Consider the following 57,671-nt stretch of genomic DNA (forward strand, 5'->3'; position numbering starts at 1 on the left):
GTACGACCCCCACGAGGACGGTACCGGGCAACCGCTCGACGACAACTCACGCAACCACCCGTTCACCACCGCCGCCGACCGCAGCCCGAACGCAACCCCAAACGCCAGATCGTCGCCGACAAGAACAGACATGCCGTCCAAAACGATCGGCCACCGCTGGACACCCCAGAACTCCCACCCGCCGAACAAGAAGAAAATCAACAACATGTCTCGCACCTACATTCGAGACAGGCAGGAGCGCAACACACTTACGGCTGGTCACCGCCAGTGCGACGTCCTATCGAGACACGACATCAAAGCGGAGAGAATCGACGAAGTAGTGGACCTGCACCTGTTGCTGCTGATCTTCAGCAGTGCGGGACTCGGGAGCGGTCTCGACTCCGTTCTCTCCGGTGATCACCTGTTCGGCAAGCCCATGGTGTCGATCGTCGCCCTGTTCGGTGGCGTGGTGCTCGTCTGCTGGAGCGCTATTCATCTGTTCGTGCTGCGAGGAGCCCCGCGTCTGCTCCTGATCGAGCACGACGAGCACCCCCTGAACTGACGCGCGGGCCAGTGTCGGGGCGTGGCTGTTCGCTGCACGGAAGAGCAGCCACACCCCGGACTGGCGCAACCCGATGCGCGTACACGCAGCACGCACCGTCCTCTCGTCACCATCCCCAACCACCAATGTGGAGATTGCCATGCCCGATCACGACACGCTGCTCGCACGCGTCCGGAAACTCCTCGCCAAGGCCGAGGACCCGGCGGTCACCGAGGCCGAAGCCGAGTCCTACAACACCAAGGCCGCCGAACTGATCGCCCGCTACGGCATCGACCAGGCGCTGCTGGCCGCATCCGGCGCGACCACCGACGAGATCACCCAGGTCACGATCCCGCTCGACAACCCGTACAGCCGAGACAAGGCTGAGCTGCTCACGAACATCGCGCATCCGTTGCGGTGCCGGGCGTTGCTGTACCGGCTCGGCCAGTCGGTCACGGCGGTGACGGTGTTCGGTTTCCGGTCCGATCTGGAGCGCGTCGAGTTGCTGTACACGAGCCTGCTGTTGCAGGCAACCACTCAGCTGACCAGGGTCCGCCCGGAGGACCGCGTGTTCGCCGGGGAATCAGTGGCCGCGTACCGGCGCACCTGGCTGCACGGTTTCTCCGGCGCCGTCTACGAACGGCTCCGCAACAGCGAACACGCCGCCGCCCACACCCACACCACGACAGCGGGCAACCCCTCCGCCGTACTGGTACTCCAGGACCGGACAGCGATGGTCAAACAGGCATACGACGAGCAGTACGGCAACCTGCGCTCAGCACCACCGCGGCGCCTGTCCGGCAGCGGCTACCTCGACGGGCACTCCGCCGGCGAGCGCGCAGACCTTGGCGCGACCCGAGTCGGCCGTCGCCGCAACAGCTAAAACAGCAGGGTGGCGGGCTTCTCCTGGCCTTGTGCCTGGAGTGTTCCCGCCCAGCATGGGAGTTCATGGAGCTGTGGCTGTGCCGCCCTTCGTGAAAGGTGAAGGTAGTCCAGGCTCTTCTTGCATCGAGCCGAACTCGACACATTCGGCCATCCTGGAGATCAGTCCGGTCCAGATGCCCTGAGCGCAGCGGCAGGACGCGTCGTGGCCGTCGCGCTGCTGCCCCGGTGGCCAGACATCGAGCCACCTCGCAATTCTCGTCGTGCACCACATTCGGGCCACTGCTCTCTGGCGAGGACGGCCGACAGCCACGGTTCGGGTCAGCCGGGCGGCACATCCGGCCACCGCAACACAGTCGAACCCCAAGTCACCCCCGCACCAAACGCGCTGATGAGCACCACGTCACCAGGCTTCATCATGCCGTCACGCGCGGCGTCGGCCAGCGCGAGCGGGATGGAGGCCGCGATGGTATTGCCGACCTTGTCGATGTTCATCATCACCTTTTCCGCCGCCAGGCCCAGCTGTTTCGCCGTCGTGTGCAGGATTCTGCTGTTCGCCTGGTGGCCGACGAAGACGTCGATGTCGCTAACGGTAAGGCCGACCCGGTCAAGCACATCCCTGGCGGATTCGGTCATCCGGGAGTACGCGAGGTAGAAGATCTCGGTTCCTTGCATGGCGACGAAGTAGTCGGCCGGCGTCGCCGGTGTGCGGTCCACTTTCTGCCTTGCCCCGCCCGCGGGCACGACCAGCAAGTTCGCCCCGTCTCCGTCACTGTGCAGGTCGATCGGACCCAGTGCCCCTGCCTCGTCGGGCCTGCCCGCACGTAGGACGACCGCGCCCGCCCCGTCGCCGAAGATCGGCATCGTGGCCCGGTCGTCCGGATTGATCAATGTAGTGATGGTGTCCGAGCCCACAACCAGAACGCGCCGCGCTGTTCCAGTGGAAATGAGACCGCTGCCGGTCGCGAGGCCATAGAGGAATCCGCTACACGCGCCGTTGACGTCGAACGCGGGAATCCCGTTGAAGCCCAATGCGGAGGCCACCTGGGGCGCACTGGGGGGACACAGCTGGTCAGGCGTCATGGTCGCCAGCACGAGTGCGTCGATCGTGTTCTCTCCGGAAGACCTCAGCGCCCGCTTACCCGCTTCAACGGCCATCTTTACCGTGGCGATCCCCTCAGTCGCGACGCGGCGTTCACGGATCCCAGTCCTGGTGCGAATCCACTCGTCGGACGTGTCCAGCCGCTGCGCGATCTCGTCGTTGGTCACTACCCGCGGCGGCAGCCAGGTACCGAGGCCGCAGAGCACGGCCGCATCGTTATCGTGCACTGTTCGCATGGCGTCCTTCCGCGGCGATGGTCGTGCTGTGGTACCAGGCGTTCCCTGCCGACTCGGAGATCAGGTCACGCGACTTCGTGAGGTGGTGACGTCCCAGCGACAAAGCAACCCGCTGCACAATGTTCAGTGCCGCGAAGTATTTGTGGAGGAACCCTTCCTGACCGAGGTGGATCCGCACCATCGACACATTCCGGTTCTGCGGGACATCGGCCGAAAGCAGCCGCCGCAGGTTCTCGCCCTTGCGGATGGTGTACTCGTCGTCGTCCTCGTCGGACAGCCAGATCACGCAGTGCCTGCGGTCCGGATCGGACAGTGTGGCCACCTCGCTATGGCAGAACTCATGGAAGAAGTTCCTCGTCGCCGGGACCATCGCCATCTCGTTGAGGTGCATCTTGCACAGTTTCAACAAGCTCTCGTGCCACTTCGGCGAGCTGATCATGATGATATTGGCGTCCGTCGCGGCGGCGGCGATCGACTCGACCAGCTCATGCCCGCCTGCTTCGAGATCGTCACCCAGTATCCCTGCCAGCCTGGCCAGTTCATCGCGGTGGTCGCTGTCGAGCACGCCGAGTCGGTAGAACACGTCCATCAGGATTGCGAAGTACTGCGACACGTGGAAGAGCGGATATTCCCTGTCTGGTTCGGACAGTCGCCAGTACAGGGTGGAGACGCCGGCTGCCGCGCCGAGCTCGGCCAGCTTGCCACCGGAGGTGAGCAGCATGATCTGGTCCGGCCGTCCCCGCAGCGCCTCGAACGCGATGATCGGCTCGGTGGAGTGCCCGCTGTACGAGCTGACGACGTAGAGCGTCTCGTCGTCCAGCGCCGAAGCCGGTGCCAGGAAACGGAAGTCGTAGTCGTTGAGGACGTGCACCTCGACGGGCAGGCGCAGCTCGATGAAGTAGCCGCGGACGATGTCGGACACGATCGCGGAGCACCCCATCCCGGTGAACGCGATCCGTTTGAACCGGTTGGCCGCCAGCCGCTCGCGCAACCCCTCGGTCAGCCCCGCCATCGAGTACTCATCGGGTTTGAGCAGTCCCGGCAAGTACTCCTTTTCGATAAATCGCTCGTACCGATCCAGTCGTGATTGCATGATCAATTCCTTTGTTGGATCAGTGTTTCGTTATCAGGAGACCTCCGGCGCGCGCCGAGAGCGCGCCGGTCTATCCGGCCGTCCGGGGTCAGCGCGGGCGCGAGTGCGCCCCGATCGATCTTCCCGTTAGGCGCCAGGGGAATTCGCGTCCATGACTGAAAGAATCCGGGCACCGAGTAGAGTGGCAGCCGATCGGCGAGGTACTGCCTCAACCGTTGGGCGTCCGGTGGTCGCACGCCGCTCACCGGTACGTAGTGCGCGATCAGCTGCGTTCCGCCCGCCGTTTCGGCGGCGGTGACCACGACCGTGGCGACTGCCGGATGGGTGGCGAGCGCAAGTTCGATCTCACCGAGTTCGATCCGAAACCCTCGGATCTTGACCTGCCCGTCCGCGCGGCCGAGGAACTCCATCGCCCCGTCGTCCCGCAGGCGGGCGAGATCTCCCGTGCGGTACATCAAGGCGCCCGCGCGGTCCGGCCGGAACGGATCGGGCAGGAACCGCTCCGCGGTCAGATCGGGCCGGTCGAGATAGCCGCGGGCGACGCCGTCTCCGCCGAGGTAGATCTCGCCGCGACCACCGGCGGCGACCGGACGCAGCCACTCGTCGAGAAGATACTCGGTCGAACCAGCGATCGGCGTGCCGAGCGGGATCCAGTCCGCGGGAATCGTGAAGTCCACGGTCTGGTGGGACGACCAGATAGTCGTCTCGGTCGGCCCATACACCTGGATCAGCCGCGCCGGTGCTGATTCCTTCCGCACCAGCGAGACGGCCCGGAAGTCCGCGCGCTGCCCGCCGAAGAACAAGACCCGCAGGCCCGCGGCAAACTCGGGAGCTTCCATCGCGAGTTGCTGCAACAACGCCGCGGTCACGTACATCATCGTGACACCGCGTAACACCGTGGTGAGACTTTGCGGAGACAGCAGCACGGATCTGGGCACGACACGAAGCCGCGCACCATGACATAGCGCCGTCCAACATTCGAAGGCCAACGCGTCGAACGAAGGACTCGAAGCGAGTGCGATCACATCTCGCGGCCCCGGGTCGGCATACGCCATGTTCGTGACGAACCAACGCAGCGCCGAATGGGGCACCACAACGGCTTTCGGTGTACCGGTCGAACCCGATGTGTACACGACATAGGCGGTGTGGCCAGGCCGCACTTCTGACGCCGTGCCGCGCTCGACGGAAGGGATGTCGGCCCTGCCGTTGTCATCCACCACCACGATCGGAATGCCCAGGGTGTCGGGCAACCGGCTGGCGCTGGGTCGGTCACCGACGACTACCACGGCTCTCGCTTGATCGGTCATCAAGTCCAGCCTGGTTGCCGGATACTCCGGATCCAGCGCGACGTAGAAACCACCCGCCTTCAACACCGCCAGCATCGCGACCACCAGCGCGGGCGACCGTTCGAAGCAAACCGCGACGCACGTCTCGGGGCCCACACCACGCGCTCTGAGCACAGCCGCCAGCGCGGTCGCCGCGTCGTCCAGTTGGCGGTACGTCAGGTTCATGCCTGCGGCTTCCACGGCGACCGCGTCCGGCTGCCGAGCCACGACCGCGGTGACCATGTCCGGCACGAGCATTCCCCCGCCGTTCATCGCCGCTCCGGACTGTCGCAGAGCAGGCGTTGGACTTCATGGTCGAGTTCCGCCGAGGCAGCGGCCCATCGCCGCTGTCGTTCGGCGAACCGCTCGGCGGTGCCGGCGAGGTCACTCTCGAGCGTCGACAAGGCGTTGTCGAAGGAACTTTGTCCAGGACCACCGCCGAAGTCAGACACTTCTGCCACCGCGGCCGGGTCAAGTTGCCCCTGTCGGATCGACGCGGACCCCGCGACGTCGCGTGCCACGACGTCGAGCGGTTCGCCCGTCTCCAGACCACGCAGCACCAGTCGGCCGACCTCGTGGTGCGCCGTGCGGAACGGCATGCCACCGGCGACAAGGTGTTCAGCCAGCTGAGTCGCGGAGGTATAGCCCTGCTCCGCGCGCTGTGCCATCCGATCGGCGGCGGGCTCGGTGCCGGCTATCACCAGACGTAGCAACACCACCGCCTCGGTGGTGGTCCGCAGTGCCGGCCATAGGTGGTTGACCGCCTCGGTTCCCACGGCGATCGCGTTCGTGTAGCCGCTGGTGTGCATCGAAGACCCCGCCGCGACGAACGCGCCCATGGCCGCGGTCGCCTTGCCCTGAACGTGCTCGAGTACGAACGGGTTGCGCTTCTGCGGCATCATCGAACTGGACCCGACGAGGTCGTCGGGTACTCGGACGAGTCCGAACTCCTCGGTCGACCAGAGTGAGATGTCCTGTGCCACCCTGGCGAGCAGTACGCCTAGCATCGCGGCCTCGGAAAGCAGGCGCAGCACGAAATCCCGGGATGCCACCGCGTCGAGCGAGTTCGTGGCCGTACGGGCGAAGCCGAGCAGACGCGTGGTGCGCTGCTGGTTGATCGCCACCGACGTGCCACCGACCGCACCCGCGCCCAGCGGATTCACGTCCATTTCCTCGCCTGCGAGGAACAGGCCGGCCAGGCTGCGGGCGACCGAGTTGCCGACTCCCATGAGGTAGTGGCCGTAGGTGATGGGGACGGCGGGCTGCCGATGGGTGTACGCGGGCATCGTCGTCCGGCGGTACTTCAGCGCGCGGGTGCGGAGTTCCGCGGCGAGATGCTGTACTTCGTCGATCAGTGCCGTGTAGAGCGGACGGGCCCGCAGCCGGGTCGTGGTGGCGTTGAGGTCATTGCGGGAACGGCCCGTATGAAGCACTCCACCGACGTCCGCGCCGAGCGTATCGATCAGGTAGGACTCGTAGCTGAGGTACCTGCCGCGGGGTGCCGGACGCTCGCGGAGACTCGCGTAGTCCGTGCGCCGCAACGACTCGATCGCGGTGAGCAGCGATCGGGCCTGGCTCGGTTCGATGATTTCCCTGCCGGTCAGCATGACTAGGTGGGCCCGGTCCACTTCGGTCAAGTCGCGCATCTCGGTGACGAGCGGGTCCGGTCCGTCCGGTGCCCCGGAATTGAACAGGATCCGCTGTGCAGTCTCCGACAACGGGGTGACCAACCGTCCGGTGTCCGCAGTGGACGTTGTCGTACCGGTCATCGTGTTCCGCCGTTTCCCGCCGGGCCGAGTACCGCCGCCATCCGGGCGAGTCCCTGCTCGGCCGCGGCCGCGGCGGTACCGTGCGGGCCTGCCACCGCGGTGACGTGACCGCAGCGGTCACGGAAGTCAGCGGCTGGGCCGATCAGGTCGCCAGTGGCGCGGTAGACCACGGCATCAACGACGCCGGGAACTGCTTTTACGGCGGCCAGGGCGGACTCGGTCGCCGTGACCACACTCGCGGTCGCGGCCGTGAGAAACCTGATCGAGGCACCTGTGTGTGCGGCGGCTCTGGGCCGTTCGGCAAGCCCCAGAGCCGCCGCCACCTGGGCGCGTACCAGATCGACGCCGGTCGACAACCGGACCAGATCGGGGATTCGACCACCTGCCAGCCGTGGATTCACCTCGATCAGCCAGGCTTGACCGTCGGCCAACCGGATCTCGGTATGCGCGGCGCCCCAGCCGAGTCCGAGTGCCCGCAGCGCGTCCAGTGCGACGCGGTTGAGAATGTCTACTTCGGACTCGGTAATCCGAGCGGGAACATCGTGTCCCAGCTCGACGAACTGTGGCCGTGACCCAAGATGCTTGCGTACCACTGAGATGACCTCTCCGTCGAACGTCTCGACGGAGTACTCGAGGCCAGGCACCTCACTTTCCACGAGGATCTCCGGTGGCACGGCGAGTCCCCGTTCATTGGTCGTCTTGGCCAGCAGACGCGAGGCATGCTTCGTGACGGATTCTTCGTCGGGACACTGACGCACTCCGAGGCTTCCCGATCCCTGAACCGGCTTGACCACAACGGGAAAGCCGACCCGTCGAGCCGCTTCCCCGGCGTCGGCTACAGTCCGCACCAGCTCAAAGTCGGGCACCTGCACACCGGCGGACCGAAGCACGGCGCGCTGCGTTCCCTTGTCCCGGCAGGCGGTGACGGCCTGCGGGTCCGGACCGGGCCTGCCGATGAGCTTGGCGATTGCGGCGGCTGACGGCACGTAGTACTCGGAGCTGGTGGTAACCGCGGCGATTCTCGCGACAGCGTCGAGGTTGCGTGCGATCGTCTCGACCTCGGCCGGATTCGCGGTATCGGCGACAATGTGCTCGACCTTGTCCGCCGCGAGGTACGGGTACCGCCCGGGGTCGTGGGTGACCACGAGCGGGCGGGCACCGAGTTCCGCGGCCCGCCTGGCGAAGTCCCTGCCGGTCCCGGTGGTGTTGCTTTCCAGTAGCAGCACGACTTCGCTCATCGTGCGGCCGCCGCTGGCAGCACGTCGGTGAGTTCGCGGCGGGCCCAGCTCATCCACGACCAAGTGGGCGCGACGTCGCCAGGGTGCTCAACGTGCGTCGGGCCGGCCTGTGGTGTGAGCGGCCACACTCCGTTGTCACGCAACCAGTCTTCGGAGTAGACGGTCTCCTGGTATCGGTTGCCCTCGTCGGGGAACACGACAACGGTTGTCGCGTCGGGGTTCTCGACCGCCCACCGGTCGGCGACGAGGTACGCGGCACCGCTCGTCGGCCCCATGAACAGGCAATGCGTGCTGTGCAGGTCATGGGTGGCGCGGAAGGTCTCCTCGGCGCCGACCCAATGCACTTCGTCGTACGCCGCGTGCCGGACATTCGGCGGGACAAGACTGTTGCCAAGGCCGCGCACCAGACGCGGCCGGTCCGGCATCCCGAAGATGACGCTTCCGTGCGTGTCCACGCCGACCAAGGACATTTCCGGTGTACCGAGGCGCAGGAAGGACGCGAGTCCGCCGGTTGACCCGCCCGAACCCACCGGGCCGACCAGGCAGTCGATCGGGCCGAGGCAGTCACTGATCAACTCGGCAACTCCCGCGTAGGCCGCAGGGTTGTCCACGTTGTCGTACTGCCCTGGCACGTAGTGGTCGGCGTAGCGGTCCTTGAGCTGGGCCACCCGTTCCAGTCGCGCGCCCTGGTAACCGCCGGCGGCGCTCGGTGTGTCGACGATCTCGACTTCGGCACCCAGACCACGCATGCGGCGCTGCAGGTTCGCGTCGATGGCCGGGTCCCCCACGATGACAACGCGATACCCACGCATCCCGCATACCATCGCGAGGCCGAGCCCAAAGGTGCCCGACGAGGTCTCGATCACCGTGGTGTCCGGTGTCAGTAGGCCGCGGTCCTCCGCCCGGTCGATCATGAACCGGGCCGGCAGCAGCTTCATCACCCCGAACACCGCGGCATAAAGGTTGGCGCGTAACCGGACTAGCCGCGGTAGCTCGGTCGCTTCGATGATCGAGCTGTAAGCGTGTGAGCGCTCACGTACGGACTGGCTCAGCATCACCGGCCCCCCACCTGGAAACGCCACTGTTGAGCGAACCCGGCCTTGCGCAACAAAACCGCACCGTAGTCCATCTTCCCCTCCATGTCTGGGTCTTCGCGGTCGAACAGGAGCCCGGCGATGTCGCCGCTGTGCGCGACCTGCAAACCGATGCCGCCGGACCGCGACGCGATCCCGGCGAGCTGATCGAACTGGGGCACCGGCAGATGCCGCTGGTTGATCCGGGCACTGGCCGTGGCCACGCTGCCGAGTAGCCGCGCGTCGCCGTCGGCGATCGCACGGCGGACCAGCGCCCGCAGCACGCGGAACTGCTCGATCTCCCATGAGCTGTACCTGGCCGGCGAAAGCGCGATGGTGTCGACGCCGAGTCCGTGCTCACTGGTGCCGAAGCCGAGGATCTCCAGCGGGACGAAGTCGGCGTGGAAGTCCTCGATCACGACCCCCTCGAGGTGTGCGAACAGCACTGTGTGCCGCTCGAACATGATCGAGTCCGAAGCCTGCTCGGCACGTATCGCGAGAGCGGCCGCGACATCGTCGGCGGGTGTCTCGGCGAAAGCGTCGTACACCGCGAGAATGGCCCCGAGTACATCGCTAGTGGACGATCCGAACCCACGACGCAACGGCGCGCCGCCAATGATTTCCAAGTGCCCGCCCGCACAAGGCATGCCGAGTTCCCGCAGTGCGAGTTCGGCGGCCGCATGTGCCTTGTTCTTCCAGTGCGGCTCCACGGTCAGCTCCTCGGATTCGGCGGGGGTGAAGGTCGCGGTCACCGAGTGGAGGTCGCAGGGCACGGAGATCAGACCGCGCACCAGCCGTCTGCCGTCCGGGAAGACCCCTTGCAGAAACTCACCGTGGTGAGCCCGTACCGCTACCTGTCCGGTCCGGCCGTCCGTTCCCACACCAGCCGTACTGTCCACATCGGATCGCGTGATCATCAAGTCCACCTCACCTCGCCCCGTTCAGCCATCGGTCGACCACCCGACCGATCTCCACCGCCGGGCCAGGTCTCATCATGTCCTTATGCGCGCACGCGATGTCGTGGCGGTGGATCTCCCCGGTCACGTGCCGTCGCCACACCTCGGGAGGGCCGGTCTGGTCCGCCGCGGCGGTGAAGAACAGCAAGTCACCTGCGAACAACCCTGGTTCGTGTTTCAGGTTGAGATAGCTGTTGTTGGCACTGACTTCGGCCAGCGCGCCGATCTGCTCTTCACTCAGCAGCGGCAGGTCGGCTTCCGCCGCCAGCGCTTCGGTGAGGTGTCCGAACCTAAGATCCGCGATTTCCTGATCGGACACCTCCTGGCCGAGGAAGTCCATCACGGTCGCGAGCACCTCCTGCTCGCTGACAACCACCCGCACTGGTTCTACCGGGTCTCTGAACGGATAGACGTCCAGCAATGCGAGCAGATCGACCTGCTCACCCTGCTTCTGCAGTTCGACCGCCATCGCGTGCGCGACCATGCCGCCGAAAGACCATCCGAGCAGGTGATAAGGCCCGTTCGGCTGAACTCGGCGGATCTGGTCGAGGTAGTCCGCCGCGGCCTCGTGGACGCTCTCCGGGAGGTGCTGTGCTCCCGCCAAGCCTCGCGACTGCAGCCCGTACACTGGCCGGTCGGCGCCGATGGCAGGCAGTATCGCCGAGTACACCCAGCTGATGCCCGCGCCGGGGTGCACGCAGAACAGTGGCAACGCGGTTCCCTTGCGCCGCAGCGCGAGCAGGACGCCATAGGGCTCGCCCCCCGGGCCGTCTGCCAGTGCCGTCGCGAGTTCGACCGGCGTCGACGCCTCGAACAACGTCTGGATCGTCATCCCGATGCCGAACTCGGCCCGCACCCGGTTCACCAGCCTCATCGCCAGCAGCGAATGTCCGCCGATGTCGAAGAATCCCTCATCCGGTTCGACGTAGTCGACACCAAGCACATCGGCGAACAGCTCGCACAGCCGATCGACCCGATCAGCGTCCGGCGCGTCCCCTGTCGTCAACGCTGGGGACGGTACCTCCGACCGGGTCCGGAGCGTGCCATCCGCCGCACGCCATGCCGTTCTCCCAGTGGGTACAACCGATTGTCCGAAGGGAGTGACCACCGCGTTCTCGCCGTCGCCTGCCTCATACAGTGCGCCGCGCTCATAGGTCGGCAATGGTCGAAGTCCGTCATCGAGAACGTAGTCCGGAGCTCCGGCCAGCGCACGTTCGCGTTCGGCCGCAGTGAGCAGGTCCAGATCGCCGACCGGGCAGTCCGGTTCCCCGTTCACCGCGGTCAGCACGCTGGTCAGTCGTTCGGTGATCGCCACAGCGTTGTCCGGGTCGAACAGGTCGGTGGCGTACCGCAGTGTGCCGAACAAGCCTCCGGCCGGGTCCTGTTCGACTTCGAACGACAGGTCGAACTTGGCCACGTTCAACTCGGTACCCTGTTGCGTCACAGTGAGGCCGGGGATCGACACGTCCAGGTCACCCGCGCCTCCCATGGTCAGCACAACTTGGCAGAGCGGGTGCCTGGCCAGCGAACGCGATGGGTTGAGCACCTCGACGAGCCGTTCGAACGGAATCTCCTGGTTGGCGTACGCCGCCAGGTCGGTCTGCCGGATGTGCGCGAGCAGGTCACGGAAACTCCTGTCTCCGCGTACGTCCGCGCGGAGTACCAAGGTGTTGCCGAACATCCCGATCAGGCCGTCCAGTGCCTCCTCCGTCCGACCGGCTACCGGTGTGCCGATCGTGATGTCGGTGCTGCCGGTGAGCCGGGCCAACGTCACCGCGAGTGCCGCATGGACGACCATGAACATCGTTGTCCCCGATGCCCGTGCGAGTTCGATCAATCCATTGTAGACGTTCGGATCGACGGCGAAGGAGACCCGGCTGCCGCGATAGCTGGACACCGCCGGACGTGCCCGATCGACAGGGAGGTCCAGCTCGTCCGGCAGCCCAGCCAGTTGGCTCGTCCAATACGACATCTGCGCTGCCAGGACACTGTCCGTGTCGTCCTCGGTCCCCAGCAAGGACCGTTGCCACAGTGTGAAGTCCGCGTACTGCACGGCCAACGCCGGCCACTTGGGCGATCCACCGCCGCGCCGGGCTTCGTATGCCGTCGCCAGATCTCGTACCAGCGGGGCGAGCGATTCGCCGTCGGCCGCGATGTGATGCAGCACAAGCAGAAGCACGTGCTCGGTGGCATCGATGGCGAACAGGGTCGCCCGGATCGGTAGATCCACGTCCAGGTTGAAGGGAAGCAGCGCGACCGCCGCGATCTGCCGCTCTACCTCGGCCTCGGCCATCGGCCGGATCGGTAGGGCGAGCTCGACGTGGTCCACGATCGTCTGGCACGGCTCACCCGAGTTCTCCGTAAATCTCGTCCGCAGGGCCTCGTGCTTCGCGACCACGTCATTGAGCGCCGCGCGTAGGGCGTCGATGTCCAAGCCACCGGAGAGCCGTAAGGCCACAGGAATGCTGTAGGTCGCGTTGGCGCCCTCGAACTGGTTGACGAACCACAGCCTTTGCTGTGCGTAGGACAACGGCACGATGTCCGGCCGATCCGACGCCACCAACGCCGGCCGGGCCGAGTCGGTCTCCCCGAGGATGCGGGCCAGTCCAGCGACGGTGGGGTTCTCGAACAGCGCCCGGATCCCGGTTTCGATGTCCATGGTGTTGCGGATGCGGCTGATCAACCTCGTCGCCAGCAGCGAATGACCACCCAGCTCGAAAAACCCATCATCGATCCCCACCGACACAACACCCAAAACCTCGGCGAACAACCCACACAGAATCTCCTCAACCGGCGTACGAGGACCACGATTCGACACCACCACCGAGAAATCCGGCTCCGGCAAAGCCCGCCGATCAACCTTCCCGTTGGCCGTCAACGGCAACTCGTCAACCCGCATGAACAACGACGGCACCATGTACTCCGGCAACAACTCCGCCACACGCCCACGCAACACCGACACATCAAGCACACCATCGCCGACCACATAGCCGACCAACCGCACATCACCAGCACCACGATCATGCGCGATCACCACCACCTGCCCAACACCCTCCACCCCAGCGACCACCGCCTCAATCTCACCCAACTCAATCCGGAAACCCCGAACCTTCACCTGATCATCAGAACGACCAACAAAAACCAGCTCACCACCAGACGACCACCGCACCAAATCCCCCGTGCGATACATCCGCCCACCCGGCACACCAAACGGACACGACACAAACCGCTCCGCCGTCAACCCAAAACGATTCACATACCCACGCGCGACACCCGCACCCGCGATATACAACTCACCCACAACACCAGGCGCCACCGGACGCAACCCACCATCCAGCACAAAAACCCGCGTATTCCCAACAGGACCACCAATCGACACCGGCCCAGCCCCGACAACACCAGCCGTCGACCACACCGTCGTCTCCGTCGGCCCATACACATTCACCACACTCAAAGCCGACACACACAACCGAGACGCCAAACCCCCATCCAACGCCTCACCACCCACCACAACCCGAACACCAGCCAAACAACCCGCATCCACACCCACCACACCCCGCAACAACGACGGCGTCCCCTGCAACACCGTCACCCCATTCCCGCGAATCAAGGCCACCAGCGCCGCGGCATCCGCGACGGCTTCGGCCGGGGCGACCACCACGGTGGCGCCGGTGATCAACGGCAGGTACAGCTCCGTCGCGGCGATGTCGAAGGAGGTCGTGGTCACCGCGAGCAGCCGATCGTCCTCGCTGAGCGCGCTCCAGTCAGCCATGCCCGCGAGGACGTTGGCGAGCCCGCCATGGGTGACCGTCACGCCCTTGGGCCGGCCGGTCGAGCCAGAGGTGTAAATGGTGTAGGCGGCGTCCGTCGGGCCGACCTCTGGGCTCACCGAGAGTCCTTCGTCTCGATCGACCTGGCCGTCGAGAGCCAGGACAGGCAGGGTGATCTCACCGAGTGCTTCGGCGAAGGAGGTTGTGGTCACCAGGAAGGAGGGCGCCGCATCGGCAAGCACGTAGGTGTTGCGCTCCGCGGGATGCTTCACGTCGAGGGGGAGGTAGGCGGCCCCTGCCCGCATCACCGCGAGATGGGCGATGACCACGCGGGAATCACGGGGAAGCGCGACCGCGACGGTGTCACCTCGGCCCACACCGAGACCGGTGAGCCTGCTGGTCAAGGCATCGACCCGCGAGGCGAGTTCGCCGTAGGTCAGCTCCGCGTCGGAGGCCACCACCGCGAGCCGCTGCGGGACCCGCTTCGCTTGGAACTCCAGCAGCTGTGGCACGGTCGCGAAATCATCCGCGCGGCCGGTGTCGTTCCAGTCGACCAGCACACGGTGGGTTTCACTCTCGGACAGCACGGGCAACCGGCTGATCGGCTGATCGGGATCGTTCGCGACCGCGGTGAGCAGCTGGACGAGCCGCTCGGCCAATGCGCTGGCCGTGTCGTGGTCGAAAAGGTCAGAGGCGTACTCGATCTCCCCGGTGATGCCCGCCGGTCCCTCCATCATGTGGACGGTCAGGTCGAACTTCGCTGTCCGGATCGCGGTGTTGTACTGGTCGACGACGAGCCCTGGGATGTCGGCGATGGCACCGTTGTTGTTGTTAACCGTCAGCATCACCTGGAACAGGGGATGCAGGGCCAGCGAACGGGTCGGGTTGATCTCCTCGACGAGCCGCTCGAACGGAACGTCCTGATTGGCGTACGCGGCTAGACAAGTGGCCCGGACCCGGTCGACGAGCTCACGGAAGTCGGGATCAGCGGACACATCGGCCCGCAGGACCAACGTGTTGACGAAGAGTCCGACCAGATCGTCCAGTGCTTCGTCGGTCCGGCCGGCGATGGGCGTGCCGATCGGGATGTCGGTCCCCGCACCGAGCCTGGTCAGCAGTGCGGCCATCGCCGCGTGGACCACCATGAACATCGTGGCACCCGACTGGCGCGCCAGCCTGGTCAGTCCAGAATGGACGTCTGGGGCGATCCGGAATCCTGCCGAGCCACCACGGTACGTGGGCACCGCCGGACGCGGCCGGTCCACCGGCAGGGTCAACTCGTCCGGCAGGCCGGCGAGCCGGTCGCGCCAGTACCGGATCTGCTCAGCGATCGCACTGCCGGACTCGTTCTCGTCACCGAGCAGCTTTCGCTGCCACAGTGTGTAATCCGAGTACTGCACCGGCAGCTCAGGCCAGCTCGGTGCAGTGCGGTTTCGGCGGGCCGCGTACGCCGTGGACAGATCCCTTGCCAGCGGTGCCAACGATCGTCCGTCACCGGCGACGTGGTGCAGGACCAGCACAAGCATGAACCCGGTCGGCGATGTCCGGAGCAGCAGGGCCCGGATCGGCAGGTCCGTGGCCAGCTCGAACGGTTGTGTGACAGCCGCTTCCACCGCGTCCGCCACGTCGGCGGCATCCGTGTCGATCACCGGCAGCTCCACCTTGGCGCCGGCGAGGCCCACGATCTGCTGCTGCGGCAACCCGTTGACCGCGGGCAAGATCGTGCGCAGGCTTTCATGCCTGTCGACCACGTCGGTCAGGGCCATCCGCAACGCGTCGACGTCCAGGTCACCGGACAGCCGCAACACCAGGGGAATGTGGTAAATCGCTGACGGCCCCTCGAGCTGATCGAGGAACCACAGCCTTTGCTGCGCGTAGGACAACGGAATCAGCTCCGGACGTGGCATCGGACGCACGCCGGGGCGTGCGTCAACGCCCGTCTCCAGTGTCGTGGCAAGTCCAGCGACGGTGGGGTTCTCGAACAGCGCCCGGATCCCGGTTTCGATGTCCATGGTGTTGCGGATGCGGCTGATCAACCTCGTCGCCAGCAGCGAATGACCACCCAGCTCGAAAAACCCATCATCGATCCCCACCGACACAACACCCAAAACCTCGGCGAACAACCCACACAGAATCTCCTCAACCGGCGTACGAGGACCACGATTCGACACCACCACCGAGAAATCCGGCTCCGGCAAAGCCCGCCGATCAACCTTCCCGTTGGCCGTCAACGGCAACTCGTCAACCCGCATGAACAACGACGGCACCATGTACTCCGGCAACAACTCCGCCACACGCCCACGCAACACCGACACATCAAGCACACCATCGCCGACCACATAGCCGACCAACCGCACATCACCAGCACCACGATCATGCGCGATCACCACCACCTGCCCAACACCCTCCACCCCAGCGACCACCGCCTCAATCTCACCCAACTCAATCCGGAAACCCCGAACCTTCACCTGATCATCAGAACGACCAACAAAAACCAGCTCACCACCAGACGACCACCGCACCAAATCCCCCGTGCGATACATCCGCCCACCCGGCACACCAAACGGACACGACACAAACCGCTCCGCCGTCAACCCAAAACGATTCACATACCCACGCGCGACACCCGCACCCGCGATATACAACTCACCCACAACACCAGGCGCCACCGGACGCAACCCACCATCCAGCACAAAAACCCGCGTATTCCCAACAGGACCACCAATCGACACCGGCCCAGCCCCGACAACACCAGCCGTCGACCACACCGTCGTCTCCGTCGGCCCATACACATTCACCACACTCAAAGCCGACACACACAACCGAGACGCCAAACCCCCATCCAACGCCTCACCACCCACCACAACCCGAACACCAGCCAAACAACCCGCATCCACACCCACCACACCCCGCAACAACGACGGCGTCCCCTGCAACACCGTCACCCCATTCCCGCGAATCAAGGCCACCAGCGCGGCCGGGTCGCGCACGGTGTCCCGCCCGGCGACGATGAGTTCAGCACCGGCAAGCAACGGTGTGAACAGCTCGAGATTGGCGATGTCGAAGCCGAACGTGGTCACCGCGAGGAATCGATCGTCCTCGGTGATGCCAAGACGGTCATGCATGTCCAGCAACAAATTGGCCAGCGCGGCCACTGGTACGGCAACGCCCTTCGGCCTGCCTGTCGAACCGGACGTGTAGATCACGTAGGCGCAATTGCCGGGCGTCAAGGGGCTGAGCCGGTCCTCATCGACCGGATTGTGACTGTTCATCCCCCTCAAATCGGCCGTGATCGCGTCGAAGGACACGACCGCCGAGGGTTCGGCCGATGCGAATTCGGACACCGTGAGCACAAGCACAGGCTCGGCGTCCTCGATCATGTACGCGATGCGGTCACTGGGGTAGTCCGGATCGATCGGCAGATACGCCGCGCCGGTTTTGAGGACGGCCAGTACGGCGACGACGAGATCCGCCGTGCGCGGCATCATCAGGGCGACAATCTGTTCAGGACCCGCGCCACGGGCGATCAACAGATGCGCCAGGCGATTCGCGCGCTCGTTGAGTTCGCGGTAGGTCAGCGCACCCGATACCGCGACAGCGTCAGGAGTCCGTTCCGCAGTGGCCTCGACAAGCGCCGCCACAGACCACTGTGGATACTCACGGCCCGTGTCATTCGGCACGGTCAGCACACGGTCGAGTTCCCCGGCCGAGATGATCTTCAGCCGTCCGATGGGGACAGTGGGATCAACGGCGGTCTGCGCGAGGATGCCGATCAGCCGGTCCAGCGTGGCGGTAATCCACTCCTCTTCGAACAGGTCGGCACGGAACGCCATCCGCAGCCGCAAGGTTCCCGGTCCCGGCACGATGGACAGCGCGAGTGGATAGTGCGTGCCCTCCCTGCCGGTGACCCCGAGCATGTCCAGTTCCGCCCGGTCACTCTGCTCGGGCGCGGCGGTCAACGGGTAGTTCTCGAAGATCGTCAACGTGTCGAAGAGCTCACCGTGCCCAGCGACCCGCTGGATCTCCGCGAGCCCGAGGTACTGGTGTTCGTCCAACCGCGACTGCTGCTCCTGCATGGCTGTGAGCAGGTTGAGCACACTGTTCGCTGGCTGTGGCCGGGCACGGACGGGCAACGTGTTGATGAACAACCCGACCATGGTCTCGATGCCGGGGAGCACCGGTGGCCGCCCAGATACGGTCGTGCCGAAAACGACATCGTCGCGCTGGGTCAACCAGCCGAGCAGGATCGCCCACGCGCCCTGCACCACGGTGTTCAACGTCAGGCCATGCTGCCGGGCCGCACTGCTCAGAGCGTCGACAGTCGCCGGGTCGAGGTCGACCGTGACCTCTCCGGGAGCCGGCTCGTGCCAACGCTTCTCCGGCGTCGTGAGCAGAGTTGGCTCGGACAGCCCGGAAAGCACGTTCCGCCAAGCCTGTTCCGCCGCACCCTGGTCCTGCCCCGACAACCACTCCAGATAGTCGCGGTATGGCGTCGCCGCGGGCAGAGCGTCCGGTCCTTCGGTGTAGAGCGTGAACAGGTCGCGTACCAGCACCGGAGTGGACCACCCGTCCACGAGGATGTGGTGTGCGGTGAACGCCAGCCGATGGCGGTCCGTCCGGGTCCGGATCACGGTGAATCGGAACAACGGCGGGCGCGTAAGGTCGAATGGCCGCGTCCGCTCCTCGGTCAGCGACTGGGCCAGCTCGACTTCGTCGGACGCTTCGAGTTCGACGATCTCAGCGGTGTCCACAGCCGGGACGAACTGAACCGGGCGGTCGAGGCCGTCGAGCCAGAACCCGGCGTTGAGGTTGCCATACCGGTCGGCCAGTGCCCGCACGGCGGTTCGCAATCGCCGCGTATCCAAAGGGCCTTCGAGGTCAAAGACCATTTGCACGACGTATGGATCTACTGTGGACTCGTCGAACCGAGCGTGGAACAACAGCCCTTCCTGCAGCGGAGAAAGAGGCAGGACGTCCGCGAGCGGGCCACGAGCCGCTTCGAGCAGATCGAGCTGGCGCTGGTCGAGCGCGACGAGAGGCACGTCGGAGGGAGTCAGCCCACCGGCCATCCCGCTGTCGGCGTGCCGGGCCAGCGCAATCAACGCGACCCGCCACAGTTCAATCAGATCGTCGACCTGGTTCGCAGACATCAGCTCAGCCGGCCACGACACAGTCAGGGTCAGCTCGTCGCCTGCGACCGCCGACGCCTCGATCGCATGTGCGACAGGCATATCGTGGTCCGCGCTGCCACCGATGCCGGTGAGTTCCGCCGCGGGCATCCAGTCCGATCCGGTCGCACCGGTCGCACCGCCGAACCGGCCAAGGTAGTTGAACCCGATCTGTGGCGCGGGCAGCGGACGCAGCTCAGCCGCGGTGCGCTGGTTCAGATAGCGCAGCAGCCCGTATCCGAGACCCTTGTCGGGCACGGCCCTGAGCTGTTCCTTGATCCGCTTGACCGCGTCGCCCGCGGCCTTGCCACCGGCGAGCACGTCGTCCCAGTCGAGCTCACCGTGGTCGAGGCTGAGCGGGAAGACGCTGGTGAACCAGCCGACCGTGCGGGAGAGATCGACGCCGTCGGTCTCTTCGCGGCCATGCCCCTCCAGATCCACGAGGATCGCGTGGCCGTCGGTCGGCTGCCATTCCTGCCAACGGTTGACCGCGAGGCAGAGCCCGGTGAGCAGAACTTCACCGGGGTTCGCGAGCAATGCCGTGGTCAGGCGGGTGAGCAGCGCGTCCGCGTGCTGCGCCGACAACGTTACTGACCGGGTCACCGTCTTGCCGAGCACGTCGTTGGCCGGGTCGAGGGCACGACCGCCGAGCGGTGCACCGGCTCCGCGGAACATCGACTGCCAGAACGGCAGTTCTCGCTGTCGGCTCTCGGCCTGCGCCTCGGTCATCAGCTGCCTTGCCCAGGCACGGAAGGAGGTGCCGACCGGCTGCAGCGAGGGCGATTCGGAGTCGGCTGCTACGAGGTCGGGCAGCAGGACCCGCCAGGAAACCGCGTCGACCGCCAAGTGGTGTACCACGAGCAACACCCGTCCCTGACGGTCTGCGCCGGCGTCGAAGTGCAACGCCCGCACCATCTTCGCGGTCGCCGGATCCAGACCGGCACCGGCGTCGCGTATCCCGTCGGCGATGGCCGTGTGTTGCGTGGCATCATCCAGGCCGCTGATATCAATGGTCAGGACGCGGTCGCGGGCAGGCACGGCCCCGCGCGGCAGGACTTCCATCTGTCCTCCGTCGAGCACGCGCAGCCGCAGTGCGTCGTGGTGGTCGAGCAATGCCTGCACGACGCGGGTCAACCGATCCGGCGTCAGCCCGGCCGGGGCGGTTACCAACATGGCCTGGTTCAGGCCTTCGATCGGACCACCGCGTTCGGCGAACCAGCGCATGATCGGGGTCGCGGGCAGTTCACCGACCGCGTCATCGGCCCCTGAGCGCACCGCCTTCGTCGCCGAGCGGGCGCGAAGTGCCAGTGCGCCAACGTTCTTGTACTGGAACACCTCACGCGGGGTGAAGACCAGCCCTGCGCCTCGGGCGCGGGCCACCAGCTGAATCGAGGTGATGCTGTCGCCGCCCAGCCGGAAGAAGTCGTCGTCGGCGCCCACTGACGGAAGGTCGAGCACCTCGGCGAACAACCGCGCCAGCGTTTCCTCGGCCGGTGTCCCCGGTGCCCGGCCACGCCGGCCGGGCACCGCAGGCGCGGGCAAGGCACGACGATCGAGCTTTCCATTGGAGGTCAAGGGAAGCGTTTTCAACACCACGAATCCGGCAGGCACCATGTAGTCCGGTAGGCGCGCACCGACGTGGGCTTGAAGCTCGACTTCGTCCGGGGCCGTTTCCCCAGCGGGTACAACGTACGCGACCAGTTGCCGCCGTCCCGGCCGGTCTTCGCGCACCATGACCGCGGCCCGCACGACCCCCGGGTGCTCGCACACCACGGCCTCGATCTCGCCTGGCTCGAGACGGAACCCGCGGATCTTCACCTGGTCGTCCGCGCGGCCGCTGAATTCGAGGGTGCCGTCCGGCCGCCACTTGGCGAGGTCACCACTGCGGTACAGCCGTGCGCCCGGCTCCCCGAACGGATCGGCAATGAACCGCTCCGCGGTTCCGCCCGGTCGACGGAGGTAGCCACGGGCCAGCCCTGGGCCGGCCGCGTAGAGTTCTCCGACGACACCGGCCGGAACCGGCCGCAGTGCCGCGTCCAGCACGTAGACCCGGGCGCCCGCGATGGGCCTGCCGATCGGCACCGGTCCACGGGTACCCGGCTCGCACGGGTGATATGTGACATCCACAGTGGACTCGGTCGGGCCGTAGGCGTTGACCATCAGCCGGTCGCGCGACCAGAACTCGATCACCTCCGGTGCACAGGTCTCGGCTCCGGTGATCAGCACTTCGAGGTCGGGCAGGGCGACCTTCGGCACACTGGCCAGCACGGAGGGCGGAATGTGTACGTGGGTGATCCGCAGGTCCGCCAGCAGCCGCGCCAGCTCCTCGCCTGCGGTGGTCCGCGTGGGCACGACAAGGGACGCGCCGGACAACAACGCCAGGCACAGCTCAGCTACCGAGACGTCGAAGCTCGGCGATACGAACTGAAGGACCCGGCTTTCCTCGGTGATCCGGTATCCGGCCCGCTGGTTGGCAGAGAAGGTGGCAAGTCCCTTGTGCGTCACCGAGACGCCCTTGGGACGGCCGGTGGATCCGGACGTGTAGATGACGTAAGCGGTGTTGGTCACGCTCAACGGCGTGCCCCGGTCGTCATCCGTCACATCGGTGGCGGGCAGGTCCGCGGACCTTGGTTCGTGGACGTCGACGCGGGCGATCAAAGTGGGCGGCATGTCCGCCATGGTGTCCTCGTCGGTCACCAGGCAGGACGGATCGGCGTCGCCGAGGATGAACTCCAGCCGTGCCGATGGGTACGCCGGGTCAAGCGGTAGATATGCCGCGCCGGTCTTGAGCACCGCGAGTATGGCGACCACCAGATCCGCCGACCGCGGCAACGCGACGGCGACGATGTCCTCCGGGCCGATTCCCTTGCCGATCAACCTGCGCGCCAACCGGTTCGCGGCAGTGTTGAGGTCCGAATAGGACAAGGTGGCGGCACCGGACTCGACGGCTAGACGGTCCGGCGTACGGGCGACCTGGCGTTCGAACAACTCCGGCCAGGTCACCGGCGCCACGCTGGTCGCGGTGTCGTTCCATTCGACGACGATCCGGTGATGCTCGTCCGGTGCCAGTCCGCCGATCCGGCCGATCGGGGCGTGGGGATCCGCGACCACGCGTGCCAGCAGTCCGGCCAGGCTCTCGGCGAAGGACGAGACTTCGGCGCCATCGAAGATGTCCGGTCGGTAGCCGAGTCGCAGTCGCAGGCGCGGTCCTGGAGTCACGGCAAGGCCCAGCGGGTAGTGCATGGCGTCGTGCCCGCTCATGCCGGTGACGGCTACATCGGCGGGCCCCGTGTCCCCGGCCAGCTCGATCGCGTCCACCGGGTAGTTCTCGAACACGGTGAGCGTGTCGAACAGTTCGCCGACACCGATCGCCCGCTGGATGTCGCTCAGTCCGACGTGCTGATGCTCAGCCAGCGCCGACTGCCTGTCCTGCACTTGCTTGAGCAGATCCAGCAACGACAGTGCCGGATCGAGGCGGACCCGCATCGGCACGGTGTTGATGAAGAATCCGACCATCGTCTCGATCCCGGGGATCTGGCCGGACCGGCCGGACACCGTGGTGCCGAACACCACGTCCGAGCGGCCGGTGAGCTTGCCGAGCAGCAGTGCCCACCCCGTCTGCACCACCGTGTTCATCGTCAGGCCGTTGGCCCTGGTGAACGCGGTGAGCGCGCTGGTCAGCTCGTCCGGCAGCTCGGCCGTGACTTCGGCGGGGGTGACCGGATCGCCGTGACCGCTGCCTGCCACCAGGGTCGGCTCGTCCACACCGGACAGTTCGGATCGCCACGCCCGCTCGGACGCCGTCCGGTCCCGTGCGGCCAGCCAGGTCAGATACCCCTGATAGGCCGGTGGTGCGGCGAGCCGGGCCTGCTCGCCTTCCAGGTACAGCGTGAACAACTCGCCGACCAGCAGCGGCATCGACCAGCCGTCCATCACCAGGTGATGGTTGGTCAGCACGAACCGGTGGTCGCCGGGCCCGCAATGGATCAGAGTGAACCGCATCAGTGGCGGCCGGGCCACGTCGAACCGGCGCGACCGGTCGGCTTCGAGCAACCGCGTCAGCTCCGCGGCCCTCTTGTCCGTATCGAGACCGGTGAGGTCGATCTCCTCCCACGGCACCCGGACCTCGCGGTGGATGACCTGCACCGGCTCGCCCGACTTGCGGTGCCGGAAGGACGCACGCAGCGCGGCATGCCGTCGCAGCATGGTCGCCGCAGCCGAGCGCAGCCGCTCGGTGTCGACCGTCCCGCTCAGGTCGAAGACGAGCTGGGCCGTGTAGACGTCCGTGCCATGTTCGTCGTATAGAGCGTGGAACAGTAGGCCTTCCTGCAATGGCGACAGCGGCCTGATGTCGTCGACCCGTGAGCGGCTCACGTTGATGCACCCCATTCAGCGTCCCGCTCGTCGTCCGCGAGCAGATCCTCGAACTCGTCGATCTCTTCCTGGCTGAGCGAGTCCACGGACAGGTCCGACGGCGAGAGCCCGCCCACCCCCGGCAGGCCTGCCAGTGCGGCCAATGCGGTCAGCTCGCTGAACACCAGCTCGGCCAAGGCACGCACCTCAGCCTCGGTGAACAGCTCGCTCGCCCACGACCAGGTTGCCGCCAAGACCGGCCCGTCCGGTCCGTCCTCGGTCATCGCGTTGACCTCCAACGGATACGGGACGGGCAGATCGGCGTTGGCGCCACCGCCCGGACCATCCACTTCGCCCGGATCGGTGTCCGTTCCGGGCTCCTCGACGCTGAACCGGCCGAGGTAGTTGAAGCCGATCTGCGGGGAGGGCAGTGCCGCGAGCACACCGGCGGTGTCGTCGTTCAAGTACCGCAACAGGCCAAAACCGATGCCGTTGTCCGGCAGCTCTCGCAGGTTTTCCTTCACCCGCTTGAGCGCCGCGGCGCGGTCATCCGTCGTTCCCGGATCGAGCGCGACCGGGAAGACGCTGGTGAACCAGCCGACCGTGCGCGTACTGTCCAGCCCCGCGCCGATTTCCTCACGGCCGTGGCCTTCCAACGCGATCAGCACCGCGGAGGCATTCCTGCGGCGCCACTGCCGGACAGCCAGCGCCAACGCGGTCAGCAGGACGTCGTTGACACCCGCGTTGAACGCGGCCGGAACCGTGGTCAAGACGGGACCGGTCGTCTCCACTGGCAGCCGGAGCCGCAGGTGGCGGGCGGTACTGTGCACGTCCTTCGCCGGGTTGAGCGGCCGTCGGGTCAGCGCGGGGTCCGGCGTTCGCAGGATACGAGTCCACAGGTCGAGTTCGTCTGCTCGTGCCGGTTCGTTCGCCGCACGGACCAATTCACGCGCCCACCTTCGGAACGACGTCACCGCTGGTGCCAGCGCGGCAGGCCCCTTCTCCAATGCGGTCAGCAGGTCCGGCAACAGGATTCGCCACGACACACCGTCCACCGCGAAATGGTGGGCCATGAACAGCAGCCGGCCGGTGCGTTCACTGCCCGCGTCGAACCAGACGAACCGCACGCACACGCCGTCCTCTGGCGCCAGCGCACGCTGCGCGGAGGCGAAGTGAGTGGCGAACAGGGCTGCCGCTTCACCGTCCTGGATGCCACGGACGTCAACGTGTTCGAGCACGTCCTCCGCGCGGACGGTGCCGCGTGGCTCGACCTGCAGCGACCATTGTCCGCCGGCGCGGTTCAGCCTCATCCGCAGCGCGTCGTGGCAGTCCAGCACCGCTTGCAAGGCTTCGACGAGCCGCGTCTCGTTCAGTCCCGCGGGCAGTTCGACCGGCATCGCCTGGTTGAGCTGGTCGACCGGGCCGCCCCGCTGCCTCAGCCAGTGCACGATCGGCGTGAGCGGCACGTCGCCGACGCCGTCGTCCGCGACCTCCACGGAGACGACCGGTCTCGCGATCGCGGCGAGAGCGGCCGGTGTCGGATTCTGGAACACTTCACGCGGGGTGAACTCCAGCCCGGCCTCCCTGGCCCGGCTGACCAGTTGGATCGACACGATGCTGTCCCCGCCGAGTTCGAAGAAGCCGTCATCCGGCCCGACCTTGTCGAGCCCGATGACCCCGGCGAACAGCGCGCACATCACCTCTTCGGTCGGCGTGCGGGGGACCTGGTCACCCACCTTCGCGGCGAAGTCGATCGCGGGCAGACGCTTGCGGTCCACCTTCCCGATCGACTTGAGCGGCAGGGCGTCCAGTACGACGAGGGTCGTGGGCACCATGTAGTCCGGCAGCCGTCCACGCAGGTAGTCGCGGATCAGATCGGTGTCCTCCGCCGCACTGTCCTCGGCGACGTAATAACCGACGAGGTGTTTGCCGCCGCGCTGATCCATGTGCACGGTCACCGCCACCCCACCGACGCCTGGATGGTCGGCGAGGATGTACTCGATCTCGGCGAGTTCGATCCGGAACCCGCGGATCTTGACCTGGTCGTCCGCCCTGCCCACGAAACTCAAGTCGCCACGCGCGCTCCACCTGACCACGTCACCGGTCCGGTACATCCGGCTGCCCGCCTGCCCGAACGGGTCGGCGACGAACCGCTCGGCGCTCAGCGCGGGGTGGTTCAGGTATCCCCGGGCGAGCCTGGTGCCTGCGACGTACAGCTCCCCTTGCGCGCCAAGAGGAACCGGCCGCAGCGCGGCATCGAGGACGTAGATACGGGTGTTGTCCATCGGTTGGCCCAACGAGGGTCGTGCCAGGTTCGCCTCGACCGTCATCTGTGCGTACGAGCAGAACACCGTGGTTTCGGTCGGGCCATAGACGTGCACGAGGTTCGTCTCGGGACACCGCTGGAGAATCCGGCTCATGGCCGCCGGTGACCCGGCCTCACCACCGGTCCAGATCTCACGCAACGGCGCCAACTGCTCGGGCGCGTCCAGTGCCAGCAAGTTGAACAGGGCGGTAGTGAAGTACGCCCCGGTCACGTCGTGCTCACGGACGAGTTCGCCGATGCGTTTGGCGTCGAGCTGTTCCGCGGGAGCCAGGACCACGGTGCCGCCGCTGAGCAGCGGCACCCACCATTCGTAGGTTACCGCGTCGAAGGTGTGCGTGGAATGCGCGAGCACGCGCCGATGGCGGCCGCTCGGCCAGCACTGATCGAGCGCCAGGTCGGAGACATTCCGGTGGGTGATGGCCACGCCCTTCGGCACGCCGCTGGAACCCGACGTGTACATGACGTACGCGAGCTGGTCGGGGTGCACCACGATCCGCGGCGCTTCCCCGACGGCGTCCGCTGCCGGTTCAACGTCCACAACGACCATCGGCAGGTCGAGCACGGGCAACTGATCCAACGATGCTTCGTCGGTGAGTATGGCGACCGCGCCGACCTCGGCCAGGACACGCTCGAACCTTGCGTCCGGCCGCGCAGCGTCGAATGGCACGTACACGGCGCCTGTCTTGAGCACTGCCAGTACCGACACGATCAGGTCGGCCGACCTTCTCTGGTACAGCGCGACCCTGTCCTCCGGCCGGATACCGAGTTCGCTCAGCTTGCGCGCCAACCGGTTCGCCTGGCCGTCAAGCTCCAGATAGGACAGGGTGACCGCCGGCGAGACCAGCGCAGGCTCGTCCGGAGTCCGGCGTACCTGTGCTTCGAACAATTCGGGCAGGCTCGCCGACACGGGTGTACCCGGCTTGCCTTGCCAGTGCACGAACAGCTGTTCCCGCTCGGCAGGAGCCAGCACGTCCAGCTCGCTGATCGACCTGCCGGGTTCGGCGACAGCGGCGTCGATCAGCCGGACCAGCCTCGACGCGAACAGCTCGACAGTCTCCCGGTCGAACAACGCGGTGGCGTACTCGACGACACCGTCGAGTCCTCCGTCCGCACCGTCCTCGGCAAGGCTGACCATCAGGTCGAACTTGGCGACTCCGACGTCCGCCGGGTGCGGGGCGACCATCAGCCCCGGCAGGTCGAGCACGGCTTCCGCGTTGTTCTGCAGATCCAGCATCACCTGGAACAACGGGTGCCGCGACAGCGACCGGTCCGGGTTGAGTGCCTCCACCAGCCGTTCGAACGGAACGTCCTGATGCGCGTACGCGGCGAGGTCGGTCTCGCGGACCCGGTCGAGCAACGCTCGGAACGTCGGGTCGCCGCTGGTATCCGCCCGCAGCACCAGTGTGTTGACGAAGAATCCGACGAGGTCGTTGAGCGCGTCCTCGGTCCGGCCGGCGATACCGCCACCGATCGGGACGTCGGTCCCGGCACCCATCCTGGTCAGCAGCGTCGCCAACGCCGCGTGCAACACCATGAACAGGCTGCAGTGCGTTTCCCTTGCGAGCGCAACCAGTTTGCGATGCGTTCCAGCGTCCAGCCGCAATGGCACGGTACCACCACGAAAGTCGCTCACCGCGGGGCGCGGCCGGTCGGTCGGCAGGCTCACCTCTTCCGGCAGGGCGTCGAGCTGCTCACGCCAATACCGCACCTGGCGCGCCAACGGGCTGTCCGGGTCGTCCTCCTCACCCAGCGCTGTTCGTTGCCACAGCGCATAGTCCGCGTACTGCACCGGCAATTCTGTCCATTGTGGAGCTTCTCCGCGACAACGCGCGATATAAGCCTCGCTGACGTCACGGGCCAGCGGAGCCAGCGACCAGCCATCGCCCGCGATGTGGTGCATGACCACCTGAAGCACGTTGTCGTCCGGTGCCAAGGCGAACAGCGTGACCCGCAGAGGCAGTTGCGTGGACAGATCGAAGCCTTGCCGCGCCGTGACGGCGAGGGCCGTCTCAAGATCATCCGCTGCCACCACGGTCACCTCGGGTATCGCGGAACCTGGATCGAGGATCACCTGGTACGGCACGCCGTCGATCTCGTGGAAGACCGTTCGGAGCGCCTCTTGCCTGGCGACCACGTCGGCAAGTGCCTGCCGCAGCACGGCGACGTCGAATCGACCGGTCAACCTGAGGGTGAGCGGGATGTTGTAAGTGGCGCTCGGACCGCTGAGCCGCTCAAGGAACCACAGCCGCCGTTGCGCGTAGGACAAGGGAATGTGTTCCGGTCGTGCGACTCGCCGGACGCCACTCCTGGCGCCCGCCGCTGTCCGCACCACCTCGACCAGGTCTGCCACGGTGGGGAACTCGAACAAGGCCCGGATCCCCAGCTCTACACCGAAAACCGAGCGGATCCGGCTGATCAGCCGGGTGGCCAACAGGGAGTGCCCGCCGAGGACGAAGAAGTTGTCCTCGACGCCGACCTCGGCGAGGCCGAGTACTTCGGCGAACAGCCCGCACAGCAGTTCCTCGTGTGGCGTCCGCGGCGCCCGACCGGTGGAGAGCGTGCCCAGATCCGGTTCAGGCAGCGCTCCGCGGTCAAGCTTGCCGTTGGCGGTCAGCGGCAGCCGTTCGAGAACCACGAATGCGGCCGGGACCATGTAGTCCGGCAGCCAACGGCCGAGGTAGGACGGCAGCGAACCGAGCAGCGCACCGATGTCCCGTGAGTCAGCCGGACGGTTGGCGTAGGTCGCCAGCGGCGCATCGATCTTCCCGGCAGGCCGGTACGCGACGCCGCTGTCTTCGCTGTCTTCGCTGGTGAAGACCACGTCGAAGCCGCTGTCGGTGGTGCTTGACCACGTGACCGCGATCCGCAGGTCGAACCTCGCCGCGAGTTCGGCCAGTTCCTCGGGATCGACCGCCGCCGTCCCTTCCAGCCGATGCAGGACCACGGCCAGTCCCTCACCGGCGTCCAACGCCCGCATCGCGCCCAGTTCGCCCGCCGTCCTGGCATTGGGCACACCGGTCAACCGCAGACGCCCGTCGCGTCGCTCCAAGTGCGACACCAACTCTTCGAATCCTGCTACGTCCTCGCCCCAACGCAGCACAGTTCCGCCGTCCTGTTCGCTGACGGCCGGGGCCTTGCGCAGGAAGACGTCATAGCGGTACCGGTTCAGCTCGTTGTGCCAACGGCCCCGCTTGATCCGTAGATCCACCGCGTCGATGCCCGGTACGGCCTGACCGAATGCGGCGAAGAAGTCTGGGTCGAGCAGGAGCTCCTTCTCCATCAGCATGTCGTGTTCAATGGCACGGCGCAGCTCCGCCGCGGCCGTGTCCGCGTTCGCTTGACGCAACCGGGTCGCGGTGATGAAGCACCTGTGCAGCCTCAGGTTCCGTACGTCACCGATGAATACCGCTCCGCCGGGCGCAAGCAGATCCATCGCCTGCCGAAGGACGTTCGCCAGATACCCGGCGTCCGGGAAGTACTGGACGACGGAGTTCAAAACGACGATGTCGAACCGGCCGGCGGGTAACCCTTCGATGTCGTGCGCCGGCCGTGCCATCAGCCGGACGCGATCGGCGATAGCAGGCTGGGCCTCCAGTTGCCGACGCAGCGCCTCGATCACGGTCGGCGAGAGGTCCGTAGCCCAGTACTCGTCCGTGTGTGGCGCGATCTTGGCCATCAGCAGACCGGAACCGACACCGATCTCGAGCACGCGCCGCGGCCGTACGCTGAGGATCCGGTCCACGGTCGCGTCCCGCCATTCCCGCATCTCGTCAAGCGGGATCGGCGCGCCGGTGTAGCTACTGTTCCAGCCGCTGAAGTTCTCGCCGAACGGCACGTCCTGCGCGCCGCTGTACAGCGAGTCGTAGATCTGCTGCCACTCTTCGAGCTGGTCGGTGGCGTCCGCGCCTGGCACTCGGTCCCTTGCCGCGGCAGGTAGGACGTAGCCGACCAACCGCCGGTCTCCTGGCTGGTCCTCGCGCACGATCACCGCGGCCTGGGCGACGTCGGGGTGTTCAGACAGGACGGCCTCGATTTCGCCGGGTTCGATCCGGAAACCACGGACCTTCACCTGCTCATCAGCACGACCCGCGAACTCCAGCTCACCAGCATCATTCCACCGAGCCAGATCACCCGTGCGATACATCCGCTCACCAACACCACCGAACGGATCCGCCACAAACCGCTCCGCGGTCAAACCCGGCCGACCCAGATAACCACGAGCGACACCAGGCCCCGCCACATACAACTCCCCCACCACACCAGGCGGAACCGGCAACAACCCCCCACCCAACACATAAACCCGCAAATCCGGCAACGCCCGACCAACCACACTACGAGACAAACCATTCACGAAATCCCGGGTCAGCCGGTGTGCGGTGACATGCACCGTCGTCTCGGTGATCCCGTACATATTCACCAACGCGGGCGCGTCATCCGGATGCCGCTCAAACCAGCCCGACAACCGAGCAGGCTCCAGCGCCTCACCACCAAAAATCACCCACCGCAACGACAAAACACCCGCAGAATCAACATCCGCCAACTGATAGAACGCCGACGGCGTCTGATTCAACACCGTCACCCGCTCCTGAACCAGCAAATCACGGAACCTCTCCGGCGAACGACTCACCAAATAAGGAACCACCACCAAACGACCACCCGACAACAACGCACCCCAGATCTCCCACACCGAGAAATCAAACGCATACGAATGGAACAACGTCCACACATCATCCGCACCAAACCCGAACATAGACCCAGTCGTCTCAAACAACCGAACCACATTCCGATGCGACACCACCACACCCTTAGGCACACCAGTAGACCCAGACGTATAAATCACATACGCCGCATGCTCGTCCCGCACAGCACGAACCACATCCGCCGACACCGCAATCTCAGCAGCGTCCACCAGAATCGTCGGCAACCCACCGATATCCGGCAAACCAGCGGCCACAACAGACGTCGTCACCATCAACACCGGATCAGCATCAGCAAGCATGAACGCAACCCGATCCACCGGATACTCCGGATCAACCGGCAAATACGCCGCACCAGCCTTCACCACCGCCACCACAGCAACAACCAACTCACACCCACGCGGCAACGCCAGCGCGACAACCTTCTCCGGCCCAGCACCACCCACCACCAACCGAGACGCCAGCCCATTCGCCCTGGCATCCAGTTCGGCATACGTCAAAGACTCGTCCCCGAACACCACCGCAACCGCATCAGGACAACGCCCCACCCAAGCCTCAAACAACTCCGGCAAACACGCACCAACACCCCGCGAACCATCCGCGCTCCCCGGCAACACCAACACACGCTCAACCACAGACAAAATCTCAAACCGGCTAACCCGCACATCCGGCCCAACCACCACCGCACCCAACAACCGCACCAACCGCTCAACCAAAACAACAACAGAACCACGATCAAACAAATCAGTACTGAATTCGACGAAACCCTCGATACCGCTCGGCTCACCGTCGTCGGCGTGACTCTCGCCAAGGGTGAACAACAAATCGAACTTCGCGGCACCGGCGGCGGCGAACTCCGGAGAGACGTCAAGACCTGGCAGCCGCGGTACTGCTTCCGGCAGGTTCTGGAACGCGATGACGGTCTGCACGAGGGGATGACGTGCCGGCGATCGTCGTGGGTTGAGCACCTCCACGAGCCGCTCGAACGGCACATCCTGCCGCGCGAACGCGGCTAGATCGGTCTCCCGCACCCGGCCGAGCAACTCACGGAAACTCGGATCACCCGACACATCGGTCCGCAACACCAACGTGTTCACGAAGAACCCGACCAGATCATCCAACGCCTCGTCGGTACGCCCGGCGATCGGCGTCCCGATCGGGATGTCCGAACCCGCACCGAGTCGCGACAGCAACGCCGCCAACGCCGCCTGCACGACCATGAACTCCGTGACCTGGCTCTCCCTGGCCAGCTCCGCTATCTGCTTGTGCAGTGCGGCAGGCAGGTGGATGGGAAGTGTCTCGCCGCGGTTGCTCGCGATCGCGGGTCGTGGCCGGTCGGTCGGCAGGTTTAGTTCCGCGGGCAGATCCCGTAGTGCGGTCAGCCAATAGTCGAGCTGCTGTGCGACGGCACTGTCGGGATCGTCCTCGTCGCCGAGCAGTTCCCGCTGCCACAACGTGTAGTCCACATACTGCACCGGCAGCGTCGTCCATTGTGGAGCGGAGTCGGCCGCCCGCGCCGCATACGCGGTCGCCAGATCGCGAGCCAAGGGCGCCAAAGACCACCCGTCGCCGGCGATATGATGCACGACAGCCAGCAACACGAACTCGTCCGGATCGACTCGGAACAGCCACATTCGGATCGGCAGCCCACCCGCCAGATCGAACGACTCACGGGCAGCCGATTCCACGGCGGCCCGGACACCAGCCGGGTCGATGTCCACGACGGACACCTCAATGACAGCGGCAGCTGAGTCGAGCACCTGCTGTCGCGGAACTCCGCCCACGGCGGGGAACACCGTCCGCAAGCTCTCGTGGCGCGTCACCACGTCCGCGACCGCGACACGCAGTGCGTCGATGTCCAGGTCTCCGCGAAGGCGCAGCATCAGCGGGATGTTGTACGTCGCGGATGGCCCCTCAAGCTGGTCGAGGAACCACAGGCGCCGCTGCGCGTACGACAACGGAACCACGTCCGGCCGCGGCATCGACCGCACGCCTCGACGTGCGCCTGAGCTGGTGTCCAGCGCGGCGGCGAGACCGGCGACAGTGGGGTTCTCGAAGAGCGCGCGAATGCCCACTTCGACGTCCATGACGGACCGGATTCGGCTGATCAGCCGGGTGGCCAGCAGCGAATGCCCACCGAGGGCGAAGAACCCGTCATCGATGCCGACCCTGGGCACCTCGAACACCTCGGCGAACAAGCCGCACAGGATCTCCTCAAGCGGTGTCCGCGGGTCACGGCCCGGCTCGGCCGCGAAGTTCGGCGCCGGCAGCGCACGGCGATCGAGCTTTCCGTTGGCGGTCAACGGAAGTGTCTCGAGGAACACGATCGTGCCGGGCACCATGTAGTCCGGCAGCAGGCTCCGCAGGTGATCACGCAGGTCAATCGACTGCGCCACGCCCTCAGTCATCACATAGGCGGCCAATTGCTTGCCATGCCGCACGTTGTCGTGGACCGTCACCGCTGCCCGGGTGACTGCGGCGTGCCGTTCGAGGGCGGCTTCGATCTCACCGAGCTCAATCCTGAACCCACGGACCTTCACCTGGTCATCTGCTCGGCCGAGGAACACCAGCTGTCCGTCGTGGCTCCAGTGCACAAGGTCACCGGTCCGGTACATCCTGCTGCCCGGCGACTGGAACGGGCACGCTAAGAACCGTTCCGCGGTCTGCCCGAAACGGCCGAAGTACCCGCGGGCGACGCCGTCGCCCGCGATGTAGAGCTCGCCGGGCGTCCCCGGCGGGACCAGGCGAAGTCGCTGGTCGAGCACGTACACCTGGGTGTTGGCGATCGGTGTGCCAAGCGACACGGGTCCGTCGCCGATCTCGGCGGCGGTGGACCAGATCGTGGTCTCGGTGGGCCCGTAGAGGTTGGTCACCCGGTCCGTCACCGCGCGCAATTCCTTGGCCAACGTCGCGGGTAAGGCCTCGCCTCCCACGAGAACTCGCAGGCCGCGCAACGGTTCCGGGTTCTCGGACACCAGCGACTGCCACAGCGTCGGAGTCGCCTGCATGACCGTGGCGCCGCTGCCCCGGATCAGTACGCCCAGGTCCGCGGGGTCGACCGTTTGGGCGAGGACGACGGTCCCGCCGGTCAGCAGCGGGGCATACAACTCCAGCGCGGCGATGTCGAAGGTGGTCGTGGTGACCGCGACCAACCGGTCTTCTTCGCCCAGTTCGAGCCGCTCCAGCATGGAGTGCAGGAAATTGGCGAGGTTGGCGTGGGTCACCACCACGCCCTTCGGCCGCCCGGTCGAACCGGACGTGTAGATCACGTACGCGGCGTCGTCCGGGTGTGCGCCGACGCGGGCGGCCGGCGCCGCCGCGCTGGCCGGCTCGTCCAGCGACAGCACCCGGACGTCGGTGTCAGGCAAGGACACCGAGTCATCGGTGACCACCAGCGTGGGTTTCGCGTCCGCGAGCACATACCCGGTCCGCTCGGCCGGATGGGCCGGATCGAGCGGTAGATACGCGGCTCCGACCAATGATACCGCCAGCATGGTGGTCAGCAGTCGTTCGGAGCGAGGCAGGGCGACGGCGACGACATCTCCCTTGCCGACGCCACAGGTATTCAGCACAGCCGCCAAGCGTTGCACTCCGGCTGCGATGTCCGAATAGGACACAGTGGACTTACCGCACCGCAGCGCGACGTGGTCCTTGAGCCGCTCCGCCTGGGCCAACACGAGGTCAGGGATCGTTGCGAACCCGTAGGCGCGGCCGGTGTCGTTCCAGTCTGTCAGCAACTGGCGGCGTTCCGCGGGTGAGAGGACCTCCAGCGCACCGACGGCACGGTCCGGCTCGGCGACCGCGGCGGTCAGCACGCGTGCCAGCCGTTCGCCGATCACCGCCACAGTTTCGGCATCGAACAGGTCCACCGCGTACTCGATGGCTCCGGCCAGCCCGGCCGGGCGTCCTTCCGCGGAAAGCTCTTCGCGCATGTTGAAGCCAAGATCGAACTTGGCGGCGTCGGTGCTCGCGTCGTGCCCGTCGACGACCAGTCCTGGCAGATCGACCACAGCGTCGGCGTTGTTGTGGAAGCTGAGCATCACCTGGAACAGCGGATGCCTGGCCAGCGAACGCTCCGGGTTGAGGACCTCGACCAGGCGCTCGAACGGTGCGTCCTGGTGCGCGAACGCGGCGAGATCGGCCTCCCGGACCCGGTCGAGCAACTCACGGAAACTCGGATCACCCGACACATCGGTCCGCAACACCAACGTGTTCACGAAAAACCCGACCAGATCATCCAACGCCTCATCGGTACGGCCGGCGACCGGCGTCCCAATCGGAATATCCACACCCGCACCGAGTCGCGACAGCGTCACCGCGAGAGCGGTCTGCACCACCATGAACACCGTCGCGCCTGCCGACCGCGCCAGGCACAGCGCTGCCTGGTGCACGTCGGCGTCCAGGTGGAACGCAACGGAATCGCCGCGATACCCGGCCACCGATGGCCTCGGCCGGTCGGTCGGCAGGTTCAACTCCGCGGGCAGACCGGCCAACCGGTGCCGCCAGAACTCGATCTGGTCGAAGATCGGGCTGGCCGGATCGTCCTCGTCACCGAGCAGTTCCCGCTGCCACAGCGCGTAGTCCACGTACTGCACCGGCAACGGCGGCCAACTCGGCGCCTTTCCTCGCAGACGCGCGGAGTACGCCGTCGCCAGGTCACGCGCCAGTGGCGCCAACGACCACCCGTCACCCGCGATGTGATGGATCACCACCAGCAACACGAACTCGTCCAGGGCGACCTGGAACAACCGCACCCGGATCGGCGGTTCCCCAGCCAGATCAAAGGGTTCACGAGCCTTCGCATCCACCGCCGCATCAACATCATCAGGGTCCACAATGGATACCTCGACGACGGCGTCCGCTGGGTCGAGCACGCGCTGCCTTGGACTTCCATCCACGACAGGGAACACAGTCCTGAGCGTCTCGTGCCGGGCCACCACGTCGGCCACCGCGGCCCGCAACACTTCGATGTCGAGCGTTCCGGACAGCCTCAGAGGCAAAGGGATGTTGTAGGTCGCCGACGGGCCCTCAAGCTGATCGAGGAACCACAACCTCTGCTGCGCGTACGACAACGGCACCAGGTCGGGTCTCAACATCAAGCCGAGCGGAGCTCGGGCCGCCGTGCCGGACGCGCCCGCCACCAGCTCCGCGACGCCTGCGACGGTCGGTTTGTCGAACAGGGCACGGATGCCGAGTTCGGCGCCGACGGTGGACCTGATCTTGCTGATCAGCCGGGTCGCCAGCAGCGAATGTCCGCCCAGTTCGAAGAATCCGTCGTCGATCCCGACGGATGGTACCCCGAGCACGTCCGCGAACAAGCCGCACAGGATTTCTTCGAGCGGTGTACGCGGACCTCGGCCCACGGTCACGGTGAAGTCCGGTGCCGGCAGAGCCGCACGATCCACCTTGCCGTTCACCGTTACCGGCAAGGCGTCCAGCAGCACGAAAGCCGAAGGAACCAGGTAGTCCGGGAGTGCCGCGGCGGTCAAGTCCCTGAGCTGTGCCTGGGTGAGTTCCGCACGTGGTTGCGAGACGACATAAGCGACAAGCCGAGTGTCGCCCGGGCGGTACTGGTGCGCGACCACGACCGCCTGCGCTACCTGGTCCACCCGTCGCAGCGCGGCTTCGACCTCGCCCAACTCGATTCGGAAGCCACGGATCTTGACCTGATCGTCCGTACGGCCGATGTAGACCAGGTTGCCGTCGGGCAACCAGCGCACCAAATCGCCTGTGCGATACATCCGCTCGCCAGACGCACCGAACGGGCACGCCACGAACCGCTCCGCGGTCAGCCCAGGACGGTTGACGTACCCGCGTCCCAGCCCAACCCCCGCGGTATAGAGCTCACCGGGTATGCCCGGCGCGACGGGACGCAGGTGGGCATCGAGCACGTACACGCGCATGTTCGGTAACGGCCGACCTATCGGCACCGGCACGGCCCACTCCGTGGCATTGCCGGGCAACCGGTATCCCGAGATCATCTGTGTCTCGGTCGGACCGTACTGGTTGTGCAGTCGCTGTTGCGGGCGAGTGGTGTAGAACTCGCGTACCTGCGGACTGAGCGTCATCGCCTCGCCCGCCTGCGCGACATCGGTGAGCCTGGTCAACGCGATCCCGTGCTCTCCGGCGGCGTCGAGAACGGCCTCGACGACGACGTTCGGCGAGAACAGCTCGCTGATCCGATGCCGGTCGAGCCAGCGGGCGAACAGCTCGCCGCTTCGCCGGGTGTCCTCGTCGGGGATCACCAGTTCCTTGCCCAGCGCGAGCGTCGCCAGGATTTCCTGCGCGGCGACGTCGAAACTCATCGCGGTGAACTGGGCGGTCCTGATCCCTTCGCCTGGCGGGAAGACAGTGCCATGCCACCGGATCACGTTCACCATCGCGCCTGCAAGGACCAGCACGCCCTTCGGCCGTCCGGTCGACCCCGAGGTGTGCACGAGATACGCCGGGTTCGCCGAATGCAGTGGCTTGGTCCGGTCGGCGTCCTGCGGATCCCGGACCAGCTGACTGGCCAGTTCCGCCATGGTGGCGTGGTCGTCGAGCACCACACATGCCGCGCCGCCGAGGTCCGGCAAGTCCGCGCGCACTTGACCCGTGGTGACCACCATCGCCGGTTTGCCGTCGTCCACCAGGAACGCCTTGCGCTCCACCGGGAACTCGGGGTTGATCGGCATGTACGCGGCGCCGGCCTTGTAGGTGGCCAGCAGGGACATCACGAACTCGGGCGACCGCGGCAGCGCCAAGCCGACCACGGACTCCGGCCCAACCCCGCCCGCGATCATGTGCCACGCCAACCGGTTGGCCCGCTCGTTCAGTTCGGCGTAAGACAGTACGACTTCGTCAGTCCGGAGCGCGGGCGCGTGCGGTGCCGCCCGGACCCGTTCCTCGAACAAGCCGGGGATCGAATCCGCCGGGATCTCGGTGGCTGTGTCGTTCCACGCGGCCAGCAGCGCACGCTCATCGTCGGTCAACAGGTCGACCGTGCTGATCCGGCGATCGGGATCCGCGGTCACGGCTGCCGTCAGCCTCAGCCATCGGTCTACCAGGGTCTTCACCGTGCTGCCGTCGTACAGATCCGTGCTGTACTCGACGAAGGCACTGATGCCCGCGGCCGTGCCGTCGGCGTCAAAGGTCTCGGTGAGGTTGAAGAACAGGTCGAACCGGGCGCTGCCGGTGTCCACATCCATCGGGGCGCCAGTCAGCCCTGGCAGACCGAACGCCGCCTCCGGCGCGTTCTGCAGGGCGAGCATGGTCTGGAAAAGCGGGTGGTGCGACAACGAACGCACCGGGTTGAGCACCTCGACCAGGTACTCGAACGGGACGTCCTGGTTGTCATAGGCTCCGAGCGCGGAGTCCTTGACCCGCCTCACCATGTCGCGGAATCCCGGGTCACCTGAGGTGTCCGCGCGGACCACGAGAGTGTTGACGAAGAATCCGACGAGCTCATCGAGTGCCGGGTCGAGCCGGCCGGCGATCGGACTGCCGATCGGGATGTCCGTACCCGCGCCCAGCCGGGTGAACAGGCCGGCCAGGCTGGCATGCAGCACCATGAAAAGAGTGGCGTTCTGGCCATCGGCGATCTGTCGCATGGCCTGGTGCAGTCCGGCGTCGATGTCGAAGAACAGCACCTCGCCGTCATACGAGGCCACCGACGGACGCGGCCGATCGGTGGGCAGTTCGAGCTGTTCGGGCAGTCCAGCAAGGGCTTCGGTCCAGTAGCGGACCTGGCGCGCGAACAGGCTTGCCTCGTCACTCTCGTCGCCGAGCAGTTCACGCTGCCAGAGCGCGTAATCGACGTACTGCACCGGCAACGGCGTCCACGTTGGCGCAGTGTTCACACGACGGGCGGCATACGCGTCCGCGAGATCACGAGCCAGCGGCCGCAAAGACCAGGCGTCAGCCAAAATGTGGTGCAGCAGCAGCGAAACCACGTGGTCGTCGGGGCCGAGGACGAACAGGTCGACGCGCACGGCCGGCTCGGACGCGAGATCGAATGGGTAGCCAACGGCCTCGGCCAACGCCGGCGCTACATCGGCTTCGGCGACTTCTCGTACATGCAGCGCCAGGGACGCGGCGTCAAGCACCACCTGCGCCGGATCGCCGTCGATCTCACGGAATACCGTCCGCAAGGTCTCATGCCTTACCATGACGTCACCCAGCGCGGCGCTCAGCGCGGCCCGGTCCAACTCGCCGGAAAGCCTTAGCACCAAGGGCATGTTGTAGGTCCTGCTCGGACCTTCCAGGCGGTGCAGGAACCACAGGCGCCGTTGCGCGAAGGACAGCGGCAGCGTCCGCGAGCGTGCCATTGGCCGCAAGGGCGTGCGGGCGGTTCCGGCTCCGTCCAGGCGTTTCGCGAGTTCTGCGACAGTCGGCGCCTCGAACAGGACACGCACCTCGATCTCGACACCGAGGACTTCCCTGATTCGGCTGATCAGCCTGGTGGCCAGGAGGGAATGACCGCCCAGTTCGAAGAAGCCGTCGTCAATCCCGACCGACGGGATGTCCAGCACCTCCGTAAAGACCTCGCAGAGGGCCCGCTCGGCCGCTGTGCTCGGTGCACGATCCGGCGCCGCGGACCCGAACACCGGGTCCGGCAGCGCGGCACGGTCCACTTTGCCGTTCGGCGTCAGCGGCAGTGCGTCCAGTACGACGAATCCGGCGGGAACCTGGTGGTCAGGCATCCGCGCGGCCGCGTGTGCCCTGACCACTACTGTGTCCACAGTGGACCCTGTGGCGGATACGAGATAGCCGATCAGGCTCTCCCCTCGCAAGATCACCACCGCGGTGGCCACTGCGGGATGTTGGCAGAGGACGGCCTCGATTTCGCCGGGTTCGATCCGGAAACCACGGACCTTCACCTGCTCATCAGCACGACCCGCGAACTCCAGCTCACCAGCATCATTCCACCGAGCCAGATCACCCGTGCGATACATCCGCTCACCAACACCACCGAACGGATCCGCCACAAACCGCTCCGCGGTCAAACCCGGCCGACCCAGATAACCACGAGCGACACCAGGCCCCGCCACATACAACTCCCCCACCACACCAGGCGGAACCGGCAACAACCCCCCACCCAACACATAAACCCGCAAATCCGGCAACGCCCGACCAACCACACTACGAGACAAACCATTCACGAAATCCCGGGTCAGCCGGTGTGCGGTGACATGCACCGTCGTCTCGGTGATCCCGTACATATTCACCAACGCGGGCGCGTCATCCGGATGCCGCTCAAACCAGCCCGACAACCGAGCAGGCTCCAGCGCCTCACCACCAAAAATCACCCACCGCAACGACAAAACACCCGCAGAATCAACATCCGCCAACTGATAGAACGCCGACGGCGTCTGATTCAACACCGTCACCCGCTCCTGAACCAGCAAATCACGGAACCTCTCCGGCGAACGACTCACCAAATAAGGAACCACCACCAAACGACCACCCGACAACAACGCACCCCAGATCTCCCACACCGAGAAATCAAACGCATACGAATGGAACAACGTCCACACATCATCCGCACCAAACCCGAACATAGACCCAGTCGTCTCAAACAACCGAACCACATTCCGATGCGACACCACCACACCCTTAGGCACACCAGTAGACCCAGACGTATAAATCACATACGCCGCATGCTCGTCCCGCACAGCACGAACCACATCCGCCGACACCGCAATCTCAGCAGCGTCCACCAGAATCGTCGGCAACCCACCGATATCCGGCAAACCAGCGGCCACAACAGACGTCGTCACCATCAACACCGGATCAGCATCAGCAAGCATGAACGCAACCCGATCCACCGGATACTCCGGATCAACCGGCAAATACGCCGCACCAGCCTTCACCACCGCCACCACAGCAACAACCAACTCACACCCACGCGGCAACGCCAGCGCGACAACCTTCTCCGGCCCAGCACCACCCACCACCAACCGAGACGCCAGCCCATTCGCCCTGGCATCCAGTTCGGCATACGTCAAAGACTCGTCCCCGAACACCACCGCAACCGCATCAGGACAACGCCCCACCCAAGCCTCAAACAACTCCGGCAAACACGCACCAACACCCCGCGAACCATCCGCGCTCCCCGGCAACACCAACACACGCTCAACCACAGACAAAATCTCAAACCGGCTAACCCGCACATCCGGCCCAACCACCACCGCACCCAACAACCGCACCAACCGCTCAACCAAAACAACAACAGAACCACGATCAAACAAATCAGTACTGAATTCGACGAAGCCGTGCACGCCGTCGGCCGCCCCATCGACCGAGAACCGCTCGCCAAGGTTGAACAGCAGATCGAACTTGGCCCCGTCCACGGCGACCAGCTCGGCGGCGACGTTCAGTCCGGGCAGCTCCAGCGTCACCTCGGTGTTGTTCTGGAAAGCCAGCATCACCTGGAACAAGGGGTGCCGCGCCAAAGACCGTCGTGGGTTGAGCACCTCGACCAGTCGCTCGAACGGCACATCCTGCCGCGCATAGGCGGCAAGATCAGTCTCCCGCACTCTGCCAAGCAACTCACCGAAACTCGGATCACCCGACACATCAGTCCGCAACACCAACGTATTCACGAAAAACCCGACCAGATCATCCAACGCCTCATCGGCACGTCCTGCCGCGGTCGCGCCGATCGGGATATCGGTGCCCCCGCCGAGCCGGTTGAGCAACACCGCGAGTGCGGCTTGGATCACCATGAACAAACTGGCCTGGTGGTCGCGCGCCAAGTCGATGAGCGCCGCGTGCAGTCCGGCGTCGACCTCGAACGGGACGCTGTCCGCGACGTGGCTCGGTGAGGCCGGGCGTGGCCGGTCCGTCGGCAGGTCGAGTTCCTGCGGGATCCCGGCGAGTTCGCCGCGCCAGTATTCCAGTTGCCGCGCGAGCGGGCTCGCCGGGTCGTCCTCGTCGCCGAGTGTTTCGTGCTGCCAAAGCGCGAAGTCCGCGTACTGCACGCGCAGGGGCGCCCAGTCTGGTTGCTCGTCCCGGCGGCGAGCGGTGTACGCGTGAGCGATATCGCGGGTCAGCGGCACCATCGACCAACCGTCACCCGCGATGTGGTGCAGGACGACGAGTAGAACGTGCTCGTCGGGCCCGACGGTGAACAGGCTGGACCGGATCGGTGGCTCGCTGGTCAGGTCGAACGGCCTGGACGCGGCGGCTTTCAGCTCATCGGCGAGCCGGTCGACCGTTGTGTTCACCACAGACAGTTCGGGCTCGTAGTGGTCGACGACATGCTGATACGGCACGCCATCGGTGTCCGGGTGGATGGTCCGCAGGCTTTCCTGCCTGGCCACCAAGTCACCGACCGCGAGTGCCAAGGCGCGGCGGTCGAGTGGGCCGGACAACCGCACTGCGAGCGGCATGTTGTAGGCGGGATTCGGCCCTTCGAGCTGGTTGATGAACCACAACCGGCGCTGCGCGAAGGACAAGGGGACCTGTTCCGGCCGGGTCATCGGGCCGAGCGGTGCCCTGGCACCGTCCGCGCCGTCGAGGATCTCGGCCAGTGCCGCGACCGTCGGCCGGTCGAACAACGTCCGGACTGGCACCTCGACACCGAAAACCGCGCGGATCCGGCTGGCCAGTTTGGCCGCGAGCAGGGAATGCCCGCCCAGGTCGAAGAACCCGTCCTCGACGCCGACCCCGCGGATGCCGAGGACCTCACCGAACAGCCCGCACAGCACTTCCTCACGGGCATCGCGTGGCGGACGGCCCGATCCGGTCGCGGTGAACTCGGCGGCGGGAAGCGCCGCCCGATCGAGCTTCCCACTCGGGGTCAGCGGCAAGGCTTCCAGCACCACGAAACCCGCGGGCATCAAGTGATCGGGCAGACGGTCGCGCAACCAGGCGCGCACGGAGGCAGCCAGTCCGCCGATGTCCCGCGTTGCCGCGGGGTTGTTGGAGTACGCCCTTGGCTGCTCACCACCGGGCAGGTATGTCCGATCAAACACAACGGAATCCGTGTCCGCGGCATCGACCATGACCACGTCGAACGCACCATCGGTCAAGGTTCCGGAGAACGTCGTCACGACCCGGTATCCATGGTGCGCACCGAGGTCGTGGAACGCTCGCGGCTCCAACCCGGCGGGTTGTTCGTCGCCCGCGCGCAGCCTGCGGCGCACTTCGGCCAACCCACTGCCGCTCTCGAACAGCCGCAACGCCTCCGCCTCATGACGGACCCTGGCGTTGGGAACCGACGCGACACGGAGCGTGGACGGGCGCTGGGCGAAGAGGTGCTCACCCAGGCCGTCGACCGATACCACATCCCGGCCCCATTCGAGAGTGGGGCTGTCCAGCACCGAAAGGGTATTCGCGGCTCCGATGTGCAAAGTCACGTCGTACCGGTACCTGGTGAGTTCGTTGTGCCGGATCCCGTCCTTCAGACACACGGTCACCGCGTCGACACCTTCGATGCCACGCACCTGCTCGTCGAACCAGCTCGGGTGGACCAGAAGTTCTTCTTCCAGCACCACGCTTTGCTCGATCCGGGCCCGGACCGTGTCCGGATCCTCGGCCGGAGCCGCCTTGCGCAACTGGACCGCGGCATTGAGACAACGCAACAAGGCGAGGTTACGGACGTCACCGATGAACACCGCGCCACCGGGAGCGACCAGGGAAACGGCTTTGCGCAGGACATCGAGCAGGTAGTCGGCACTGGGGAAGTACTGCGCCACCGAGTTGATCACGACGGTGTCGAAGTGCCCCTCAGGCAGGCCGGTCATATCGTCGGCTAGCCGGACCCGCAGGCGGACGACGGAAGCAAGCCGATCATCCGCCTCGATCCGCTGCCGGAGGGCATCGATCGCGGCGGCGGAGAAATCAGTACCCCAGTACTCGTCACAGCGCGGCGCGACGCCGTCAAGGACCAACCCGTTACCGACACCGATCTCCAGCACCCGCTTCGGTCGCAAGTCCAGCACGCGCGACACCGTGGCCGACTGCCATTCCCGCATGTGGTCGAGCGCGATCGGAGTGCCGTCGTAACTGGAGTTCCAGCCTGAGAAGTCGGCCTCGGCGCGCCCGGTGTCGTCGTGCAGGGAGTCGTGGATGAGCTGCCACTTGTCGATGTACCGGTCGTCCTCGGCGACATCCCGCTGTGCCGGCGCAGGCACCAGGTATGCCGCCAACCTCCGTTCTCCCGACCGGTCCGCCCTGGCCACCACGGCGGCTTGCGCCACCCCTGGGTGACCGGCGATCACGGCCTCGATCTCACCGGGTTCGACGCGGAATCCCCGAATCTTGACCTGGTCATCAGCGCGGCCGACGAACATCAGCTCACCGTTGGTGACGCGCCGGACCAGGTCACCCGTGCGGTACATCCGCGAACCGGCAGGCCCGAACGGGTCGGCGACAAAGCGGACAGTGGTCAGCGGCGATTGGTTGAGGTAACCGCGTGCCACTCCGGCACCGGCGAGGTACAACTCGCCGACCGCGCCGGACGGCAGCGGCCGCAGTGCCGCGTCCAGCACATAGGCGCGGATGTTCCACAATGGACTTCCGATGGCTGGTGCCGCGCCCGGGACCATCGGTTCGCTCATCGTGGCACACACCGTGGCCTCGGTCGGCCCGTACGCGTTGCGCATGGCTCGACCGACGGCCCAACGCGCGATGACTTCAGGCGCACACGTGTCGCCGCCGACGATCAAGGTCCGCAGCGCGGGTAGCTCACCGGCCGGCATCGTACCGAGAACCGCCGCAGTCACCTGGACATGGCTGATCTCGTTACGGCTCAACGCGTCCAGCAGCTCCGGACCGGCAAGCGGTCCTGACCCGGGCAGGACGAGAGTGGCACCGTTGAGCAGGGCCATGCACAGGTCCCCGACCGCGACGTCGAAGCTGAGCGCGGACATCTGCAGCACGCGATCCCCGACGCTCGCAGCATGGGTGGCGGCGAGGTTACCGATGCCGGCATGCGACACGACGACGCCCTTGGGACGGCCGGTCGAGCCGGACGTGTAGATCACGTAAGCCGCGTTGTGCGCCGCCAGTCCTGAGGCTTCCAGATTCGTAGCTGGCTGGGCCGCCACAGACCGCGCGGTCACCGGCTCATCCACGATCAGCACCGGCACGTTCGGGCTCACAGGGAGTTCCCCGGACGCATGCGTGGTCACTAGCAGCATCGGGTCGGCGTCGGCCAGCATGAACTCCAGCCGGTCGGCCGGGTAGTCCAGGTCGAGTGGCAGATACGCGCTGCCTGCCTTGGAGATTGCCAGCACGGCGACAACCATGTCCACCGACCGCGGTAAGGCCAGCGCGACGATCCGTTCTGGACCGGCACCAAGTCCGGTCAACTGCCGCGCGAGCCTGTTCGCCCGCGCGTTCAGCTCCACATAGGACAGTTCAGTGTCGCCGCATATCAACGCGATCGCGTCGGGCGTACGCTGTACCTGCTGCTCGAAGAGCCGGGGCAAGGGCTCGCTGGAGACCGGGTGCGCGGTGTCGTTCCCTGCGGCGGCGAGTTCGGTCTGCTCGGTGGCGGACAGCAACGCGAGGCGGTCGATCGGGACGTCAGGGCTCTCGACCGCCGCTGTCAGCATCCGGGTCAGCCTGCCGGTGAGCTCGCCGATCGCGTCGTGGTCGAACAGGTCAGTGCTGAACTCGGCGACACCTTCCAGCCCGGCTGGGCGACCGGCGTCGTCGAATTGCTCGGTAAAGCTCAGTGTCAGATCGAACTTGGCGACACCCGCACCCACCGGGTGTATGTCAAGCTCGAGACCAGGGGCCACGGCCGAGCCACGCGGCGCGTTCTGCAGCACCAGCATGACCTGGAACAGCGGTTGCGACGCCAACGACCGCGCCGGGTTGATGATTTCGACCAGGCGGTCGAACGGCAGGTCCTGGTGCGCGTAGGCGGCGAGGTCGGTTTCCCTGACCCGGTCGAGCAACGTACGGAAGGTGGGGTTGCCCGAGGTGTCGGTGCGCAACACCAACGTGTTCACGAAAAAGCCGACCAGGTCGTCGAGTGCTTCGTCGGTACGTCCGGCGATCGGACTGCCCAGCGGGATGTCCGTACCCGCACCCAGCCGGGTCAGCAGGCCCGCCAACGCCGCCTGCAGCACCATGAACAGGCTGGTGCCGCTGTCCCGCGCCAGCGCGAGCAAAGCGTTGTGCAGCTCGGCGTCCGCGGCGAAGCCCTGCACGTCACCGTGGTGGCTGGCCTGCGCCGGACGCGGTCGGCTGAACGGCAGCTCCAGCCGGTCCGGCAGATCCCGCAGCGTCTCCAGCCAGAATGTCAGCTGACTGGCGAACAGGCTCGCCGAGTCCGCCTCAGCACCGAGCAACTCACGTTGCCACAGCGTGTAGTCCACGTACTGGACAGGCAGTGCCTGCCAGCTCGGGACCTGCCCGTCGCAACGGGCGGTGTAGGCCGTGACCAGGTCGTCGACCAGTGGCGCGAGCGACCATCCGTCACCGGCGATGTGGTGCAGGACCACCATGAGCACATGCCGATCGCCGCCGGTGCACAGCAGTGTGGCGTGCACCGGCGGTTCGACCGCCAGGTCGAAGCAGTACCGCGCCGCGACCGCTATGGCCGCGTCCGTCTCCTGAGTGTCCACGACAAACAGCTCGACCTCGGCGTCCGCTGGGGCGAGCACCACCTGACGCGGAGTGCCCGCGGTGTCCGGGAACACCGTACGCAACGTGTCGTGCCGGGCGACCACGTCGTTGAGCGCGGAACGCAGCGCCGAGCGATCCAGCGTCCCGGTCAGCTCAACCACCAACGGGATGTTGTACGTCGGGCTCGGCCCTTCCATCTGGTTGATGAACCACAACCGGCGCTGGGCAAAGGAAAGCGGGATCTCCGCGGGCCGCGGCACCGACCGCAGGGCGGGCCGGACGACACCGTCCATGCTGATCGTGCGGGCCAACGCGCCAGCGGTCGGGTTCTCGAAGACCTCGGCGATCGTCACCTCGAAGCCGAGAACGGCCCTGATCCGGCTGATCAACCGGGTCGCCAGCAGCGAATGCCCGCCGAGGGCGAAGAAGCTGTCGTCGACCCCCACCGACCCGGCGCCGAGCACCTCGGCGAACAAACCACACAGGATCGCTTCATGCGGGGTTCGCGGCGGCCTGCTCGCGACACCGGCGAAGTCCGGCGCGGGCAACGCCTTGCGATCGACCTTCCCATTCGGTGTCAACGGCATCGCTTCGAGCACCACGAACCCAGCAGGCACCAGGTAGTCCGGCAACAGCTCGGCCGCAGCGGCGCGCAGGTCCACCGGCCGTGCCTGCGATACAACGTACCCGACAAGGCGCGTCTGGCCCGCCGCGTCCGTATCCACCGCGGCGACGGCGTCGGTGACGTCGGACAGCGCACGCAACACGGTTTCGACCTCGCCGAGCTCGATCCGGTGTCCACGGATCTTCACCTGGTGGTCACGGCGTTCGAGGAACTCCAACTGCCCGTCCGGCCGATAGATCACCCGGTCACCCGTGCGATACATCCGCGCGCCAGGTACGGCCGAGAACGGGTCAGCCGGGAACACCTCCGCGGTCCGCGCCGGATCGCCGAGATATCCGCGTCCCACACCGGCTCCGCCGACGTACAGCTCACCGGGCATGCCGATAGGCACTGGGCGCAACTCATCACCGAGTACGTAGAGCCGAGTGTTACGCACTGCGCGGCCGATCGGCATCCGTGGCACTTCGAAGCTATCGCCCGCCGCCAAGACCGCGTGTGTGACGTCGTCGGAGCATTCCGTGGGCCCGTACGCGTTCATCATCGAAATACCGGGGAACCGCGCGAACCAACGGTCACACAGGTCCGGTGGCAATGCCTCACCGGTGACCACGAGCCAGCGCAATTCCGGCAGCGCCGGAGCGAGATCGCGGGCGTCGAACGCGTCCAGCGCCGTGCGCAGCAACGACGGGACGACTTCGAGGATCGTTACGTGTTCCCTGGCCACCCTGTCGAACAGGGCGATCGGGTCGGCGGCGACGTCCCTGCGCACGGCACGCACCCGGCCGCCGACGATCAACGGGGCGAGCATTTGCCACACCGAGATGTCGAACGTCAGCGGCGCGTTCTGCACCAGATTGTCCTGATCGGACATACCGAGGTCGTCGACCTTGGCAAGCAGGTGGTTCACCATGCCACGCCGGTGCACCATGGCGCCCTTGGGCTTGCCGGTCGAGCCAGATGTGAAGATGACATAGGCGAGGTCGTCTTGTACGCCGCGCGCCGCGGCCAGCCGGTGAACAGGGTCTACCGCGTCGTCGGTGACCACTACGCGAACCTCATGCCCGGCTGCGGCCGCGGCCTGCTCGGCATGCGCACGGCAGTCCGGATCCACCAGCACGATGGTGATCCCGTTGTCGGTGAGCAAGCTCGCCGTCCGAGCGACGGGGACGCTCGGATCCAGCGGCACGTAAGCACTGCCCGCACCGAGCACACCGAGCACTGACGCGATGAACGTCGGCCCGTTCACCCCGAAGACACCGATTAGATCGGCCGCGGGCAACCTTCGTGAGATCGCGCTCGCGCGGCCGACCAATTGTTCGTACGTCACCTCACTGTGCTCGTCCACGACAGCCACCGCGGCCGGCCGGTCGTCGGCGATCCGCCGGATCCGTTCGACCACTCCGACGTACTCGTCCGGTCGTTCGGTCCGGTTCCACTTGTCCAGCAACAGTTCGCGTTCGGCCAGGGGCAGGACTTCGAACTGGTTGACCGGCGTCTGCGGAGTCGCTTGGGCAATCTCTTCGAGCAAGGCGATGTACCGCGACCCGTGCACCGCGATGTCTTCCTCGCTGTACAAATCCGGGTTGCCGTAGAGCTCGACCCGCAGGCCTTCGTCGTCGTGGTCGTCGAAGATCGACATGGAGAGGTCGTCGACCGGGCCCATCGCCAGATGTCGTTCGACCGCCTGCAGATCACCGAACCGGAGCTCACCGGCGACCGCGATGATGTTGACGTGCGGACCGGCCAGCTCACGGCCGTCATTCACCGCCCCGAGATCCCTGGCCAGATCCTCATAGCGGTAGCGCTGGTGCCGCAACGCCTCCCGCAGCCGGGTCTGGACCAACTTGAGCAAGTCGGCCAGCGTCATCCCCGGATCCATGGCCAGCCGGACCGGCAGGACGTTGGCCAGCATGCCAGGAACGCCCTGTTCGGCCCTGCCTACACGACCGGTCACAGGTAGACCCACGAGGACGTCCCGCTCGCCAGTCGCCCGCCGAAGCAGGATCGCCTGCGCCGCAATGGGAACACACTGCCACGCGGCCCTGGTCTGCCAGGCGACGTCCCGCAGGCCGGTGGAGGCCGCTGCCGACAGGTAACCGCCCCACCACCGCGATCCCCGCGCGGTGCTCACTGGCCTTCCCGAAGGACTCACCGGTTCGGCGCTGTCCTTGAGCCGGTCCAGCCAGTACTCACGGTCCGCCACACGCTGCTCGGAACCGCGGTAAGCGTGGTCGCGGTCGACCAGGTCGGCGAGCCTGCCGAACGGGCTGTCGCCGATCGGCTTGCCCTCGGCCAAGGCCGTGTAGACCTCCGCGGTACGACGAGACAGCAGGCCGACGGTGATGGAGTCGGCGACAAGGTGGTGGTAACGCTGGAAAGCGAGGTACCGGTCGTCGGAGAGGCGCAGCAGCCCGAAACCGAACAGCGGCGCCTTGCCCGGATCCATCGGAATAGCCAGCTGTGCTCGCATCCACGCGAGCGCGGCGCCGTGGGGGTCAGCCGCCGAACGGAAGTCCTGGTGGACCATGCTCCAGTCCACCGACGGCGACACGATCTGCCAGTGCTCCTCGCCCTCTGCGACGACCCACGTGCGCAGGCTGTCCGCCTCGGCGACGGTCTGTCGCTGCGCCGCTTCGAACAGGCCGACGTCCAGTGCGCCACGGATGTCCATGTACCCGCCGATGGTGAAGATCGGGTTCGCCGGGTCGAGTTGCTGGCCGAACCAGACACCGAGCTGGGCATCGGTGAGACGCAGGCGAATGCCCTGGTGATCGGACATGATTTTGTTCCCCCAGTTGACGCTGAACTACGGCTTATCCCAAGCTCCGGCCCGCTTGGGCCGTCAGCCGTCCATCGCTTCGATCAGGCTCTTCGGACGCATGTCGGTCCAATGCTGGTTCACGTAGTCCAAACAGGACTGACGGTCGGTCGCACCGTGGACCGTCCGCCACCCGGCGGGGACCTCGGCGAACGCGGGCCATAGTGAATGCTGTCCCTCGTCGTTGACCAGGACGAGAAACGAGCCATCTGGATCGTCGAACGGATTGGTCATGATATGTGCTCCTTCGAGTTGACCGGCGGTCAGACGACCCTGATTCCGCCGTCGATGTGGAATACCGACCCGGTGATGTAGCCGGCCCGGTCGGACAACAGGAAGCCGACGAGATCGGCCACCTCCTCGGGGCGGCCCATCCGGCCGAGCGGCACCGAGCTCAGTGTCTGAGCCAGTGCCTTGGGTTTGAGCTGTGCGGTCATATCGGTCTCGATCAGTCCGGGCGCCACGGCGTTGACCCGGATGCCGTACCTGCCGACCTCTTTGGCCAGTGCCTTGGCGAAGCCGAGGATTCCGGCCTTGGACGCCGAGTAGTTCGTCTGCGTCGGCACGCCGTGCACGCCCGCGACCGAGGACACCAGCACCAGGCGGCCACGTTTGCGTTTCATCATACCGAAAACGGCTGAATGGCAGACGTGGAACACCCCGTCGAGATTGGTGTCCAGAACGTCGTGCCAGTCCTCGGGCCGCATCATCACCAGCGGCGTGTCCCGTGCGGTGCCCGCCGAGGTGACCGCGACGTCGAGCTCGCCGAGTTCTCTTTCGGTGCGGTCGATCCAGTCCTTCACCGCGGCGGCGTCGCTGACGTCGACCTTTGCCGCCAGCACGCGCCTGCCGAGGCCGGCGACCTCTTTCTCCACTTCCCGCGCGGCCTGCTCATCCGACCGGTAGCAGAAGCTGACGTCGTACCCGTCTTGCGCCAGTCGGACCACGATGGCCCTGCCGATGCCCCGCGAACCGCCACTGACCAGCGCTACCGGGGCAGGTGGTGTGTTGTCGGCCGTCATCTTCGCTCCTTGAGATGTTGTGGGCGCAGTTGGTCCACCGTCCGGATCGCCGCGACCATCCGCTCGACCGTGAGCACCGTCGCCCCCGCGACCATGCTGGATCCGCTGAACAGCAGTACGTCCTTCAGCATTCGCTCCAGCCGGACGTGGTGTTCGAGCACCGCACCGGGCAGGACCTCTGTCAGGAATCGGACACCGGTCACCGAACCCAGGACCGGCGGATGATCGGTGTCCGGCAACGACATCAGGCCCAGCGCGCCCGCTGCCTGTGCCCACGACTCAAGTACCAGGTTTGGCGGGTACGCCGTACCTGGGGCGTCCGAACCGGTTCGCGCGTACCAAGGTTCGTTGCAGGTCACGGATTTGCGGGCGACCAGCCGCTCACCCGGCACCACGTGGACGACCTCGTCCACTAGCAACATCGGGTAGGTGTGCGGCAGCAGGCTTCCGATGTCCACGTGACCGGTCACCCCGCGCCTCCTCGACGATAGGTCAACCGGATGGTGGCGATCGCGCTTTGGCCACTGTGGGCTTTCGCGGAACACCGCACGCGGTCGGCCTCGGTGTTCCACCGCAGGTCGATGATCAGCTCGTCCCCTGGCACCACCGTCCCGGTGAACCGGGCACTCTCGATCCCGTCCATCCGTGCATCGGCGAGCAGCTCGGGCGCGACGGTGCGGAGGCTGTGGTGGACGCACTCCAGCACGCACACTCCTGGCAGGATCGGAAATCCGGGGAAGTGTCCCGCGAACACCGGCTCCTCGGCGCCGATCAACATGGTGGTCGCCGCCTGCCACTCCCCTTCGACGACAACCGGGTCGCGCAGTACAACCGGTCGGGCCACAACGGAACTCGCGGGTGTGGTCAGCATGCCGGGCCTCGCAGCCGCAACAAGGCGCCCGCTACCGTCCCGTCACGGTCCGAGGACGAGACAATGGCCAGCTTTCCGATCGCGGCCTCGTCTTCGGCCGCGGCGGCGAGTATCGCGGCGATCTGGAAGCCCGCCGAGGCGCATCCGGTGTCACCGACGAGTTCGGTCACCGCGACCCGCTCCGTCGCCTCGGATCCGAACACTTCGACCATCACATCCTGTTCGGCCGTACCGGCGCCGGGCGAGTCGCCGGAGGATGCCGCCGCCCATACGTCGGCAGGCGAGGCGCCGGCCCGGCCGAGAAGGTCGAGCAGGCACGCGCGGACCGACTGACGGAAATCGGAATCCAGACACACCGAGTTGTGCACAGCGAGCAATTCGGCCTGAGCGGACCCTCCGGTGTTTTCCGCTGCCGTGAGCATCAGCACGGCACAGCCTTCGCCTGGCACGGCCGTCGCCCGCTCGCCGCCGCGGCTGCGATGGTCCAGCCACGACCGTGCGGTCGAATACTCCTCGGCCCCACCGCAGACGACATCGGTCACATGGCCGGATCGCAGCAGCCGCCGTGCGTAACCGAGCGCGTGCAGACCCGCCGCTTGCCCACCCGCGACTGTCGCATTCGGGCCTTTCAGCCGGTGCCAGATCGCACTGCGCGCCGCGACACCGTTCATCGCCGCGTTCGGCATCTGTGCCGGATCGACGAAATACGGCACGTCCGCGGTGTACGACGGCCTGATGAAGTCCATTGTGCTCTGTGCGCTGCCGATCGCGGTGCCGAGTACCAGCCCGGTCGCAGCCAGCCGGGCGTCATCGTTGTCGACACCAGTCCGGGCGAGCAGCTCTCCGATCGCGGCGACCGCGAGGCCGGTCAACCGGTCCATGGTGCGGGTTCCCCTGTGGCCGAGCACTTCGCGCACGTCGAATCCGGGAACCAGGCACGCACGGTCCTCAGCGGACTGCCAGTGGTCCAAGTCGAGTCGGGTGACGGTACCGCGAGCTGTGTGTATTCCTTCGGCGAACGCGTCATTGCCGAGTCCGTACGGGGAGACCACGGACCAGTCAGTGATCGCTACCGCGCCAGGCGTCATCAGCGCTCTCCATACCTTCCGAGAAGCACGACGGCGTTGTTGCCGCCGAACGCGAGCCCGTTGTTCTGCGCGATCCGGACGTCCGCGGGCACGGAAACGTTGGGCACGCAGTCGATCTCGCACTCCGGGTCGGTCTCGCGGTGGTTGATCGTCGGCGGGATGAACCCGTGTTTGATCGCCAGCGCGCAGCCGATCAGACCGAGCGCGCTCGCCGCGCCCATGGTGTGGCCGAGCATGGACTTGAGCGACACGGTGCGTGGCGGCGTAGTACCGAAGACCTCTCGGATCGCCCGTGACTCGACCACGTCATTGGCTTTCGTCCCGGTGCCGTGCGCGGAGATGAAATCGACTTCCGCCGGGCTGACGCCCGAGTTGCGCAGTGCTGCCGACATGCATCGCGCGACACCGTCCTGCTGCGGCGCCACCTGGTGGTAGGCGTCGCAACTGAGTCCGTAGCCCAGAACTTCGGCGTGGATGCGCCCACCGCGGGCCAGCGCTGACTCCAGGCTCTCCATCATCACGAATCCCGATCCTTCGCCGGTAAGAATTCCCTTACGGTCCTTGTCGAACGGGCGGCAGACGTCCGGCGCGATCGTGCCCATCCGGTAGAAGCCGACGAAGGTCCGCCTGCTGATCGCGTCCGCGCCGCCGCAGAGCGCGTAGTCGACCTCGCCACTACGGATGGAATCGAAGCCGTGGCCGATCGCGTAGTTGCCGGCCGAACACGCGGTGACGACCGTCATGGTCTCCACTGTGGACAGTCCGAACTCCCTGGCAACCGCGAGCGGCATCCGGTGCGGGGCCACCCGGCGGGCGACGACTGGATCGTGCCCCTGCGGACCGGTGTCGACCTCCGCACGGACAAGCTGGTCGATGTGGTCGCCCTCTCCGTCGGTAGTGCCGATCGCGATCAGGCCACGCCTGGCCCGCAGCGCGTCCAACGGCCACAGTGCGTCCGCAACGGCCATCCGAGCACCGGCGACGGCGAACTGGCTTGCCCTGCCGAGACTTTCCGGCTGCTGCTCGCGAACCCACTCCGCAGGGGAGAAGTCGTGCACCTCACACGCGTTCGTGTGGTCGAATCCCGTGGTTTCGAAGGCTTTGATCGGCGATGCACCGCTTCGGCCCGCACGCAGTCCCTCGGCGTACTGCTCGATCCCGGTACCGATGCTCGACAGCACCCCGAGACCGGTCAGCACGACCCGCCTGGACGCGGCCATCGGCCGCGCTAACTCACCTGACACCTAGCCAACCCCCAGTCTGCCGTAATCGCGCGGCGACAGCCCACTACCAGCGGGCCGCCTCCGCGACCACCTGATACACGCTACGCAGATTCACCATCTCAACTATCTTGTCCTGGCCGATCACCACATTGAACTCCCGCTCGAGTCCAGCGAGGATCTCGATGGCCTGCAACGAGTCCGCGTTGTACTCCTCGACGAACAGGCCGGTGTCCGTGACCTCGTTCTCATCGATCTCCAGCAGCCCGCACACCACTTTCTTGACCTGTGCGAAGCGCTCGTTCGGTTCACTCATCTTGCACCACTCCAATTTCTATTCACCACATGAACTGGCCACCGTCGACAATCAGCTTCTGTCCGGTGATGTAGGCACCCCCAGCACCGATCAGGAACTCCAGCGCGTCGGCCATCTCCTCCGGCGACCCGATGCGTCCCTGCGGGATCTCATCGAGCAGCCCCGCCAGGTACTCCGGCTCGTCCAGCCGGTAGCGGGTGCGCATCTCGGCCGACTCGATCATGCCGGGAATCAGGCTGTTCACCCGTACCTTCGGCGCCAACTCGAGCGCGAGGCATTTGGTCAGGTGCAGCAACCCGGCCTTGCTCGCGCAGTAGTTCGCGCCGTTGACCCGCGGCCGGATCGCGGTCGTCGAGCCCACGTTGACCACCGAACCGCCGCCCGCCTCGATCATCGCCGGGGCCAGTGCCCTGGTCAGATAGAACGGGCCGGACAGGTTGGTGGCCAGCACCTGGTTCCAGTCGTCGTCGGAGATGTCGAGGAACGGCTTGTCGATGTTCAACCCGGCGTTGTTGACCAGTACCGTCACCGGACCGTGCGTGCCGAGGACGTAGTCCGCGAGCGCGCGGACACTCCGCGGGTCCGACACGTCCGATCGCCGCACCTCGAAGTCGTCGCTGGCCAGCTCGTCGACCACCGCTCTTGCCGACTCCTCGTCCGACCGGTAGAGGGCGACCACCCGGTAACCGAGCTTGAGCAGCCGCCTGCTCAGGCCGATGCCGATTCCTTTGGCGCCGCCACTGACCAATGCCGTTGCCTTCGTGCTCACGGCAGCACTCCGGCACACCATTCGAGCACCGACATCGCGCTGGTCATCTTGTGCGCGGTCTGCCGCCATGCCCGGCTCGACGGGCCGTCGAGCACCTCGTCGGTCACTTCCTGGCCGCGGATGGCGGGCAGGTCGTGGAGGAATATCGCGCCGGGCCGCGCCACCTCGGCCATCAGCCCGGTAGTGACGCGGTACGGCTGGAAAGCCCGCAGCCAGTCCGGATCGTCCTTGACCACGCCCATGGTCTGCCAACGGCTGGTGTACACGGCATCCGCGGTCGGCGCGATCGCACCGAAGTCGTGGTGTTGCTGGACACCTGGCTCACCATCGGCCAGCTTCCGTGCGGTGTCGAAGAACTCGGTCGGAACACCGTAGCCGTCAGGGGTGACGAGGGTCAGTCGGAAGCCCGGAGTCAGCGCGGTGGCAAGGACAAGGGCGGACGCGGTGCTGTTGCCTTCCCCGATGTACAGCAGTTCTTTGTCCTCAAGCGTGCCGAACTCCTCCGACAGCGTCGAGAGGTCGGCGAGTGCCTGAGTCGGGTGCTGGCAGCGGGTCAGCGCGTTGACCACACCGAGCCTATGACCGGTCAGCCTGCGCAGCTCGACCATTTCGTCGTTCGTCCGCGCCACCAACAGATCCAGATAGCCGGACAGCACGCGGGCGGTGTCTTCCGGTGACTCGCCGGTGATCAGCTGCAGATCGTCCGGCCCGTACGTGATCACCTGCGCGCCAAGCCCGGTCGCCGCCGCCCAGAACGAGGTTCTCGTCCGTGTCGACGACCTGCGGAAGAAGATGCCGACCGACTTGCCGTCGAGGGTCTGGTGCCGCCGCCGTGGCTCCTTCGCCAGTTCGACCGACCGGAGCGTCAGCTTGCGGACCACATCGGGGGTGAGGTCCGCGAGCGAAATCAAGTTTCTCATGTCGTCCTTCCTTCTCGGACCGGCCGCGGCAGCGGCGGTAGCACAGAGGCGAGCACCGCACCGCGGCGCGCGGCGAACCGGCCGAGCAGACCCAACAGGGGCACGGTCAGTGCCGTGGTCACCAACGCCATCACGATCAGTGCGATGAACAACGGCGCCGACAGGATCCCCGCGGCGTAACCCGCCTGCAGCAACACGATCTCGGTGAGCCCTCTGGTGTTCATCAGCACGCCGAACTGGGCGCTCTGCCAAGGTGAGTACCCCGCACAACGGGCGCCGACGTAGCCACCGCCTACCTTGGCCACGATCGCCAGCAGTGTCGCGAGGGCGATGAACCACATCGGAGTCGCCACCATCGCACCGGTGAACACCTTGATTCCGGTGACCACGAAGAAAATCGGTACGATCAGCTCGCCGAGCCGACCGATCTTCCCGACGACTTCGCTCCACCGCGTGCCGGGTCGATCAGCCGGGAGCGCCAGCCCGACGAGGAACGCACCGAACACAGTGGTCATTCCCCAGTGTTCGGCCAGAAGCGCGGCGCTCAGTGCGACGGCCACGATCACCACGGCGGTCCCTGTCGCCGAACGTGCGGCGATCCGGCCGACACCGTTCACTCCCAATAGCCGGGCGAGCGCGATGGCGACGACCAGTCCACCGATCAGCACGGCGATGGCCCGGGCACTCGACGACATCTCACCGGACGACAGTCCGATCGCCACCGCGAGACCGATCCACGCGACCGCGTCGATGACGGCGGCGGTGCCGAGTGCCAGCTTGCCGAGCGCGGAGATCTTCTGTCCACGCGCGCCGACAATCCTTGCCAGTACCGGTACTGCGGTCACCGCCAACGCGATCGCCAGGAGAACCACCAGTGCCGGGGCCGGGGCGGTGCCGCGCAGGACTGGATCACCGAGCACGACGACGGCGAGCACCCCGCCTGCGACCAGACCAGGCATCAGTCCGCCGGCAATCAGCCACACGTTGCGTAACGCCGAGTGTCCGGCGAATCCGGACTTCAGCTCGTACGCGACCGCCACGAGAAAGAACACCAGACCCGCTTGGCCAAGCACGTGCAACGCGTCGCGCACGTCAAGTGGCGTGACAACGTCGATCGCACCGATGCCGCCGACCGCAACCAGGATCGGGCCGACGAGCAGACCAGCCGCGATCTCACCGATGATCGCGGGCTGCCCGAGCCGTCGGGCCAGTGCACCTGCCAGGAACGCGATCAGCAGCGTGACCGCGACCGCCGCGATCACGTGCAGCACTACGATCACGTGAGTAGCTTCGTCGAGCCTTGCAGTTGCGCGAGGTAGTCGTATTGGCTCGGCAGCCGGTCGACCAGGTCACGTGCCTGGTCCTGGACGGCCTGCAGCTCCTTGACGGCGTTCGTGTCGTCGAGCATGGCCAATGCCGGTGACGCCTGCACTGGCACGCCGCCGAGTCCGAGCAGCATCGAGACGTAGGAGTACGGCTCGAATCCGTGGTATTGCGGCCACACAGAGTCGGTGTCGGGCAGTTTGACACGCCACTGCTCCAGCCGCTCGGCCAGGCCATCGGGCAGCGGACGGGTCTTGGTGTCGCGCCAGTACTGATTGTCGGTTCTGGCGGCCGCGTAGTAGTGCAGGACAAGAAACTCCCGGACGCCGTCCATCACTCCGGCGATCTGACGGTTGTACGCCGTGCGCAAAGCGTCGTCCCAGCCGTTGCCGGGAAAGTGCTTCACCAGCTGCTCGATGGCGTTCTGAATGAAGAAGATTCCAGTCGATTCAAGCGGCTCGACGAAACCACTGGCCAGTCCGACCGCGACACAGTTGTTCACCCAGGAATTGCGGGAGCGGCCGATCCGCATCCGGATATGGTTGGCCTCGAGGTCGTCGGCGACCGGGCCAACGAACGCCCGCAGCTCGGCTTCGGCCTGGTCCGGGGTCAGATAGTCGCCCGCGT

General features: G+C 66.3%; 22 protein-coding genes (1 of these 22 running past the window's edge). 2 read left to right on the forward strand and 20 right to left on the reverse strand.

Features of this window, described 5'->3' with window-relative positions; translation table 11 throughout:
- Both ACM6LU_RS30225 and ACM6LU_RS30230 read left to right on the forward strand, forming a co-directional pair.
- On the forward strand, positions 1-541 hold a 541-nt coding region (locus tag ACM6LU_RS30225; RefSeq protein WP_414941202.1), incomplete at its 5' end, for a hypothetical protein.
- 139 nt (positions 542-680) lie between these two features.
- The gene (locus tag ACM6LU_RS30230) at positions 681-1,403 is read left to right on the forward strand and encodes a DUF2786 domain-containing protein (RefSeq protein ID WP_414941203.1); all 723 of its coding nucleotides are present in this window, start codon (positions 681-683) and stop codon (positions 1,401-1,403) included.
- Positions 1,404-1,723: 320 nt separating this feature from the next.
- Here ACM6LU_RS30230 and ACM6LU_RS30235 read toward each other — a convergent pair whose 3' ends face one another.
- The 20 genes from ACM6LU_RS30235 to ACM6LU_RS30330 all read right to left on the reverse strand — a co-directional run.
- Positions 1,724-2,740, reverse strand: coding sequence for a beta-ketoacyl-ACP synthase III (locus ACM6LU_RS30235; protein ID WP_414941204.1), 1,017 nt, complete (start codon positions 2,738-2,740; stop codon positions 1,724-1,726).
- On the reverse strand, positions 2,721-3,833 hold the full coding sequence (locus ACM6LU_RS30240) for an SIS domain-containing protein (RefSeq protein WP_414941205.1): 1,113 nt from the start codon (positions 3,831-3,833) through the stop codon (positions 2,721-2,723). The genes ACM6LU_RS30235 and ACM6LU_RS30240 overlap by 20 nt, the downstream gene beginning before the upstream one ends.
- A 2-nt stretch (positions 3,834-3,835) precedes the next feature.
- The gene (locus ACM6LU_RS30245; RefSeq protein ID WP_414941206.1) at positions 3,836-5,431 is read right to left on the reverse strand and encodes an amino acid adenylation domain-containing protein; all 1,596 of its coding nucleotides are present in this window, start codon (positions 5,429-5,431) and stop codon (positions 3,836-3,838) included.
- Complete coding sequence (argH, locus tag ACM6LU_RS30250; RefSeq protein ID WP_414941207.1) at positions 5,428-6,927, reverse strand: argininosuccinate lyase; 1,500 nt, start codon at positions 6,925-6,927, stop codon at positions 5,428-5,430. Before argH ends, ACM6LU_RS30245 begins: the two co-directional genes overlap by 4 nt.
- The gene (locus ACM6LU_RS30255; RefSeq protein ID WP_414941208.1) at positions 6,924-8,165 is read right to left on the reverse strand and encodes an ATP-grasp domain-containing protein; all 1,242 of its coding nucleotides are present in this window, start codon (positions 8,163-8,165) and stop codon (positions 6,924-6,926) included. Before ACM6LU_RS30255 ends, argH begins: the two co-directional genes overlap by 4 nt.
- Complete coding sequence (locus ACM6LU_RS30260; protein WP_414941209.1) at positions 8,162-9,220, reverse strand: cysteine synthase family protein; 1,059 nt, start codon at positions 9,218-9,220, stop codon at positions 8,162-8,164. Before ACM6LU_RS30260 ends, ACM6LU_RS30255 begins: the two co-directional genes overlap by 4 nt.
- The gene (locus tag ACM6LU_RS30265) at positions 9,220-10,155 is read right to left on the reverse strand and encodes a kinase (RefSeq protein WP_414941210.1); all 936 of its coding nucleotides are present in this window, start codon (positions 10,153-10,155) and stop codon (positions 9,220-9,222) included. Before ACM6LU_RS30265 ends, ACM6LU_RS30260 begins: the two co-directional genes overlap by 1 nt.
- Before the next feature lie 10 nt (positions 10,156-10,165).
- Entirely contained in the window at positions 10,166-23,506 is a 13,341-nt protein-coding gene (locus ACM6LU_RS30270; RefSeq protein ID WP_414941211.1) for an amino acid adenylation domain-containing protein, read from the reverse strand.
- Positions 23,503-49,476 (reverse strand): non-ribosomal peptide synthase/polyketide synthase, encoded by a 25,974-nt coding sequence (locus tag ACM6LU_RS30275; RefSeq protein ID WP_414941212.1) that lies wholly within the window; start codon positions 49,474-49,476, stop codon positions 23,503-23,505. Before ACM6LU_RS30275 ends, ACM6LU_RS30270 begins: the two co-directional genes overlap by 4 nt.
- Positions 49,477-49,539: 63 nt before the next feature.
- Positions 49,540-49,749: an MbtH family protein gene (locus ACM6LU_RS30280; protein WP_414941213.1), complete on the reverse strand. Its 210-nt coding sequence runs from the start codon at positions 49,747-49,749 to the stop codon at positions 49,540-49,542.
- Between the two features lie 29 nt (positions 49,750-49,778).
- Positions 49,779-50,537, reverse strand: coding sequence for a 3-oxoacyl-ACP reductase FabG (gene fabG / locus ACM6LU_RS30285; RefSeq protein ID WP_414941214.1), 759 nt, complete (start codon positions 50,535-50,537; stop codon positions 49,779-49,781).
- Complete coding sequence (locus tag ACM6LU_RS30290; RefSeq protein WP_414941215.1) at positions 50,534-51,007, reverse strand: 3-hydroxyacyl-ACP dehydratase FabZ family protein; 474 nt, start codon at positions 51,005-51,007, stop codon at positions 50,534-50,536. The genes fabG and ACM6LU_RS30290 overlap by 4 nt, the downstream gene beginning before the upstream one ends.
- A complete protein-coding gene (locus ACM6LU_RS30295) occupies positions 51,004-51,381 on the reverse strand; it encodes a 3-hydroxyacyl-ACP dehydratase FabZ family protein (RefSeq protein WP_414941216.1) in 378 nt (125 codons plus the stop codon). Before ACM6LU_RS30295 ends, ACM6LU_RS30290 begins: the two co-directional genes overlap by 4 nt.
- A gap of 20 nt (positions 51,382-51,401) precedes the next feature.
- Positions 51,402-52,496, reverse strand: a complete 1,095-nt coding sequence (locus ACM6LU_RS30300) for a beta-ketoacyl synthase N-terminal-like domain-containing protein (protein ID WP_414941217.1) — start codon at positions 52,494-52,496, stop codon at positions 51,402-51,404.
- Positions 52,496-53,716 (reverse strand): beta-ketoacyl-[acyl-carrier-protein] synthase family protein, encoded by a 1,221-nt coding sequence (locus ACM6LU_RS30305; protein ID WP_414941218.1) that lies wholly within the window; start codon positions 53,714-53,716, stop codon positions 52,496-52,498. Before ACM6LU_RS30305 ends, ACM6LU_RS30300 begins: the two co-directional genes overlap by 1 nt.
- 67 nt (positions 53,717-53,783) lie before the next feature.
- Positions 53,784-54,032, reverse strand: coding sequence for an acyl carrier protein (locus ACM6LU_RS30310; RefSeq protein WP_414941219.1), 249 nt, complete (start codon positions 54,030-54,032; stop codon positions 53,784-53,786).
- A 22-nt stretch (positions 54,033-54,054) separates the two neighbouring features.
- Positions 54,055-54,801 (reverse strand): SDR family NAD(P)-dependent oxidoreductase, encoded by a 747-nt coding sequence (locus ACM6LU_RS30315; protein ID WP_414941220.1) that lies wholly within the window; start codon positions 54,799-54,801, stop codon positions 54,055-54,057.
- Positions 54,798-55,721: an ornithine carbamoyltransferase gene (locus ACM6LU_RS30320; RefSeq protein ID WP_414941221.1), complete on the reverse strand. Its 924-nt coding sequence runs from the start codon at positions 55,719-55,721 to the stop codon at positions 54,798-54,800. The genes ACM6LU_RS30315 and ACM6LU_RS30320 overlap by 4 nt, the downstream gene beginning before the upstream one ends.
- A complete protein-coding gene (locus tag ACM6LU_RS30325) occupies positions 55,718-57,001 on the reverse strand; it encodes a cation:proton antiporter (RefSeq protein ID WP_414941222.1) in 1,284 nt (427 codons plus the stop codon). Before ACM6LU_RS30325 ends, ACM6LU_RS30320 begins: the two co-directional genes overlap by 4 nt.
- A protein-coding gene (locus ACM6LU_RS30330; RefSeq protein WP_414941223.1) for a tryptophan halogenase family protein crosses the window boundary here: on the reverse strand, positions 56,998-57,671 show its final stretch. Its footprint extends 895 nt past the window's final position; 674 of the gene's 1,569 nt are visible here — the last part of the coding sequence; the start codon falls outside the window, past its right edge; it ends in the stop codon at positions 56,998-57,000. Before ACM6LU_RS30330 ends, ACM6LU_RS30325 begins: the two co-directional genes overlap by 4 nt.

This window comes from Amycolatopsis sp. cmx-11-51, assembly GCF_047608665.1.
Classification (GTDB): domain Bacteria; phylum Actinomycetota; class Actinomycetes; order Mycobacteriales; family Pseudonocardiaceae; genus Amycolatopsis.

Excerpts from the sequence above, each read along its gene's own strand:
- ACM6LU_RS30230 (WP_414941203.1), top strand. The coding sequence starts at position 681 with ATGCCCGATCACGACACGCTGCTCGCACGCGTCCGGAAACTCCTCGCC.
- ACM6LU_RS30235 (WP_414941204.1), bottom strand. The coding sequence starts at position 2,740 with ATGCGAACAGTGCACGATAACGATGCGGCCGTGCTCTGCGGCCTCGGT.
- ACM6LU_RS30240 (WP_414941205.1), bottom strand. The coding sequence starts at position 3,833 with ATGCAATCACGACTGGATCGGTACGAGCGATTTATCGAAAAGGAGTAC.
- ACM6LU_RS30245 (WP_414941206.1), bottom strand. The coding sequence starts at position 5,431 with ATGAACGGCGGGGGAATGCTCGTGCCGGACATGGTCACCGCGGTCGTG.
- argH (WP_414941207.1), bottom strand. The coding sequence starts at position 6,927 with ATGACCGGTACGACAACGTCCACTGCGGACACCGGACGGTTGGTCACC.
- ACM6LU_RS30255 (WP_414941208.1), bottom strand. The coding sequence starts at position 8,165 with ATGAGCGAAGTCGTGCTGCTACTGGAAAGCAACACCACCGGGACCGGC.
- ACM6LU_RS30260 (WP_414941209.1), bottom strand. The coding sequence starts at position 9,220 with ATGCTGAGCCAGTCCGTACGTGAGCGCTCACACGCTTACAGCTCGATC.
- ACM6LU_RS30265 (WP_414941210.1), bottom strand. The coding sequence starts at position 10,155 with ATGATCACGCGATCCGATGTGGACAGTACGGCTGGTGTGGGAACGGAC.
- ACM6LU_RS30275 (WP_414941212.1), bottom strand. The coding sequence starts at position 49,476 with ATGTCCGATCACCAGGGCATTCGCCTGCGTCTCACCGATGCCCAGCTC.
- ACM6LU_RS30280 (WP_414941213.1), bottom strand. The coding sequence starts at position 49,749 with ATGACCAATCCGTTCGACGATCCAGATGGCTCGTTTCTCGTCCTGGTC.
- fabG (WP_414941214.1), bottom strand. The coding sequence starts at position 50,537 with ATGACGGCCGACAACACACCACCTGCCCCGGTAGCGCTGGTCAGTGGC.
- ACM6LU_RS30300 (WP_414941217.1), bottom strand. The coding sequence starts at position 52,496 with ATGACGCCTGGCGCGGTAGCGATCACTGACTGGTCCGTGGTCTCCCCG.
- ACM6LU_RS30305 (WP_414941218.1), bottom strand. The coding sequence starts at position 53,716 with ATGGCCGCGTCCAGGCGGGTCGTGCTGACCGGTCTCGGGGTGCTGTCG.
- ACM6LU_RS30310 (WP_414941219.1), bottom strand. The coding sequence starts at position 54,032 with ATGAGTGAACCGAACGAGCGCTTCGCACAGGTCAAGAAAGTGGTGTGC.
- ACM6LU_RS30320 (WP_414941221.1), bottom strand. The coding sequence starts at position 55,721 with ATGAGAAACTTGATTTCGCTCGCGGACCTCACCCCCGATGTGGTCCGC.